General features: G+C 38.9%; 43 protein-coding genes and 1 pseudogene. 35 read left to right on the top strand and 9 right to left on the bottom strand.

Annotation, left to right across the window (positions count from 1 at the left end; translation table 11 throughout):
- From I4V84_RS19735 to I4V84_RS00185, 9 genes are all read left to right on the top strand, one after another.
- A partial coding sequence (locus tag I4V84_RS19735; RefSeq protein ID WP_243283985.1) for a hypothetical protein occupies window positions 1-2,509 on the top strand: 2,509 nt, incomplete at its 5' end.
- A gap of 50 nt (window positions 2,510-2,559) precedes the next feature.
- Window positions 2,560-3,354, top strand: coding sequence for a S8 family serine peptidase (locus I4V84_RS00215; protein ID WP_173718903.1), 795 nt, complete (start codon window positions 2,560-2,562; stop codon window positions 3,352-3,354).
- Between the two features lie 303 nt (window positions 3,355-3,657).
- Window positions 3,658-4,308 (top strand): TetR/AcrR family transcriptional regulator, encoded by a 651-nt coding sequence (locus tag I4V84_RS00210; RefSeq protein ID WP_173718935.1) that lies wholly within the window; start codon window positions 3,658-3,660, stop codon window positions 4,306-4,308.
- Between the two features lie 178 nt (window positions 4,309-4,486).
- Window positions 4,487-4,771 (top strand): hypothetical protein, encoded by a 285-nt coding sequence (locus I4V84_RS19550; RefSeq protein ID WP_207748598.1) that lies wholly within the window; start codon window positions 4,487-4,489, stop codon window positions 4,769-4,771.
- A gap of 434 nt (window positions 4,772-5,205) precedes the next feature.
- Window positions 5,206-5,685 (top strand): pyridoxamine 5'-phosphate oxidase family protein, encoded by a 480-nt coding sequence (locus I4V84_RS00205; protein ID WP_148462058.1) that lies wholly within the window; start codon window positions 5,206-5,208, stop codon window positions 5,683-5,685.
- A 44-nt stretch (window positions 5,686-5,729) separates the two neighbouring features.
- Window positions 5,730-6,662, top strand: a complete 933-nt coding sequence (locus tag I4V84_RS00200) for a DUF1848 domain-containing protein (RefSeq protein ID WP_173717344.1) — start codon at window positions 5,730-5,732, stop codon at window positions 6,660-6,662.
- Between the two features lie 62 nt (window positions 6,663-6,724).
- Window positions 6,725-7,381, top strand: coding sequence for a thymidine kinase (locus I4V84_RS00195; protein ID WP_173718908.1), 657 nt, complete (start codon window positions 6,725-6,727; stop codon window positions 7,379-7,381).
- Window positions 7,382-7,406: 25 nt separating this feature from the next.
- Entirely contained in the window at window positions 7,407-7,805 is a 399-nt protein-coding gene (locus I4V84_RS00190) for an arsenate reductase ArsC (protein ID WP_195991000.1), read from the top strand.
- Window positions 7,806-7,898: 93 nt separating this feature from the next.
- Window positions 7,899-8,699, top strand: coding sequence for a hypothetical protein (locus tag I4V84_RS00185; protein WP_334285956.1), 801 nt, complete (start codon window positions 7,899-7,901; stop codon window positions 8,697-8,699).
- Window positions 8,700-8,856: 157 nt separating this feature from the next.
- Here I4V84_RS00185 and I4V84_RS00180 read toward each other — a convergent pair.
- Window positions 8,857-9,746 (bottom strand): annotated as a pseudogene (locus I4V84_RS00180) (transposase).
- Between the two features lie 692 nt (window positions 9,747-10,438).
- Between I4V84_RS00180 and I4V84_RS00170 the strand changes: the two are divergent.
- From I4V84_RS00170 to I4V84_RS00140, 7 genes are read left to right on the top strand one after another with little or no spacing between them, the layout of a single operon-like run.
- A complete protein-coding gene (locus tag I4V84_RS00170) occupies window positions 10,439-10,603 on the top strand; it encodes a hypothetical protein (protein WP_173717341.1) in 165 nt (54 codons plus the stop codon).
- Window positions 10,604-10,623: 20 nt separating this feature from the next.
- Window positions 10,624-10,926: an STAS domain-containing protein gene (locus I4V84_RS00165; protein ID WP_148462062.1), complete on the top strand. Its 303-nt coding sequence runs from the start codon at window positions 10,624-10,626 to the stop codon at window positions 10,924-10,926.
- Between the two features lie 27 nt (window positions 10,927-10,953).
- Complete coding sequence (locus I4V84_RS00160) at window positions 10,954-12,678, top strand: GH3 auxin-responsive promoter family protein (protein ID WP_148462063.1); 1,725 nt, start codon at window positions 10,954-10,956, stop codon at window positions 12,676-12,678.
- 35 nt (window positions 12,679-12,713) lie between these two features.
- Window positions 12,714-13,583: an ATP-grasp domain-containing protein gene (locus I4V84_RS00155; protein WP_173770167.1), complete on the top strand. Its 870-nt coding sequence runs from the start codon at window positions 12,714-12,716 to the stop codon at window positions 13,581-13,583.
- Window positions 13,580-15,322 carry an ABC transporter ATP-binding protein gene (locus tag I4V84_RS00150; RefSeq protein ID WP_173736151.1) on the top strand — a complete coding sequence of 581 codons (1,743 nt, stop codon included), beginning with the start codon at window positions 13,580-13,582 and terminating at the stop codon, window positions 15,320-15,322. The genes I4V84_RS00155 and I4V84_RS00150 overlap by 4 nt, the downstream gene beginning before the upstream one ends.
- Window positions 15,319-17,103 carry an ABC transporter ATP-binding protein gene (locus I4V84_RS00145; protein ID WP_195990998.1) on the top strand — a complete coding sequence of 595 codons (1,785 nt, stop codon included), beginning with the start codon at window positions 15,319-15,321 and terminating at the stop codon, window positions 17,101-17,103. The genes I4V84_RS00150 and I4V84_RS00145 overlap by 4 nt, the downstream gene beginning before the upstream one ends.
- A 22-nt stretch (window positions 17,104-17,125) precedes the next feature.
- On the top strand, window positions 17,126-18,469 hold the full coding sequence (locus tag I4V84_RS00140; RefSeq protein ID WP_148462066.1) for an ATP-grasp domain-containing protein: 1,344 nt from the start codon (window positions 17,126-17,128) through the stop codon (window positions 18,467-18,469).
- 46 nt (window positions 18,470-18,515) lie between these two features.
- Here I4V84_RS00140 and I4V84_RS00135 read toward each other — a convergent pair whose 3' ends face one another.
- Both I4V84_RS00135 and I4V84_RS00130 read right to left on the bottom strand, forming a co-directional pair.
- Window positions 18,516-19,229, bottom strand: coding sequence for a LytTR family DNA-binding domain-containing protein (locus I4V84_RS00135; protein ID WP_173718912.1), 714 nt, complete (start codon window positions 19,227-19,229; stop codon window positions 18,516-18,518).
- Window positions 19,230-19,244: 15 nt separating this feature from the next.
- Complete coding sequence (locus tag I4V84_RS00130; protein ID WP_195990997.1) at window positions 19,245-20,573, bottom strand: GHKL domain-containing protein; 1,329 nt, start codon at window positions 20,571-20,573, stop codon at window positions 19,245-19,247.
- A gap of 279 nt (window positions 20,574-20,852) precedes the next feature.
- Here I4V84_RS00130 and I4V84_RS00125 point away from each other — a divergent pair, with 279 nt between their 5' ends.
- From I4V84_RS00125 to I4V84_RS00110, 4 genes are all read left to right on the top strand, one after another.
- Complete coding sequence (locus tag I4V84_RS00125; RefSeq protein ID WP_173736149.1) at window positions 20,853-21,791, top strand: hypothetical protein; 939 nt, start codon at window positions 20,853-20,855, stop codon at window positions 21,789-21,791.
- Window positions 21,781-22,284, top strand: coding sequence for a sigma-70 family RNA polymerase sigma factor (locus I4V84_RS00120; protein ID WP_226815539.1), 504 nt, complete (start codon window positions 21,781-21,783; stop codon window positions 22,282-22,284). The genes I4V84_RS00125 and I4V84_RS00120 overlap by 11 nt, the downstream gene beginning before the upstream one ends.
- Before the next feature lie 131 nt (window positions 22,285-22,415).
- Window positions 22,416-23,129, top strand: a complete 714-nt coding sequence (locus I4V84_RS00115; RefSeq protein ID WP_117676027.1) for a DUF975 family protein — start codon at window positions 22,416-22,418, stop codon at window positions 23,127-23,129.
- Window positions 23,119-24,108, top strand: a complete 990-nt coding sequence (locus I4V84_RS00110; RefSeq protein WP_148462070.1) for a phosphatase PAP2 family protein — start codon at window positions 23,119-23,121, stop codon at window positions 24,106-24,108. Before I4V84_RS00115 ends, I4V84_RS00110 begins: the two co-directional genes overlap by 11 nt.
- Before the next feature lie 28 nt (window positions 24,109-24,136).
- On the opposite strand, the gene I4V84_RS00105 is transcribed toward I4V84_RS00110, so the two are convergent.
- The gene (locus I4V84_RS00105) at window positions 24,137-24,322 is read right to left on the bottom strand and encodes a hypothetical protein (protein WP_148462071.1); all 186 of its coding nucleotides are present in this window, start codon (window positions 24,320-24,322) and stop codon (window positions 24,137-24,139) included.
- Window positions 24,323-24,532: 210 nt separating this feature from the next.
- Here I4V84_RS00105 and I4V84_RS00100 point away from each other — a divergent pair, with 210 nt between their 5' ends.
- From I4V84_RS00100 to I4V84_RS00030, 15 genes are all read left to right on the top strand, one after another.
- Complete coding sequence (locus tag I4V84_RS00100; protein WP_187564846.1) at window positions 24,533-25,042, top strand: hypothetical protein; 510 nt, start codon at window positions 24,533-24,535, stop codon at window positions 25,040-25,042.
- 9 nt (window positions 25,043-25,051) lie between these two features.
- The gene (locus I4V84_RS00095; RefSeq protein ID WP_226815538.1) at window positions 25,052-26,155 is read left to right on the top strand and encodes a cysteine peptidase family C39 domain-containing protein; all 1,104 of its coding nucleotides are present in this window, start codon (window positions 25,052-25,054) and stop codon (window positions 26,153-26,155) included.
- Between the two features lie 68 nt (window positions 26,156-26,223).
- Window positions 26,224-26,955: a class B sortase gene (srtB, locus tag I4V84_RS00090; RefSeq protein WP_187564847.1), complete on the top strand. Its 732-nt coding sequence runs from the start codon at window positions 26,224-26,226 to the stop codon at window positions 26,953-26,955.
- 165 nt (window positions 26,956-27,120) lie between these two features.
- Window positions 27,121-27,453, top strand: coding sequence for a hypothetical protein (locus I4V84_RS00085; RefSeq protein WP_195990996.1), 333 nt, complete (start codon window positions 27,121-27,123; stop codon window positions 27,451-27,453).
- Between the two features lie 151 nt (window positions 27,454-27,604).
- Entirely contained in the window at window positions 27,605-27,883 is a 279-nt protein-coding gene (locus I4V84_RS00080) for a hypothetical protein (protein WP_195990995.1), read from the top strand.
- A 134-nt stretch (window positions 27,884-28,017) separates the two neighbouring features.
- The gene (locus I4V84_RS00075; protein ID WP_195990994.1) at window positions 28,018-28,581 is read left to right on the top strand and encodes a sigma-70 family RNA polymerase sigma factor; all 564 of its coding nucleotides are present in this window, start codon (window positions 28,018-28,020) and stop codon (window positions 28,579-28,581) included.
- Window positions 28,571-29,632: a DUF4179 domain-containing protein gene (locus tag I4V84_RS00070; RefSeq protein ID WP_195990993.1), complete on the top strand. Its 1,062-nt coding sequence runs from the start codon at window positions 28,571-28,573 to the stop codon at window positions 29,630-29,632. Before I4V84_RS00075 ends, I4V84_RS00070 begins: the two co-directional genes overlap by 11 nt.
- A gap of 81 nt (window positions 29,633-29,713) precedes the next feature.
- Window positions 29,714-30,238 carry a hypothetical protein gene (locus I4V84_RS00065; protein WP_195990992.1) on the top strand — a complete coding sequence of 175 codons (525 nt, stop codon included), beginning with the start codon at window positions 29,714-29,716 and terminating at the stop codon, window positions 30,236-30,238.
- Between the two features lie 200 nt (window positions 30,239-30,438).
- Entirely contained in the window at window positions 30,439-30,978 is a 540-nt protein-coding gene (locus I4V84_RS00060) for a hypothetical protein (protein WP_187564850.1), read from the top strand.
- A 30-nt stretch (window positions 30,979-31,008) separates the two neighbouring features.
- Window positions 31,009-31,206 (top strand): helix-turn-helix domain-containing protein, encoded by a 198-nt coding sequence (locus I4V84_RS00055; protein WP_173718917.1) that lies wholly within the window; start codon window positions 31,009-31,011, stop codon window positions 31,204-31,206.
- 771 nt (window positions 31,207-31,977) lie between these two features.
- Window positions 31,978-32,262 (top strand): hypothetical protein, encoded by a 285-nt coding sequence (locus I4V84_RS19730; protein ID WP_243283984.1) that lies wholly within the window; start codon window positions 31,978-31,980, stop codon window positions 32,260-32,262.
- Window positions 32,263-32,345: 83 nt separating this feature from the next.
- Window positions 32,346-32,528 (top strand): helix-turn-helix domain-containing protein, encoded by a 183-nt coding sequence (locus tag I4V84_RS19725; protein WP_226815537.1) that lies wholly within the window; start codon window positions 32,346-32,348, stop codon window positions 32,526-32,528.
- A gap of 171 nt (window positions 32,529-32,699) precedes the next feature.
- Window positions 32,700-34,250 (top strand): AAA family ATPase, encoded by a 1,551-nt coding sequence (locus I4V84_RS00040; protein WP_207748597.1) that lies wholly within the window; start codon window positions 32,700-32,702, stop codon window positions 34,248-34,250.
- Window positions 34,250-35,113: an HNH endonuclease signature motif containing protein gene (locus I4V84_RS00035; RefSeq protein ID WP_195990989.1), complete on the top strand. Its 864-nt coding sequence runs from the start codon at window positions 34,250-34,252 to the stop codon at window positions 35,111-35,113. Before I4V84_RS00040 ends, I4V84_RS00035 begins: the two co-directional genes overlap by 1 nt.
- Before the next feature lie 50 nt (window positions 35,114-35,163).
- Window positions 35,164-36,534 carry a P-loop NTPase fold protein gene (locus I4V84_RS00030; RefSeq protein WP_173717314.1) on the top strand — a complete coding sequence of 457 codons (1,371 nt, stop codon included), beginning with the start codon at window positions 35,164-35,166 and terminating at the stop codon, window positions 36,532-36,534.
- Between the two features lie 142 nt (window positions 36,535-36,676).
- Here I4V84_RS00030 and I4V84_RS00025 read toward each other — a convergent pair whose 3' ends face one another.
- From I4V84_RS00025 to I4V84_RS00005, 5 genes are all read right to left on the bottom strand, one after another.
- The gene (locus I4V84_RS00025) at window positions 36,677-37,603 is read right to left on the bottom strand and encodes a hypothetical protein (RefSeq protein WP_117854342.1); all 927 of its coding nucleotides are present in this window, start codon (window positions 37,601-37,603) and stop codon (window positions 36,677-36,679) included.
- 134 nt (window positions 37,604-37,737) lie between these two features.
- Window positions 37,738-38,244, bottom strand: coding sequence for a transposase (locus tag I4V84_RS00020; protein ID WP_237963662.1), 507 nt, complete (start codon window positions 38,242-38,244; stop codon window positions 37,738-37,740).
- Between the two features lie 85 nt (window positions 38,245-38,329).
- Entirely contained in the window at window positions 38,330-38,926 is a 597-nt protein-coding gene (locus I4V84_RS00015) for a nucleotide-binding protein (RefSeq protein ID WP_226815536.1), read from the bottom strand.
- Between the two features lie 678 nt (window positions 38,927-39,604).
- A complete protein-coding gene (locus tag I4V84_RS00010) occupies window positions 39,605-39,970 on the bottom strand; it encodes a helix-turn-helix transcriptional regulator (RefSeq protein WP_117854344.1) in 366 nt (121 codons plus the stop codon).
- Complete coding sequence (locus I4V84_RS00005; RefSeq protein WP_195591280.1) at window positions 39,957-40,634, bottom strand: hypothetical protein; 678 nt, start codon at window positions 40,632-40,634, stop codon at window positions 39,957-39,959. The genes I4V84_RS00010 and I4V84_RS00005 overlap by 14 nt, the downstream gene beginning before the upstream one ends.
- Window positions 40,635-40,752 lie beyond the last annotated feature (118 nt).

Here is a 40,752-nt window from a genome sequence, read left to right as displayed (position 1 = left end):
TGACGGTATGAAACTAACGGATCTGGAACTGACAGACGGTATCTTTAAGTTTGAACAGGAAACACCTGGTGAAAACCTTAAAGTTACCTTCAGCGGTTATAAAATCCGGGAAGACCAAAATGCAGATAACCTGTATGTGCTTCTGGATACTACAGCTGAAACAACAGCAAGTATCCGTGAGCCAGTTCCGACGGATCAGATTTTGTCCCAGCTGATAGAAATAATTAACGGAGATTATGAGGATTCCATTGAAAATTATCTGCCAATAGAAAAAATGGAAGAAAAGGTAGAAAACTCCACAGTTTCTGTTATTAACGAAGCATTGGGACAAAACGAATTCCTGAAAGAATACCAGAATCTGATCTCCATTACGGCAAAGATTCAGGACAAAGGAGAACCTCTGGCGGATGCTTACACATATACCCTGGCCATTGAAGCAGTAGTTACAACCTCGACTGGGAATACCTATACAGAAACCGGAACCTATCAGGCTGTAATAAGAAAGCTTACACCGGAGCTAGGAACGAAACCTGAAACGAACATTCTGGAATATCAGAAACCGTTATCTGACTGCGTCCTGAAAGGCGGAAAAGTAACATGGAATGGGCTGGAAGTAACAGGGGAATTCAGCTGGAAGACTCCGGAAGTAAAACCATCTGGAGAAAATAACGGAACCGATAATGCAAATTATACGGTTGTATTTACGCCTTCTGAAACCAACATTTATCTTCCGGTAGAATTTGACCTTCCAGTAAGAACGCAGATTGGTGTCCGCGTAAGCTGTAAAGCAGACAGCCGTGATTATGAAAAAGGTAATGTTACCACCACCGGAACCTATGAACTGACACGTGCAGGCGATGGTATGAAACTGGAAAATCTGGAACTGACAGACGGTGTCTTTAAGTTTGAACAGGAAACACCTGGTGAAAACCTAAAAGTTACCTTCAGCGGTTATAAGATCCGGGAAGACCAAAATGCAGATAACCTGTATGTGCTTCTGGATACTACAGCTGAAACAACAGCCTCTATCTACTGGATCACGCCAGTGATCGAAACTGTGCCAACCGTAGCACAGGAATTTGAAATCGGTACCAGATTAAAGGATATCCAAAATTCACCAGAAAAGGATCCGGTCTTAACCGATGGAAAAGCTACATACAATCAGAAAGAAATTCCAGGAACCTGGCAATGGCAAAATCCTGAGACAGTACTTGACCAGGTGGGTGAAATCCGATACACAATGCTGTTTATTCCAGAAAATACAGCTGGATTTAAAACAATCCAGGCAGAAGTAACCGTATCCACAATAAAAGCAGTGGTGACGCCTCCTGAGATCCCGGAAATGGTCTATAATGGGCAGGAACAGGCTCCGGTTATTCCAGAAACGGAATTCTATAAAACAGTTCAAAATGAAAAGCATTTAGATGCTGGAGAGTACAATGTAACGATGGAACTTAAGAATCCTGCACTGTACAGATGGCCGGAAAGTGAAGAAAAAATTACGATCCTGCCCTATAAGATTCAAAAAGCCAAAGCAGACATTACAGGAACTCCGGACCCGGAAAAACTGACCCTGATTTATGGGCAGATGCTTTCAGATGGATTGACGTCAGAAACAGAACCGGACAGAGCGAAAAAGAAAACTCTGATTGCAAAAGATATGATATCCGGAATCAAGGTGAAGGTCGCAGAGATGGAAACAGCCGGAGAATGGCAGTGGAAGCTTGAAGAATCCGAGAAAAAGCAGCTGGCAGTTACTGAAAACGCTTATAAGCTTCAAGCAGTTTTTCAACCTGCTGATGAAAGCGTGGCAAAAAATGTAGAACCGATTGAAGAGATATTTACCGTAAAAGTAAAGAAGGCGGTACCTGCATTGACGTGTAAAGATTTCAGCGGAAAACTATTTAATTCAAAAGATAATGAAGGAAATGTGGTTGGAAGTTATCTTTCAAATGCAGAGATTAATGGCTGGGTTGAAGCGAAAAATCCAATTACTGGCGAAACTATTGTGGGAACCTGGAAGGCAACACCTGTTGAGGACAAAGTCATCACTAAAGAGGATGGAGGATTTGCATATAAGCTTACCTTTACTCCGGAAGATACAGTAAACTATTCAGAAGCTGTTGTTGAAAACTTGATGATTTATATTCATGTCGACTATAAGCCTGTAGTTCCAACGGACGCCCCTGCTCCAACAGAAACTCCAGCTCCGACAGAAGCACCTGCTCCAACAGAAGCACCTGCTCCGACAGACGCACCTGCTCCAACAGAAGCACCTGCTCCGACAGACGCACCAGCTCCGACAGAAGCATCAGCTCCAACGGAATCCCTAGCTCCAACGGACGCACCAGCTCCGACAGAAGCACCAGCTCCGACGGAATCCCCAGCTCCAACAGAAGCTCCAGCTCCAACGGACGCACCAGCTCCGACAGACGCACCTGCTCCGACGGAAGCTCTGGCGCCAACGGACGCCCCGGCGCCAACAGAACCTTTGGCTCCGAAAGAATAAATTAGCCACAAAAAACTGACTGATCAATTGAATTTGACAAAAAAGATGCTATGAAACACAAACTAAAAATTTTTTCAAAACTTCCATTAATTGCTTTGTGCCTTATGTCTGCAATCGGAGCATATACTCCGGTTCTTGCAGACAGTGAATCCCAGGTAACTGTGTGTATTCTGGATTCAGGCTGCAACATGGAAGACATTACAGGGTGGAATTATCTGGAAGGCAGCGATAACCTTTCTGACAACAGCGGACATGGAACAGGCGTCTGTGAAATCCTGCTGGAAAAGGCACTGGATGCAAATCTGGTCATGCTAAAGTGTTTTGATGGGGAATCTGAAAATCAGACAGACGATAATACCATCATCCAGGCCATCTATGACAGCGTAGATAAATACCATGCAGATATCCTTAATATGAGTTGGACACTGAATAGAGATTCGAACCTCCTCCATGAAGCAATTCAGTATGCCAGCGAAAACGGAGTCCTGATACTGGCTGCAGCCGGAAACCTGAGCTTCCAGACACCTTCTGGAAGCCAGGTATATCCGGCTGCCTGGGAAGAAGTAATCGGCGTGGCAGGAGCTGATCTTGATGAAAACGGGAATCCCATAAGTTCGCTGTGGTATCTTGGCGGTGAAGCAGTATATGTAAGCGCAAACGGAAGTTATGAAGATCAGAAAGGATCCTCCTATGCGGTCCCCAGAGTAAGTGCAGCTGTAGCAGGGTACCTGCTGGAGAATCCAGGTGTAACGCAGGAAAAAGTACTGGACTATCTGAAAAATAAAGCTGTTGATGCCGGAGACAAGGGATATGACCTTCAGTTTGGGTGGGGGTATATCGAATGAAAATTGATAAGTAGTTAGAATAATGCGGAATGTAGATACAAAACAAAAGAATGCAGCTCATGTGTTGCATTCTTTTTGTTTTATAAAGCCTGCAAAAAAGAGCGATCATTTTTCATAGGTCTTTTTTCATAAATATAATGTGGAAATTTTGTACAAATTATCCAAATAATAGTTGCGAAAAACTTTAAAGCAATATATAATTGATTATAATCAAAAGTATATGCAAAATTATAATTACAAGGATGGATTGATGTAAAAATGCCAAAAGGATTACAACATAAAGGAATCGTCAGAAGAAACAAAATGATCTATGCAGCAGTAAAATTATTTCTGGAAAATGGATACGAGAAGACCACAACAGCCTCTATTGCAAAGGCTGCCGGGATGTCCCCCTCTTCCTTTTTTGCAGCATTTGATAATAAAGAAGCCTTGCTGCTTACCCTGGTCAAAACAATGTTTGGAAGCCAGTTTGATAAGGCTGAGAAATTATTAGGGGAAACCCCGGATCCGTTGCTTGTCTATGGAGTAGAAGTTTCGATACAGATGTACATAGCCGAATTGTCAGAACCGTTGAGGGAATTATATGTGGTAGGATATTCTCTTCCTACTACCTCAGAATATATTTATATGCGCACGGCGCAGAAGATTCAGCATATTTTTTCACAATATATAAAAGAAGCAGAATTGAAAGATTTTTATGAAATGGACATTGCCTCTGCCGGAATCACCAGAGGATTTATGGCAAAAAAATGCGACCTCTATTTTACCATGGAAAACAAATTAAGAAGATTACTGAAATGCTGCTTTACCTTATATAAAGTACCGGAAGCCAAACAAGAGGAAGTAATAGGTCAGATCTTAAAAATGGATCTGAAACCAATTGCAGAGAAAATCATAGAAGACACAGTAAGAAAAGCAGAAGAAGGATTTGAATCAGTTTTGGCAGAAAAGTAAATATTTTGAAAATTATATAAGTATAAAAGGACTGACAAAAACCTGTCAGAAGTAGCAGCGACCTGCACAGAAGATGGATTAACGGAAGGAAGATACTGTGAAACCTGTGGTGCAGTATTTGCAGCACAGAAAGCAGTGAAGGCAACAGGCCATAAAGAAGTAATAGACAAAGAAATAAATGCTACGTATTTTACCCTTTAAGGATCCTGAACCTGAGGAAATTAATGGATTTAAAGACATTACAGAAGCTGTAAACTTTTTAGATATAATTATCCAATGTGACGGACAATCAATAAATAATAAAGAGCATTTCTGCTTCACTCATAGAACAATTGAACCACATGAGGAGCGAAGTATTGAATATAGCGATGGAAGAACCGAAATGGGATGCTTTAAGTGCGAGGCATGCTCCTGGAGAAGAACTATTCGGTATATAAATGAACCATCATGGTATGCAGATTAAAGATATCCGGGGCACAAATTGTCATGTTGTTCATATCTGTAAGGAAATTTACAGGAAGTAAGGGGCTGGAAACAGTCCCTTTTCAAATATTTTTGGAAAGTTACAGAGAAAACATATGGATAAAGTTTTGAAAAACTGTGCGTCGCATTCTCGTTACTTCAGTGATGAGCTAGGCGCACTATTTTTTGAAAATAAGTAGAACAAATGTTTGTAAATTCTATTTGCATATGGTACAATTCATTAGGAAAGTATCAGATTCAGAGCAAACAAAAAGAGCAATTCTGAGAAAAACTGGAACTGCTCTGAATGTGATTCTTTCCAATTGAATTGTCTGGTAATCTATATAGATGAAAAATGGAGTTTGCCTTAATCAAAATGTAATCTAAAAAATGAAATTCCATTGAAAAGCAAAATAATTGGCAGGAGGATATCTTATGTTTCGCGAGATGAGAAGATTTAAGCAACAGGTTTCACAAGATGAATGTAAAAAAATATTAAAAGATGAAAAAAGAGCTGCTTTTTCTGTAATTGGTGATGAAGGGTATCCCTATACCATTCCAATTAATTTTTACTATGAAGAGGCTGATCATACGATTTATTTTCATGGAGCCAGAGAAGGACACAAGATGGATGCAATCCAGAAATGTAATAAAGTGTGTCTGACAACCTGGAACCAGGGTTTCAAAAAAGAAGGGCACTGGGAGTGGAATGCCACAAGTGTTGTTGTGTTTGGAAAAGCAGAACTTATCACAGATACCAAGATTATAGAAGACCGTCTTCGAAAACTGGCAGAAAAATATTACCCTACAGTAGAAGAAGTAGAAAAAGAAATGAATGGTTCTGCAAGAAGTCGTGTCCAGCTATTTGCAATCAGAATTGAGCATATGACAGGGAAGCTTGTAAATGAGAAATAATATGTAAGAGAGTTTGCTGACATAAAAAAGAAGGGAACACATTTATGATTATTCAGACCGGTATGCGGACGGATATCCCGGCGTTTTATTCGGAATGGCTGTGTAACCGGATAAAAGAGGGCTACGTGATGGTTCGGAATCCATATCAGCCGCAGCAGGTAACAAGATATACCTTTTCGCCTTCTGTGGTAGATCTGATTGCGTTCTGCTCGAAAAATCCGGCGCCTATGCTTTCACACATGGATTTACTGAAAACATATGGAATGTACTGGTTCGTTACCATTACCCCTTATGGAAAAGAAATAGAGCCTCTGGTTCCAGATGTAGAAGCGGTAATAGATACATTTCGGCAACTGGCTGAGATTACAGGACCGGATTCCATGGGATGGCGTTATGACCCTATATTCCTGAATGAGACTTATACGCCAGAGGTCCATATCCAAAAGTTTACACAGATCGCACAGGCCCTTGAGGGCTATACCCATACCTGCGTGATCAGTTTCATCGACCTGTACCAGAAAGTGAGAAGAAATTTTCCGGAAGCCCAAGCTGTACCAAAAGAAAAACGTCTGTCACTTGGGAAAACCATGATACAGATAGCCGCGGCACATGGAATGAAAGTATATCCCTGTGGAGAAGGAACAGAATTAGCCTGTTATGGGGCAGATTGCAATGGCTGTATGACACAGGAAACATACGAAAAAGCCCTCCATACCACGCTGGATATACCGAAAAAGCAGCCACTACGGAAAGAATGTGCCTGTTTTATGGGAAATGATATTGGAGCATATAATACCTGTCTTCATGGATGTAAATATTGTTATGCTAATTACGATACCAAAACGGTTCGTCAGAATTATGCTTTGCATGATCCGAAATCCCCGTTTTTGATTGGAAATTTAAAAGCGGATGATAAAATACATCAGGCGGATCAGAAAAGCTGGATCGACGGACAACTGGTTCTGAAATTTGATTGATAGAAGGAAAAGCTATATGGAAAAGCTTTTGAAAGAACACTGAGCATAAGGAGAGTCTGAAAATGGCAAAATTATATTTCCGCTACGGAGCAATGGGAAGCTCGAAATCAGCAAACATACTAATGGTCCGTTATAACTACGAAGAGCGCGGTCAGTATGCCGTTTTGTTAAAACCAAGAACAGACAGCCGGGATGGAGAACGCAAGATCCAGTCTCGTATGGGATTATCTGCTTCAGCAGAATACGTGGATGAATTTTTAAAAGAGATCTCTACGATCTGGAAAAAAGAAAATACAGAATACCGGTATCAGGGAAAGAAAGTGGATGCAGTTCTGGTGGATGAAGCGCAGTTCCTTTCGGAAGCGGAAATAGACACTTTGTCCGACCTTGTGGATTTTTATAATATTCCAGTGATCTGCTATGGACTGCGCACCGATTTCCGCAACCGCTTATTTCCTGGCTCCAGACGTCTGATGGAGATTGCAGATGTCATTGAGGAAGTACCGACTGTCTGTTGGTGTGGAAAACGTGCACAGTGTAATACCCGGTATGCAAATGGAGAAATTGTACGGGAGGGTGCGCAGATCATGCTTGGCTCCAATGAAAGCTATGTGGCGCTTTGCCGGAAGCACTACAAAGAAGGAAAATTATGGAAAGAAGCTGGAGCAGAAAATGAAACGAGCACCAGGAGGAACTGTAAAATTATGGAAAAGGAGTAAGATATAAGAGAAAGGGGACTCTTCTATGAGTAAGAAAAAGGTAGCTTTTATCTGTGTCCATAATTCATGCCGCAGCCAGATAGCAGAAGCATTCGGAAAGCATCTGGCATCTGATATATTTGAAAGCTATTCTGCCGGCACAGAGACAAAACCGCAGATCAATCAGGATGCAGTCCGGATTATGAAAACGTCATATGGAATAGATATGGAAGCAGATGGTCAGTACAGCAAACTGATTCGCGATATTCCAACTCCTGATATCGTGATTTCCATGGGATGCAATGTAGGGTGTCCGTTTATTGACAGGCCTTTTGACGATAACTGGGGACTGGAAGATCCAACGGGAAAAAGCGATGAGGCGTTTAAATTAGTTATGGAAGAAATCAGGAAGAAAATCCTTGAATTAAAGAAGAATGCGTCTTGATAACTTGCAAAACGATATTTTGATAGGAACAGATAGATGAAGCATGCTTGATAATCTGGATACCAAGACGTCTGCCAATAATCATGGAAAGGTGTGGAATACCAGAAGAAATCATATCACATGGAGGCTGTATGTGGGTCTGCACATTACCAGATCGCTGCGTACTGGTCCAGAGTTTTGAACAAGCCTGCGATTAAAGCGTATCAGGCATCCAGACGTGGGATTGTTCTGACAGCAAATTATACTGCTACGCAAAAGGGGGTAAAGACAGGACTGGCTTTGTGGCAAGCTAAAAGTGCCTGTCCGGATCTGGTTGTTGTTCCGCCCAGAATGGAGCTTTATCTACAGTTTTCTTCCATGCTGCGGGAGATTTATGGAGAGTATACCTATCTGGTGGAGCCTTATGGATGTGATGAAGCGTGGCTGGATGTGACTGGAAGTACCGCCTTAAAAGGGGATGAAAAAAAGATTGCAGATGAGATTAGAAGCCGTGTAAAAAAAGAATTGGGGATCACAGTCAGTATCGGGATTTCGTGGAATAAGATTTTTGCTAAGCTTGGAAGCGATTATAAAAAACCAGATGCGATCACCCAATTTCATAAAGAAAATTACCAGAGTATCGTCTGGAATCTTCCTGCAGCTAACCTTTTGTATGTCGGAAGATCTACCAGAACGATGTTAAACCGTTATGGGATCAAAACCATTGGGAAAATTGCAACGTCAGATCCAGATTTCCTGGAACGACTGTTCGGGAAGATGGGACTGGTCTTATATTCCTTTGCAAATGGCTGGGATGATTCTCCTGTTGCACCAGAAGGCTATGCGGCTCCCATTAAGTCCATTGGTAACAGTACCACCACACCAAGAGACTTAGCAACTAACCTGAATCCGTGAAGTTCATTCTTTAAGAGAACCAATCTTCCAAAGGTAAGTTTGTTTCATGATGTGAGCATACTTCTGTGGCTTTTTCTGTATCAGCACCGGGAACAAAAGCAGTCACTGGGCAAAAAAGGGTACACGAAATAAGCCTGCTATAAAATTGCTTTGTTACTTATGAGTTTGTGACAGCATATTTCTGACAGATATCAGAAAATATATGTCGCCAGATGTTGCTTCTTCCGAGGCCGGTTATCAACTGGCGTGCATGCATGGTTATATGTCCTGCCATCATAATCAGGTTGCTGATAACTGTGCGTAAACGACGGCGTTTAACATCCCTCTTCTGACGGGGTGCCCATCCTCCAATTGTGCCCTGACCGATCATACGGAGAATGTTATATGCGATCATCCCTAATTCGAGTATCAGTGCATTGGTCGCGAACTTTCCGGATGGAAGCCGCTCCAGATCCATGTCTGTTTTTACCTCACTATGAAACTGCTCACATTCCCCATGGGCATGATACAGACTGATGATTTCCTCATCCGGGTCACCAAGGTTTGTCCACCAGGCTTCAACTTCAATATCTGGAACAAGGTTGAACTGACCATACTTATCAATGGTTCGCTCTGTAATCTCGTATCCGGCACGGAGTGTATACTCTGTATTGAACTGCTTACTGGTAACGGTTTTCCAGTCACTGCCTATATAGACGGTTTTTCCGTCTCTGGGACTGGTTACATTCCGGCAATACTGCTTTGCCATTTCAAACCAGTCATCCGTGCTTTCTCGGCGAAGTTTTCGCTTGATAATGAAAAAGCTTCAAAGTAAGGTTTGCCCATGCAAAGCATTCCAAGGTAAGTGAGTACAATATCACCATTTTTAATCTGATGCTGAGACCGATTGGATGTCACGTCCATGCGATTGAGTTTTTTGATGAAATCGCTTTTCCCAAGGAGGGCGCCAACAACAGCCAGACCGCTGGCTGGGATAATACGTTCATTTGTAAACTCAACAATAATGTTCTTATTGGTGTTCAGTGTGATTTGGTGGTTGTTATTCATGGTAAAAGACTCCAATCCATAGATTTTGTTATGTCTATTTTACCACAGACTGCTTTCACCTGGTGGGTGAATAACAATATTGGAAAAAAAATATTGCAAAAGCATGAAACTATAGGGTTTAAGGAGTATGTGAGGAAATCAACTTCACGGATTCAGGAAAAACCAATAAAGCAGACAATAGATAATATTCTCAGTAACGCAGCCAAAAGTAGAATGTCTCCATGACAGCAGAATATAATAAATTAATTCTAAAAATAAAGGGAGCTCTTTAATGAAGCAAAAACCCTTATTGATCAGCCTGTTAATTTCTCTGGGAACCGGAGTGATTGCAGGCTTTCTTACTTTTAAAAGTATGGAACAATACTAGAATGAGCCGCCTAATAATTGTGAAAATCAAAATTCAGTAATACGGAATATAGAAAATCAGGAAGTTAATCTTTTATCAAAAGAAGAACTTTGCAAACGGCAAAATCAAATCAGATGAATGTCTTTTTACACTATATTTTGACTATTCACGCAAAAATATAGACAGAGAAACTAGATTCAAATAATATATATAATATAGATATAAAAACAGTTAAAAGAAGAAAGGAGAAAAAATAGAGAAAGCATGTTTGCTATCTTTTGTATTGCTGTTCAGTACTTTAAGTCAAAGTATTGTAGCAACAACCGTGTATGCAGGCAATATTCTTATGATGGAACAAGATTCAGAATTACCTGTAAAAGAAGATCAAGCAGATATTACGGATCAGGATCATCAAGAGAAAAATACTGATACAGAAAACACAAATTCAGATAAAGAACAGGGAACTGAAGAAAGCACGGATTCAGATAAAATAGTTACCGCATATGTATAAAATACAAGGGGGTTAAATCAATGAAATTTGATGTTAAAACACAGGGAAAGAAAATGGAGGTTGCTTTGGAAGGAAGAATGGACTCTGCAACAGCACCGGGATTTGAGAAGGAGATTTTCCAAAAGCTTGATGGAGTTACTGAGCTTGTTCTGGACTTTACCGATCTTGCGTATCTTTCCAGTGCCGGATTAAGAGTTCTTTTATCCTGTCAGAAGAAAATGAATGCAGCAAAGGGAAGTATGGTTGTAAAGCATGTCAATGAAATTATTATGGAAGTATTTGAAGCAACCGGATTTGACAGTATTTTGACAGTCGAACAATAAAAGACAGATGAAAATGGGGAAAAGAATATGACAATTGAAGAGAGAAAATTAACACCTGCCGGACAGGGGAATCTGCAACAGATCAAATTGGGAATACCGGTAGTGGAAGCATTGAATCGGATGGCAGAGGATCCCATGGGGGAAAATGAAAAGCTGCTTTTAAGGATTCTGGAACAAAATAAGGATACGGAATATGGAAGGAAATATGGCTTTGCGAATATTCATTCCATAGAAGAATACCAGAAGAAGGTTCCGGTCAGTGTATACGATGATTATGCAGGCTATATTTTAAGAATGAGTGAGGATGGGGAGGAGAATCTGATTACCTCCGGTAAGGTTGTACATTATAACAAGTCTTCAGGAACGGTTGGAAATCCCAAGCGTATACCGTTGACGGAAGAGGCTTTTCAGGTTTTTCAGAAGTATAATGGTCCCTACCGTATGGGTCTGGTCGCAAAAGAACTCGGAGAAGACTGGATCAACGGACGGAATATGTCCATTGCGGAATCCATTGCAGAGATCCAGCACGTGAAAAGCGGTGTTACTTATGGGGCTTTGTCAGTAAAAATGATCGGTGAATTCCGCCCTTACCTCGGAATGAGTTTTACATCTCCCGATGAAGCAATTTATCCGGAATCGGAAACCAACACCAGATATCTGCATGCACGTTTCGGACTGATGGACCAGGATCTTACGAATATGGCAGCGAACTTTCTTGGATTTTTACTGGAAGTATTGCGTTATATGGAACAGCATTGGGAGCTTCTGGTTAATGATATTGAACAGGGAACGATTGATCTGGGTATTAAAATGTCAGAGGAAGTCCGTTCCAGTCTCTTAAAGAAAATTCAGCCCATGCCGGAGAGAGCGCAGGAACTGAGGGGAATTTTCATGCAGGGGTTTGAGGAACCGATTGTACCGAAGCTGTGGCCTCATGCACAGTTCCTTACCGGTGTCGGTTCCGGTGGATTTAAGGTTTATGCTGATAAGATCAAAGAGAAATATATGGGAGAAAAAATAGCCCGTTATTTTACCGGAATTAATGCATCTGAAGGCATGATCAGTGTCCCGTACCGGTTAAATGATGAGAAGAGCGTGCCGGTTCCGGACAGTATGTTCTATGAATTTCTGCCGACAGACGCAGATGATGATTTCTCCAAAATAGTAACGATAGATCAGCTTGAGACAGGTAAAGAATATGAAGTGATTGTTACGAATCTTTCCGGTTTTTACCGGTATCGTATGCGTGATGCGGTAAAGATTGCAGGAAAATATAAGAATCTGCCGATTCTGGAATTCATCGGACGTATTGATCAGACAGTCAGTATTATGGGGGAGAAGACAACAGAAGTGGCACTCAGGACTGCCGCAGAGGATACAGCAAAGCAGCTTGGCTTTGACATGATTGATTTTACAGTATATCCGGATGTTGAACATGTTCCTCCACGTTATACTTATTTTATGGAAATCGAAAGCCTTCCGGAGGGGATGAAAGCAAAGGAAATCCGTTTTTTTCTGGAGAGGAATCTTGCTAAGGCCAATCCGTCCATGGGAGATAAGGTGGCAAAAGGAATCTGTGCGCCAACTAAGTTAAATATCTTAGAGCCGGAGACATATAGCTTATACCGTGATCTGATGATAATGAAGGGAATTGCGCCGGCACAGCTGAAGCCTGTGCACATCATCCGGAATGAACTGCAGCGGAAATTCTTTTTCAGTCAGACAGAATACGGGGTGGAGCTTGTAAAATAAATGGAAGGACTTTGTGAAAATAAAAGGAGAAGCCTATGAAAATTTTAGCTTTAGTAGCAAGCCAGGACAGTACTGTGGAAGATGTTAAGACAAATGGAAGAAGGCAGATGCAGGCACTGATAGGTAAAGATAAGGAAGTGCTTTTCTGCGAATATTCCACGATTGAAATTTGCAGGAACGGGGAACTTGCGATCACCTGTCTGGGCGAAAAAATGGAAAAGCCGGATTATTTCTGGCCACTACTTGGATCCACGGATGGATTTATTCTGGAGAATATGCTTCAGGATGCGGGAATTCCATCTATTTTAAATCTGCGTGAGCTTCAGGTCGCAAGAAGTAAGATTGCAACTTATCAGAGATTTGCACAGAATGGAATACGGGTGCCTGATACGATGGTGTTTTTCAAAGATTCTGATCCCGAAACACTGTCTGGTCGTTTTGGTTATCCATTTGTTGTGAAGCCGGACAGTGGATTTGGCGGGATTGGTGTAGAACTGATCCATAACGGCCAGGAGCTTAAGGATTACTTTGCAACTCTTTCCTATGGACAGGCTTATGTGGCACAGGAATATATTGCTACTTCCAAAGGAAGAGACATCCGTGTTGTTGTTCTCCATGGCAGATATTATTTTTCGATGGAGCGCCATGCATCGAATCCTGATGAATTCCGTTCGAATGTACATGTGGGTGGAACTACACAGGAGAAGACTCTTACCGAAGAAGAAAAGGTATTCTGTGAAAAGGTGGCGTCCATATTTGATCTTCCGATTATCGGACTGGATCTTATGATTGGTGATGGAGAGTATGTGCTGGCAGAGGTAAATGCATTTCCGGGTATGCCGGGGCGTAAGATGATGGATGCATATGCTTCCGTTATTGATGATTTTATGGAGGGACAGGCATGACCGGATTTTTGCGAAGAGTATTAAGCCCATACAGGGGACTTTTGATACTGGTCATTTTACTGCAGCTTGGTCAGTCCTTTTTAACCATGTATCTGCCAACAATCAATTCCAGAGTGATCGATTATGGTGTGGCGAATGCGGATGCTGCATATATCATGCATCAGGGAATTCTCATGCTGGGAATAGCTCTTATCCAGTTTCTGCTATCAACCTTGGCTGGTATTTTCGGAGCAAAGGTGGCACTGATGACCGGACGGGATTTGAGGGAGCAGGTTTATGAGAAGCTGATACATTTTTCACGCAGGATGATCGGAAGCATGGGAGCTCCTACGCTGATTACAAGGGCAACAAACGATGTACAGCAGGTAATCCAGTTTATTACGTTCTTATTTACCGCGATTATCGCAGCACCGATGATGTTTATCGGAGGTCTTGTGCTTGCCTTGTCCCAAAGCGTGAAGCTTTCGGTGGTATTGCTTGTGACGATACCTCTGCTGCTTGGGGTTTCTGTGGTATTTTTAAAGCTGATCCTTCCTTATTATAGAGAACAGCAGACGAAAATAGATGAGATGAATACCGTACTCAGGGATCAGATTTCCGGTATCCGTGTGGTAAAGGCCTTTACGAAGGAACAAGGCGAGAAGGAACGCTTTGAACGGATTAACGGAGATCTTTCAAGGATTAATACCAGCATCGGTAAGATTACAGGGCTGATGCAGCCAATCTTTACCCTGACAATGAGCTTTGCCAATATTTCGCTGATCTGGCTTGGCGGCCGTATGGCGGGGAACGGTCAGGTACAGATTGGACAGGTGATCGGCTTCGTAACCTACATATCCTTTATTCTGACAGCAACCCTGATGGCTTCCATGATTTTTATTATGCTGCCAAGAGCCGAGGTATCGGTTACACGTATTGAAGAGATTTTAAACAGTGAAAGTGAAATTCAGGACAGAGAGGATGCTTTTTTGCCAGAGCAGTTCCGGGGAGAAATATGTTTTGAACATGTGACGTATTCCTATGCACCGGATAATGAGCAGGTGGAGCCTGTATTGAAGGACATTTCCTTCTGCGCACAGCCGGGTAAAACGACGGCGATTATCGGATCTACCGGATGTGGTAAGACTACCTTGCTTGATATGATTCCACGTCTTGCAGATGTGACAGAGGGGACGGTCTTCGTAGATGGCATGGATGTCCGGAAGCTGTTAAGGCATGAGCTTGATCAGGCAATCGGCATGGTTCCGCAGAAGGCTTTCCTGTTTTCGGGGACGCTGGAGGACAATCTGCGGGATGGAAAACCGGATGCAACACAGGAAGAACTCTGGGAGGCTCTTTCGATTGCGCAGGCAAAGGAATTCGTGGAGAAAAACGAACGTGGTCTTAAGATGAAGATTTCCGAAGGGGGAACAAACTTTTCGGGCGGGCAGCGGCAGCGGCTTGCAATCGCAAGAGCAATTGTCCGCAGACCCTCCATCTATTTGTTTGATGATTCGTTCTCTGCACTGGATTACCGGACAGACCAGGAGCTGCGAAGAGCACTGAAGCCGGTTACACAGAATGCGGCTGTGATTATTGTTGCACAGAGAATCAGTACCATTAAGGATGCTGACCAGATCCTTGTGATGAATCAGGGACGTATTGAAGCGGTTGGAACACATGAAGAACTCATGCAAAGCAGCCGGACTTATCAGGAAATTGTGGCTTCCCAGCCCACAGATAAGGAGGTGGCATCATGAGTACAAAGCAGAAAAGGACCATACAAAAGGGGTCTTTCAAGCGGCTGTTAAAGCTCTTCTTCTTTAAAAATAAGATGCTGACCGCTCTTATGCTGTTCAGTATTATTATTTCAGCGGTTGCTACAGCGCTGGGACCGCAGTATCTGGGGTATGCAACGGATTCCATTGTACAGGATATGTCAAACCCGGTAAGCAGTAACATTCACTGGGACCGGTTTTTCTTCTGGGCAGGGATATCGAGTGTGATTTTTCTGATCCAGTTCGTATCGAAATGGCTGTCCGCATGGTTTTCCACACGGATCATCTCTGATACGGCGAAAGAATTGCGCAGTCAGGTAGAGACAAAGCTATGGTCGCTGCCATTAAATTATTTTGATACAAACAGTCACGGAGATATCATGAGCCGGACCACAAATGATATTGATAATGTGGTCACGACTCTGAATTCTTCCGGTGCAGATACGATTTACAGTATTTTCCAGCTGGTCGGGATGATTGTCATGATGACTGCAATTAACTGGAGGCTGGCATTGATCACTGTGATCATTATTCCGGTCTCGGGCTGGATTGTGACCCTGATTTCCAGGTTTGTGCGTAAGGAATATCAGAAGCAGTGGTATTATACCGGAATGATTAACAGTAATGTGGAAGAGAGTGTGAACGGACACAATATTGTGAAGCTTTATGGTCAGGAAGAGAAGTTCGTGGAAGCTTTCAGGAAGCAGAATCGTCTGCTGTATGAATCTTCCTTCAAAGCTATGGCCGTATCGAACCTGATTCAACCATTGTCCCGGTTCTTTACGAATCTGAATTATGTGATTGTGGCATTGGGAGGTGCTTTACGGGTAATATCCGGACAGATGACGGTCGGAGATGTGCAGGCATTTATTCAGTATACCAGACAGTTTCAGACACCCTTTTCCAAGCTGTCCCAGGCGTATTCTTCACTGCAGTCCGGAATAGCGTCTCTTGACCGGATCTATGAGCTGTTAGATAGTGAAGATCAGGCTGAAGAAAAACCGGAAGCCAGAGAGAGCTACCGGTTGCAGGGAAAGATCGATTTCCGGGATGTGAGCTTTTCTTATGTACCTGAGAGGAAGCTGATTGAACATATGAACCTTGTTGTAGAACCGGGCCAGATGGTCGCTATTGTTGGAGGAACTGGTGCCGGCAAGACAACACTTGTAAATCTGATCGAACGATTTTATGAAGTAAACATTGGAGAAATTATTTTTGATGACAAAGTAGAAATTCACGACCTTACAAGAGCATGCCTGCGTGAGAACATTGCAATGGTTCTGCAGGACACCTGGGTGTATAAAGGAACGATCGGAGACAATCTGAAATATGGTTTGAAACGGGAAATCACGGAAGAAGAATTCCGGAATGCATGCCGGGAGACCTTCGTGGATCAGTTTGTAAGTACACTGCCTGATGGTTATCAGACTGTAATTTCCAATGAAATGTCAAGCCTTTCTGCCGGAGAAAAGCAGTTGTTGACGATCTGCAGGGCATTTCTTGTGAAACCGAATATTCTCATTTTGGATGAGGCAACAAGTTCTGTAGATACCAGAACCGAAGCCATGATTGATCAGGCACTTGATAAGCTGCGGGAGGGACGGACAAGCTTTGTCATTGCCCACCGTCTGTCCACAATTCGCAATGCAGACGTAATCCTGGTTATGGAGAACGGGCATATCGTGGAGCAGGGCAGCCACAAAGAGCTATTAGCACAAAACGGAGCCTATGCCAGATTATATCAGGCACAGTTTGAATCATAGAAAATAGGCGGAGGAAGAGATTATGCGTATTGTATTTTATAGTGCGTCAACATCAGCACATTCCAATTCATCAACAAAAACAACCTACCAGCCGTTCCGGGCAGATACCTGGGATGAAATGGACCGGCTTTATCCGGACTGCGAATTTGTTGTAGCAGGACCCCTGAATGGTTCTTACATTTTTGACGTGGCAGATGGGGAAATCTGCAAAAAACCTGAGAAGGTGAAATACGTGCTTTTGGAGAGTGGAATGAGTGCGGAGGATACGGCAGAGCTGATTGCACAGCAGAGACCGGATATTGCTGTAGCAATTGCATCGGGAGCCGTTCCCTTTGACTGGGTACCGATCAAGACCGCTCTCATTGCTGAGGAATTACAGAAAAGAGGAATTGCAACCATTGCCAATAATACGCTGGTGTCAGTGGCAGCATTTGATAAGTGGCGTAGTAATATCATGTTCCGCAGCTTTGTCAAAGCGGCAAAGGGAATCTATATTCACCATGAGCTGTTTCTTGCGGAGAAGAAGAATCCGGGTGTCAGTGTAAATGTATATAAGGAATATGTTTTTTATCGGATTAAGGAAATAAACTTTCCGGTCATTGTGAAGGATACATTAGGTGCAGGGTCAATCGGAGTGGAAATCATGAACTCCTATGAGGAAGTAGAGAGCTTTCTTAATTCCGATCGGAACAATTCAGATATAATGGTGGAAGAACTGATTCAGGGAGAACAGTTCGGAACGGAAATTCATGGTGTAGAGGGACGTTACAGTGTCCTTCCGCCGATCGCCTTTTCTGTAACAAAAGAGGGCATTACAGATCCGTTAAGCTCTGTAAAATTTGGTCCGGTGACGGATCCTTCCTATCATTTTGAAAAGGTACAGGAAGAACTGCTTAATATGGCACAGAGTTTGAAATTTGAAGGAACGGTGCAGGTCGATCTGGTTTACCGGGCAGGAGAATGGTATATTATCGAAATTAATCCAAGATGGTCCGGAATGACAACAACAACGGCTGCCATGGAGGGAAGAAATCCACTATCTATTTTTGTGGACAGCATACTCGGAACTGACAAAAATTACAGTATGAAACGGAACCTGAAATATGCATTGAACTTTAAGATGAAAGCAAGGTCGCAGGAGGATCTGATCCGATTATATGGGAATCCGCATGTGGATTATATTATGCAGCTGGAAACCTCAGTGGCAGGTATGGAGAAGATCAACTATTGCGAGGTTGTTATCAGCACCGATCAGGAAAAAGAAGATATTATGAATATCCTGAATGAACTGGAAGAGGAATTCCCGGGGCTTGTTTCCGATGATGTGAAAGCAAATGCCGGAGAGCTTGTTGCAAAATATCAATGAGAATTCTGCGGTCGATAAGACCGCCGTTTTCTGCTGTTTGCAGAAATTAAAACCATTTTGCAGCGTATTGCTGTAATTGTTCCTGGACATCCCGGTAGCTGTATTTGCTGACCGGGATTATTTCCTGATTATTCAGTGTGATTTCAAAGCGTCTGATTGAACGGACAGCATACAGAGAAACAATGTAGCATCTGTGACATTGCACGAAGATATCTTTCGGCAGAATTTCACGGACTGCAGAAAGGGATTTATATATCTTCGTGACAGTACCATCCTGAAGATGAATCTGCAATTCTTTATTGATTATTTCAATATAGGTAATATCCTTGATATGAAAGGATACAGTTCTGGACGGAGTGTCGATTATAATGGATTTCGGAATCAGATGTCGGATTGCACGGGTTAGTGCTTCTGCAAGTTTTTGACGGCTGACCGGCTTGAGGATATAACCTACAGGTTCAGCAGAATATGCATCGAATACAAATTCCTTACTGCTGGAAATGAAGATAACGGGAATTTGTTTTCCAGTGTCATGGAGACATTCTGCAAAGCTGATCCCATTGTTTTCACCCAGCATAATATCAAGAATCAGAATGTCACAGCTTTTAGGAGTATTCTGCAATGTATTTTTTAATTCTGAAATAGAAGTATATTTTCGAATCTCGCAGGATTCTCCCATGGATGCTAAAATATCGATGATCATTTCAGATATCTGTGTTAAAAAAATCGGTTCATCATCACAGATGACAATATGGTACATAGTGAAAGCCTCCTATTATTCGTTATTTTCGTCAAGACAAAGCGTTGTTGTTACAGCAAAAAAGCCACCACGTACCTGTACGTTCAGTATACCATTGTATTTTTCGGCGATTCCATTGATGATCTTAAGACCGTAACCGTGTCTGTCACTGTTCTTTTTACTGGATTTATATTTTCCATTCGTGATTCTCAAGTTATCCTCATTGCAGGAGTTTTCACATTTAATAAACAGAAAATTTCCCTTTGAATGGAGATTCAGCCGGATGATCCGCTGTCCTTCAGAAACCTTCTGACACCCTTCTACTGCATTTTCCAATATATTTGTCAACATCCGGCACAAATCAATGTCTTCCATGTTGAGTTTTCTGCCAATGATAATACTGTACTCCACTATGGCTTTATAACGGCTGGCACGTTCTGCAAATTCTAAAAGGATGGAATTGACCAGAGCATTGGCTGTGTAGGTGACAAAAGGAAGCTGTTCGGCTTCTTCAGTAAATTTCTGCGTATATTGTCTGGCACCTGCATAGTCCTCCTGTTTAAGATAGGCGGACAGGGCATTCATATGATGCCGGATCTCATGGTGCATTTCCAGAATATGTTCATTGTTTTCTGCCTGATTCCGGTAGCTTTCCAGTATCCGCTCGGAAATTCTCTGTTCTTCCTGTTTGCTGCGGATGTATTCCATGACACTAAAGAATACGGCATATACTATGAAAGCAAATACTGCAAACAATACAAACATAGCATGGACAACCATATTGGTGGAAAGATTTATTATGCTTGAGAATTGTGCAATGCTGGCAATTAGAATAAACAAAGCAGGGAGGGAGCAGAGAATCTTCCAGATACGTGATTCCAGATCAGCGTTGATCATAGTACGGATTCGCTCCATCAGCATGAGAAATGGTTTCGCAAGAAGCAGATTTATGATAAGTGTGAGAATCAGTGCAAGGGGCGGATACATAAAATGATCGGACGGAAACCGGAAAGTACGGTGCAAAAAAGTAACAGTACTTGTGACAAAGAATCCGTAGCTCATTACAACAAAAAATACAAACAGTTTTTCTACTGTTTTTGCCTGGATGATAAAGCAGTACAACATTCCGAACAGTAACAAGGCAATATAAAAAATAGCATTCGAGATCAGCTCTTTGTAATCACCGCCGATGTTGAACTGTGCGATAAGAGAAAACGGAATGACCATTACAATAAAAATGGACAGTGCCATGCGCATTGCCTTTTTTGTGCTTAGGCGGAAACGATCCCGGAATGGATACAAACAGAAAAATGCATAAGGAAAAATCTGAAGAGAAAATCCGCAGAAATAACGCAATGCTATCATAAAACCCTCCTGTCATAAAGATAGATAATGGCCAGGTTACCTATTAAAAATAAGTATACCATTGGCAGAGGGCAAAATCAAATCATATGAAGGTCTTTTCACACCATATTTTGACTATTCACGCAAAAATATAGACAGGAAAGTCAAATTCAAATAACATAAATAATACAGATACAGAAAACTGTCAAAATGAGGAGAGCTTTTGATACGGTATAATGCCCGAAAGCTCGCTCTTACTGGCATCGTAAAGGAAAAAATATAAGAAAAGGAGACTAAAAAATGAAGAAAAGAATGATTATTGTGACGGCAATGATTATGGGAACTCTGGGAGCAGAATGTGTGAGTGTTCAGGCATCGGATACGTTACCTGAACTGACAAAAGACAATGCACTGGAACAGATGATGAAAGCAGGAGAAACAGACAGTCTTGTAAGCAATCATAAAAGCTATGAAGCTACCTGTGAATATATACTGCAGAATACAAAGGTATATGACTATGAAGATTCTGAAGTGATGTATGTAGATATGTATGGTACTACCCAGATGCTCTATAAAGATGGCGAATTAAAATACGGAAAAGAAGGAGATGAGTATCTCTCCTGTCTGTATATTGATGAAGCAGATGGAAATGCAGATGATCTTATAAGCTTTTACACAGATGAAACCATAGAGGAAGAAGTGACGGATCTGAAGGAAGATGGTGATACGATCATTATACAGACAAAGGTACCTGAAGAACTTACGCAGAGCACATTGAATTCTCAGGGAGATGGAGAATCCTACACAGAGGGAGACTGGATTTCTATGGAATATGTGGTTGCTTCGGATGATTACAGACCACTGAAACATACTCAGATTCTGAATCATAAGGACGGCACTTCGGAAGAAGCTTCGAAGATGGAATTCTCCTACGGCGTGGACAGGCCTGAGGATGTAGCAGATCTCTGTGAAAAGTACGAAGAAGCAGAAAAAGCAGAAGGTGATGTACGTAATGTGACAGTTACTGCAGCTCCTGGTACAGAGCAGGAAAAGGATTATACAATCACGGTTCCAGCAGATAATCATGTATGGATCATGCTTCATGACGATAATTCTTATTACATTATGTATACAGATAAGGAGTGTAAAGAACTGTACGAGCCAGAGGAAGATGTGAAAGAAGACACACATCTCTATGCAGAGATTGAGTCTTATGAAGAGGCGGAGGATGAAGTATGAGGAGTTTGAGCGTATTTATCAGGAATATTATCTGAAAATTTTGACATTTATACATAAAAGAGTTCCTGATCTGTATGAAGCGGAAGAACTGACTGGAGATGTATTTCTGTCTTTTTACAGAAATATGGACAGTTATGATGAAGAAAAAGGTAGTATAGCTACCTGGTTGTATGCAATCACAGCAAACCGCCTGAAAAACTATTATAGGGATAAAAAGACTCATTATTCTCTGGAAATCCTGAAGCAGCAGACAATTCCCCGGGAAAAAATGCCGGAAGAGATTGTGGCAAAGATTATGAGAGAAGAGACATTAAGAAAAAGTCTGGAGCAGCTTTCTGACAGAGAACGGGAAATTCTTCTGGGAAGATTTTATTATCAGAAAAGTTCCACAGAGCTTGGCAGGCAGATGAATTTATCACCGGGAAATGTAAGGATGATACAGAAACGTGCTCTGGAGAAGTTGCGAATGATTATGGAAAAACAGGGGGAATAGGCGTTCAGGCTACAGAGACTCTGCCTGAACTGACTGGGGATAATGCATTGTAATAGATTATGAAAGCCGGATGACATATTTCAGATATGAGATATTTGCATATGGGTAGTTTGAAGAGGAGGGAATTGTATATGTGGACAAGGAGAGAATTAAAAGAGTGTGCCAAACAGCTTTTAAAGATAAATTATTGGAAAGCAGTTCTGGCAGGAGTTATATTATCCCTGATTGGAGGTTCAGGAGTGGTCTCGGTAGTAGAAAGGTCTTCTTCCGGAAGTTTTGATGAAGTGATAGGCGCAGTAGAAACTGATGATTTTGGCCTTGTTTTAGGAATTGCACTTGGAATTGTGGCAGTTGCGTTGCTTGTTAACTTTATTATGACGATTTTGATTTGGAATCCTCTGGAGGTGGGATGTAAAAAGCTGTTTATTCAATGTGAATACGGAACAGCGGAGACGAGATGTATCTGGTCGGTGATCAACAGGAGAGATGGAAAGAATGTTGGCTGGATTATGTTTTTGCGGACATTGTTTGTAAGCTTATGGAGTCTTTTGTTTATAATTCCGGGAATTATAAAACAGTATGAGTATATGATGATTCCGTTTTTGTTGGCAGAGAATCCACAGATGAATCGAAAAGAAGCTTTTGAAAAGAGCCGTCAGATGATGAAGGGAAATAAGTGGGCTGCATTTGTATTAGATCTGTCTTTTATAGGATGGAGCCTTCTGGGAATTATAACATTCGGGTTGGTTAATATATTCTTTGCCGGACCATATCAGTATTTAACACAGTCACAGCTTTATTTTCGCCTGAAAGAACAGCAGAAAGAGGAAAGCTATGGATATTGAGTATTTATTGTACCTGCAACAATTTCGCGAAACGGTTGGCAGTATTCTGACACCGCTTATGAATGCAGTAACAAAGCTGTCCGCAGGATTTTTACCTATTGCAATGATGTGTATGATTTACTGGGCATTTGACCGGAAGGCGGGACGAAAAATCCTGGCAGGACTTGGGGGCGGTCTGTTTATCAACGGATTTTTAAAGCTTACTTTCTGTGTCTATCGCCCATGGATACGGGATACACGGATTTTACCCTATGGTGATTCTAAAACAGCAGCTACCGGATATTCATTTCCAAGTGGGCATACAACGCGGGCAACGGCTATGTTCGGTGGAAGTGGACTTTGGTTCATGGAAAAAAAGCACAGTGTCGTTGCAGGTCTGTTGTTTGTGCTGGTATTTCTGACTATGTTTTCACGAAATTATCTGGGAGTGCATACTCCGCAGGATGTTCTGGTGGGATTTATATCAACAGCAGTTATGATGTATCTGACCGGGTGGTTGGAATTGTGGAGTGAAAAAGACAAAAAAAGAGACCTCATGATTCTTGTGGCAGGGCTTTTGATCTGTATTGCTGCTGTGCTGTACTATGAATACAAACCATATCCACTTGATTATCTGCCGGATGGATCACTTCTGGTTGATCCTGCTAAAATGCGGGGAGATGCATATGAAGGAGTCGGATTTATTGCATCCTTTGTCATCTGCAGGATACTGGAAAAAAGACAATTAGATTTTGACAGAATTTCGCAAAAGCTAAGGTTGTTTATCGGTATTTTTGCATTAATTCCTTTGTACTGGTGGATAAATACAGGGTGCCCATATATAATAGAAGAAATAAGCCGAAGCCTTGGCAAGTTCCTCAGATTTGGGCTTGGAATCATATATATCATGGTGCTGGTGCCAGGAACGGTGGTACTGGCAGGAACTCTGACTAATCGTGGAAGTGATAAGGTGACCAGAGAAAAACAGGGGCAGCCCTAAGGCTGCCCGGAAGGATTGATATAGTTATTTACGAATAGGACTTCAACGCTTTTTGAATTTCCTCCATATTCATGCCTCGTTTTAACATATTGTTTATCCTCATCTGCTCCCTATATCTGGGATCATCCATAGTAGGACGGCCAAAACCACCGGCAACATTTTCTAATTCTTCTTCAGATAATTCGTTTGTAATGTTCTGTTTGATTTCGCTCATAATAGTTCTCCTTTCCTGTAAGAATTCGAATGCTTCCTATCTGTTTATAAACATCAGAAGAGAATTTGTCACATTATATGAAGAAAAAATTATTTTTATCTAGAGATCTTTGATGCAAAGCGTCAGAGACCAGATACAATAAACAAATGATAAAAATACAGCATCAGTCAGATGATATGATAAACAAATTGCATACTGGAGGATGGAAAAGTGGATAAACAGAGTATATTTAGAAGGGAAAGTCTTGATCGTGTTGAATCTCCGGAACAATTAGATGCATATATTAAGGTGTCTCATCCGAAGGTTTGGTTAATTATGGCGGCACTTCTGGTGGCAGTAATATCTGTGATTGTATGGAGCGTTGTAGGAAGTCTTCCACAGACGATGACAGTGAAAGGAGTTACTGTTGGAGGTAATGTGATTAACTGCTATGAATGTGTAGAAAATGCCAACACAAACCTGATAGGATGTAAGGCAAATATTACACTGCCTGATGGAAGAAACATCAGTGGCAAAGTGGAAGCAGTGAGTCAGAATCCTTATTCACAGGAAGAAATTCGTGCTGAAATATCAGAAGACTGGTTTGCGGATAATGTGCTTGATGGAAACTATTCTTATGAAGTTCGGGTTATAGCTGAAGAAGACATTACCCCAAATATGCTGGCAACAGTTATCATTACAACAGCCGAAATGAAACCAATTCAATTTATTTTGGATTAGGAGCGTGCTATGAAAAAGAGAAAAAAAAGAATTACAGTTCCGGTTATTATGCAGATGGAAGCCCTGGAATGTGGTGCAGCAAGTCTTGCTATGATTCTTGCGTATCATGGCAAGTGGTTACCGCTTGAACAAGTTCGTAGTGATTGTGGAGTATCAAGAGATGGAAGCAAAGCTTCCAGTATTGCAAAAGCTGGAAGAAGTTATGGGCTGGAGGTAAAAGCGCACCGATATGGGGTAGACGAAGTAAAAGAGAATGTTACTTATCCTGCAATTATTCATTGGAACTTTAATCATTTTGTTGTGTTATGCGGTTTTACCAAAAATGCAGCTGTAATTAATGATCCTGCACGTGGAACAATCAAGGTAACAATGGAAGAATTTGATCATTCTTTTACAGGAGTATGTATTGAGTTCACACCAGGAGAAAACTTTGAGAAGGGTGGAAAGCCGGAAAGTGTATTTAAGTTTTTGAAGGATAGACTGGCCAATACAACGGCTTCTGTGATTTTTGTAATGATTACGGCAGCCCTTGTTGCTTTTGTAGGCTTGGTTACTCCCGTGTTTGCCAGAATATTTACGGATCAGATTTTGCCCGGACATAATATGCATTGGCTTGAAATGCTTCTGGTGGCAATGCTTTTCACTGCTATATTCCGAATGATTGTTGGTTTTCTTAATGAGATATATCTTTACAGAATTAAAGGAAAGCTTGCTATTGTATCAAATGCCTCATTTATGTGGCATATGCTTCATCTGCCCATGGATTTTTATGCACAACGAATGGTGGGAGACCTTGCTGGCAGACAAAAACTGAATGATCAGATTGCAGAGACTTTGATCGCAAAGTATGTTTTGGTAGAGACCAAGGCACCGGAAGGCTATGTAAGAAGCGAAAAAGAGGAATCCGTAATCTTTGCGTATGAGGATGGAAACACCAAGGAGATTGAGATTACCAAAGAGCTTACCAATGAACGGATTCCAACAGGCGGCTATTCCAACAGTCCAAAGACTGAGGATGATACCAATATCTGGCTGCCGTTCTTCTTACTGCTCCTGTCAGTAGGAGGAATTGCTGGAATCATCTGGTATACCAAACGGAAAAATCACGATTGAGAAAAACTGGGCTGTCACTTCGGTGGCGGTCCTTTTTTCTTGCAGAAAAATAAGAAACGGAGGATGTTATGAAGCAAATCAAAGAGATTCTGATTGCATCGGTCAGTCTTTTTCTGTTAGGGTTTGGAATCTGTATGGCAGTCAGCACCTTTTTTATGTACCGGGAGGGCGAACAAGAATACGAGGCCCTGCGGGAATATGTAAATGAGGAAGAGAGAGAAGAAGATGAAAGCGAGGAGCAAGACTCGACACTGGCCAGTAAGGCGACCGTTGATTTTCAAGCCTTAAGGAAAATTAATTCGGATATCATTGCCTGGATCCGGATTCCAGATACAAAAATCGATTATCCGATAGTACAAGGAAAAAACAATGCCTACTATCTAAAGCACATGTTTCAAAAGACGGAGCATGCAGCTGGAAGCATTTTTCTGGATGTTGATAATGAAGCTGATTTTTCCAACCGGAAGAGCATCCTGTACGGACATAACATGAAAGATGGCAGTATGTTCCAGGGATTGCACCGCTTTCAAGAAGAATCGTATTTACAAGAACATAACCAGGTATATTTATATCTTCCAGATAACCGGGAACTGGTATATAAGGTAATAAAATGTGGCTATGTAAAAGCGGATAGTGATACCTTCTGGCTGGGAGAACCAGTGGAAACGCCACAGCTTCTATTGTCTACCTGTGGCGCTGATTCGTCCAAAAGGCTGGTGGTATGGTGTGAACTGCCGCAGGAGGAAGAAGAAATGACGGAAGAAAACATAAAAGATATTGAAATATTGGATTTTGATTAGTGCGAAATGAATCAGATGTAATAGATGAAAAATATTAATTCCTTTATGCGACGGAAAACAAATTTTTGCGTTATATATAGTAAGAAACAAAATTGAAATAATGCAGGAAGGGGGATAGCAACACTGAGTATTTAAAATGAAAAAAAGAAAAGGAGTTGGAAGAATATGAATGGATTAAAAAAATGGATGGTAGTATTAATGACTGGTGTTACACTTATGGGAAATGTAATTGGAATGGGTACGACAGTTATAGCTTCTAAAAATGAAACGCAGGAATCTTTATCCGGTGTGGATGTTTATATGCCGGAAAATGGTTCTTTGGAAAGAGTAATTAGAGTTTATGAAGATGGTTCTTTTGTAACAGAGCCAATTAATGATATCAGAACGTACGCAACGAATACTCCTTGTGAACATCCAGCGAGATATTTGGAAGCACACGGTAAAAAACAGATTTTCAGACTGTGGGAACAGCGGGAATATGTTATAAAGAACGGTTGATCATATCAAACAAATGTAAAAAATGTAATCGTATAGGAATAAAAACGTACAGCCCATGGTCTTATTGTAGCAAGCATTCTTATCCTGTATTAAAAAAGACCTGTAAAATATGTGGATACACGAAAAAATAGAAAGTTGGGGGAATATCAAAATGAAACGAAAAAAAATATGGATAAGTGTAATTGCCAGTATGCTGATTGGAACTGTTTCCGTGGCTGCCAGTTCTGGTATTGAGTTACATGAATTTTTCAATGAAAAAGGTGAAAAAGTAATTTATCCATGGGAATCAATAGAAAATCCAGATCTGAATTATAACGGTCCTCAGGATCAGGTATATGTTGGACAGATTATTCAGACGGAAGATGGACCGGAAAAAGTAATTGCTGTTGATGAACAGGGAAGTTATGTAACAGAAGTACTGGAGCAATAAAAGAACGGGCAGGAAAAGAAAGCATGATATGTTTTCTTTTCCTGCCGACGAAAAAATAATAAAATATTTCTATTTTTTATACGACCAATTATAATAAAATACGTCATATAAAGTTGAAGGAGAAAATTAAAAAAATGAATGATGTACAGATCATAAATTTATATTTTGCAAGAGATGAAAATGCCATTGCTGAAACAAAAAATAAGTATGAAAATATGTGTTATTCCGTTGCCCATAATATTTTATATAACCGGGAAGATTCTGAAGAATGTGTAAATGATACCTGGTTTTTTACTTGGAACAGCATCCCACCCAAAAGACCATCCATTTTAGCTTCTTTTGTATCTAAAATAACAAGGAATACTGCAATTGGTCGATACCGTAAGAAGAATGCGCAGAAGCGGACGGATTCTCATATGGAGGACATAGCAGGTGAAGTTGAAAAAATAGGGAACATAATTGCCTCGGATATTGAAACGTATTTAAGAAAAAAAGAAATCATAGATATTTTTGATGCTTTTTTAGGTACACTTTCAGAGCGTGACCGGGATATTTTTGTAAGGCGATACTGGTACATGGATTCTATCAAAAAGATAGCGGATAGACACAACTGTGGAGAAAGCAGGATTAAGTCAATTTTAGCCCGTAGCAGAAAGAAACTTTATTATTTATTGACGGAGGCTGGGTATGCAGAATAATAAAGGCTGGGATTTTTTAACAACATTTGCAGACATTAATGATAATTATATATACCAGGCTTCAAAACCATGGAAAGAAAATAAAATAAAAACATTTAAGATGCCATTAAAAAAAGTAATTGCATGTGCAGTAATCGTAATGATTGTCGGATTGGGACTGACACATCAGAATGAAGTAAAAGCAGCCTGGGAGAAAATGACTTCTCTAATTGGACAAATTCTGGGTATCTCTGAAGATACTGGAGAATATATAAAACAGATTCAAAATAAAATCGCAAAGAATGGAGTTACGGTTTCTTTAGAAGAAGTAGCAGTGGATGATGAGAATTTATGGATAGCATATTCCATGACAGATGAAAATGGAAATAATGACGTATCTATGAGCAGCATTGAGGTTAGTGTTGATGGAGTCAAATTAGAATTGGAAAGACAATATTCTAATTATAATGATACCGACTCCAAATCAAAAGATTATGTAGCAAGATTTTCTCTAAAGGCATCTTCAGCTAAACAAAATTTTGAAATTACAATCGGTAATTTTAATACAAAAGGGGACCAGCTTTACATAAAAGATAAATATAATTTTTCTTTTACTGCTGATCCAAAAATACTTGAAAGAGATACAAAAGAAGTATTCATTGACCAATTTATACAATTGGACGAAAAACAGACTGTAACTATTTCAAAAGCAAAATACAATCTCTTCAGCTGTACTCTTTATGGAATACTTCCAGATATGAGTGAAAATACTGAACTATGGATTCGTGGAAAAGATGATGTAGGAAATGAAATTTCATTTAATCTCATTTCTTACCGAAATCCAGAACTGATATTTGAATTAGCAGAGCCTGGAAGTGCGAGGAATGCAAAAAAATTGACACTGCAGCTATATCAGTACACAGAGAATGAAGAAAGTAATATTTTATATAAAAAAGAAGATTATGGCGATTTTTATGCAGAGGAAATAGGAAAAGAATACGAAGAAAATCAGTCACCAGAAGAATTAGCTGTTCCTGTAGGAAATGAATTTACAGTAGATTTACAAAATTGAATTAGAAAAATGAGAGCAACAAGAAGGGAGGAAATAAGTAATTACCTAATTTACATAAAAAAAGAAAAGGAGATATTTACGATGAGAAAAGTAAAAAGAATTAAGAATGTATTGTGTGTATTGCTTGCAACAATTATATCTTTGGTTAGTATGACAACTGTTAAAGCAGATGGAGAAGTTGCTCCATATGAGGATATGGAAAATGCAACATTGCTTCAAAAAGAATGTTATGATCTGGATGAAGACACTATGATTGAAATTACAACTTATGAAAAAAGTATTCCTTCATTTGCAAGATCTTCATGGAAAACTAAAACTGGAACAAGAACATATAGAATTATAAATAAAAAATCTAATACTGTATTTGTACGTTATATTTTAAAGGGTACGTTTAAATATAATGGAAAAAGTGCACAGTGCACAGATGCAACTACCGAATGCAAAGTATTGGTTCCAAATGTATACAATGTAGTTACAAATAGAGCTGAAAAAGCAGGTAATACTGTACTGGGATATTTTTATTGTACGCATGTGAAAACAGGAAAAGGAATGGGTGGCACTTTTTCAATAAAATGTGCCGCTAATGGAACATTAACAATTAACTGACTTTTAAGTGTGACTGAATATATAAAAAAGCTCTACTCATATACCGAGTGGAGTTTTTTTCTATTATTGCGCTGTTGCGGAATTACGGCATTTTTCAATAAATAATATCTACAGATATATGGAAAATCATAGCTTTCGGTATATTGTGAACTGAGAGAGAAACAACGGAAGCGGCAACCTACTACGCAGACAGACAAGTGGTGTCTGTAAAAGAAGTTCCTCAAATAGGAGATCGAATCTATACAGATTTCCGTGAGTGCTGCGAGGACCAGAAAGTTCCATATCGCTGGGTATGCAATAAGATGCTGCAGGAAGGCGTTTCTGTCCAAGACGCTGTCAGATATTATAAAAGAAAACAAGAAAAGAAGCTGCAAAAGGCTCAAAAGCAAGTTCCTGTCAAAGGCAAAATGCTTGAACCACAGCCTGTTAATGTTCTGGGAAAGAAATATGAATCAAAAGAACGCTGTTATAAAGGTTTGGGAATAACCAAAAAGTCGGTTCAAAATCATATGAAGAAAACATCCTGTATGTTTGAAGAAGCTGTCGTATATTGCTATGAGAAAAAGCTGGAAAAACAATTTGAATTTCGCAGAGAAATCTATAAAAGCTACAATGCCTGCTGCACTGCGTATAATCTTGCACAGGAATATGTTGCGATAAAAGCAAAGCGGGAAAAAATCACAAGACAGGAAGCTATGGAAAAACTATTAGCACAACGAGAGTCTGAAAAAACCATATAAACAGAACACAATTTCGAAAGGAGAACAGTTATGTTGAAAAGTAGAGGCGGACGAGAAGAAAATGAGAAACTTCTTCTTTCAGTAAAAGAAACTTGCGGACTTACCGGATTGTCTGAAAGGACAGTGCGAACTTTAATGGCAGAAAATGATTTTACCGTTCGGATTGGGCGAAGAACCCTTGTTCATAAGAAAAAATTTGAGAAATGGCTGGAAAAACAGGAGACTTGAATATTTTTCTGGAACGTGTTAATATTCTGATGTACTTGTGATCTGGTCGGGAAAGGATGAAAACCAGATATTATGAGGTGTTTTATATTATTTTAAACACTGGGATGCGTATTGGAGAACTGGCAGCTCTTATGTGGGAAGACATTGATTTTCATGCACACCGAATCCGCATTTACAAAACACTTAATAAAACTACGATATTTTATGATGATAGTAAGAGAAGAATAAGATGAATACAAATGAAACAAAAAATGAAAATACCGTGCAGAAACCGTGCAGTAACACTTCCAAAAGCGGCGCAAATGTAGATAAATCAAGGGGTTCTGGCAAAAGAATGAACATGTCGCCCATACTTGACAGGTATTTTGTATAATTGATGAAAAAGATTAAAAACACTTGATTTTGCGGTATTTTTTGATTACTCGGAGACTTTTAAGAGTGGCACAAAATAGTAGTAAATTGCATGGTATATTCTCAAAAACAGTGTAGTGTCCAGTGCAGTAAAACAACCTAGAAAAAATTTTTTAACACCAGATCTTGAGTACAGTTTGGTTATAAGAACATGAGAAGTGGGCCGGATTTTACATTTATTTATGTAAAGTTCGGTCCTTTTTGGACGCTAAAATAGAAAAATATTATTGTTACAGTTGCAACTTTAGAGTATAATAACAATATAGTCGAAGAACAGATTTGATATACTGTAGAAAGGGAGAATACCGTTGAACACAGAGATTAAAAATTCAATTCTTACGACAGATAAAGACGCACAATATGATGAAAGTGCGAAAAGGTTACTTGGTCAGAAAAGCATCCTGGACAAGCTATAACGATATTAAATTCGTTTATTCTATTTGGGTTTGTATGAATATGACTGAAAATAGTCTGGAACATATTCATCTAGTAAAAGAAAGCATTGTGAATTTACATGCCTGGAAGGGAAAACTTGATTTGATCAATATTGTAATGATTGGTCTATCGGAAGATATTCCTATTCATGAAGAAAAATATGAGTTACATAAATTACTGGGAGCTCTGTTGTCTCAGATCTATCTGTAGATGAAAAACTGGATATTATAGAAAATGAATATAAGATTCCGATTGAAAAAGATTTCAGAGAGGATGTGAGTGCCATATGTAATTTGAGTCAGAAAATTAAAGAAGCTGGAATTGAAATTGGTAAACGAGAAATGATTATGAAAATGTGCGATAAAGGCTATACAATCGCTCAGATTGCTGATGTTGCAGGAATGGATGAAAAACAGATTGAAGATACTATAAAAATGCTGAATTGCTATCAGTATAAAAGATTAAACATGATCTAAGCAAACAAATTATATTTTACAGAGTAGGAGCCTGGCGGGATGTTACAGTGAGCATCTCGCCACTTTATTTATTTGACATGGTTTGGCGAAATATCAGAAAATTCTGCGAGTAGAAGAAAATTAGTTAGAATTTATTACAAAATAATAGTGGGGAGTGAATAAAGAACACATATGAAGTTTAACATTGTAAGTAGAAATTGTGTGATGACCAATTCAGAAATCGTTTATTTGACAAATGATAATTGGAATGATTATTTTGAATATCGAACTATGTACCAAATGTATTATAAAAATCAACATATTGGTGGAGTACGAATTGGTAGAATTGGACAAACAGAAGATCGCCCAGATATTCCAGACGAATTTGAAACATTACCTACAGATTATTTTTCACTTGGTGTAAGTTTGGAATATTATAAAAATCTTAAAAGAGAAGGAATTCCACGTGTAGAAATTCTAATAGCATTGCATGATATAGCGTATGATTTGAAGTTATTGGAGACTGTTCGCGAGGAACGCGTTACTCAGCGTTCTCTTATGAGAGACTTTTCATATTATGCAGTCAAAGAACAGTTTCATAGAATTGCGGATGGTGGCGCTGTCCTGACAGATTATGATTTTAAATACATTTTGCCTGATAAAGACATTACTACTGGCGAAAATTTAGAGCTAGATTTTTATGTGGAGGGAGAGAATAATACCCCACCAAGTAATATTTATGTCCTTATAGGAAAAAATGGAATAGGGAAAACTACAATTATAAAAAAAATGCTTAAAACTTTATTATGTAATAATGATTTGCATACATATGGAGAATTCATTACTGGCTGGGGAGGAAACTTTTCAAATATTGTTAATATTTCTTTTAGTATGTTTGATGATCCCATTACTGAAGTTGATGTCTTTGACAAAATGATATTTTATAAGTATATTGGATTGATAGATGTACGTTATGAAAATGATATTCGGAAGCGAAATGTAAAATATGATCAATTGCCAGATATGTTTTTTGAAAGCTACTGGAATGTGATTAAAAGCATTACCAAAAATGAATTATGGAAACGCTCTGTTAAAATCCTAGAAACAGATTCGACGTTTAAAGAATTAGATATAGGATCTTGGATATCTCAAGAAAAAAGTGAGTTTGAGAAAAAGATACTTGCAACAGAAAAGTCAATAGAAGAAAAAAATAATACTGAAAAGAATTTCTTTCGCAAAATTATTAATAATCAGTTTTCAAAGTTGAGTTCAGGACATAAAATTATTTTGTTAACGGTTGTAAATTTGGTTAATTTTGTAGAAGAAAAAACACTTGTAATCATGGATGAACCAGAAGAGCATTTACATCCACCGCTTGTATCAGCTTTTATTCGGGCATTATCAGAGTTAATGAGTTACAGAAATGGAGTTGCTATTATTGCAACCCATTCTCCTGTTATTGTGCAGGAAGTGCCTAGAAGATGCGTATGGAAAATTAGGGGACATGGGAAGTATCGAAAATTTGAACATCCAGAAATTGAAACGTTTGGAGAAAATCTGGGGGAAATAACTACAGAGATTTTTGGCTATGATGTTGGAAGCACTGGATTTCATACAATTCTAAAGAATGTTGCTGATAGGAAAAACTCATATGAAAAAGCTCTCAACGAGTTTCAAGGAGAACTTGGAAAAGAAGCCAAATCAATACTTCGAGCGTATATGTATGATAAGGAAAACACTTAATGAAAAAGTTAGAAAAGCCACAGTTTGATATGGAAACGATTATAGATAATTGTTTGGTTCATATGCAAAATCCTCGAAAAAAGAGAATCACATTAGTTAAGGAAAAAATAAAGAAAAAAACAGAAGAATATGATGAATTAGCTCAGTATGGACAATTGCATATAATACCTGAGCATGACACAATTGACAATATTGCAACTAAAGAAGATATGGAAGCTCTATATACGCAAAAATTTGTTCCGAAAAATCAACCGAATAGAGCATTTTATGATAAAATCTTAGCTTTGGCACCCTATGGAAAATGTCCTTATTGTCAACAAAATTTAGTAAAAACAGTGGATCATTTTTTGCCAAAATCAAAGTATGTTGCTTACACTGTTACACCTTATAATCTTATTCCAGCTTGTTCAGATTGTAATACTGGAAAGTTAGATTCAACATTTCATAATCGTGTAGAAGAGCCATTTCATCCATATTATGATAATTTTGATGACTGTGTGTGGCTGAAGGCAAAACTTATAGAAATGGAACCGGTTTCATTTCAATTTTATGCAGATCCACCAATTGATATATCTGAAGAGAAAAGACAGCGAATAAGTCATTCGTTTTCTGAACAAGGATTTTGCTTGAATAATATATATAAATTGCATGCAGCAGAAGAGTATTGCAGTCGGGAAACAAGATTAAAAGAATGTTTTCAAAAAGGAAAAAAGGAACTAGCTGTTGAAGTTTTACAAGATTTGATTAAAGATGAAAAATCCATTTCACTTAATTCATGGAAAACTGCGTTATATCAATCAATTATTGATAGTGAGTGGTACTGGAATGAATATTTGCCAGAAATATGTAAAGGAAAGGACTAATTTCAGCTATTTGTAAGGGAAGAAATAAAATTCAGATGAGGAAAGATAAAATGGAAAATTTTGAGATACTGCCAACAGAGGAAAATTTAATAAAAACATTGGAAGCGGATCTGCTGGGGCGAAATCAGCAATTATCATATTTTTATAATCTGTTGCTTGCGCAGAAGGGAGCAAGTACTATTGCGGTAGATGGAAAATGGGGAAGCGGAAAAACATTTTTTATAAAACAATCTACGATGGTGATTAATGCAAAAAACCCTGTAAGTATAATTGAAAAAGAAAAAAGAGAGAAGATACTATCAAAATTATTCTTGACTGAAAGTGATAATTATGATGATTGTAATCTTGCTATATATTATGATGCATGGGAAAATGATAATGATACAGATCCTATTGTGTCACTTGTATATGAAATCGCGAAGCAGTTGGGGATGACCTATACATTTGATCCTGATACAGATTTTTTTAAATTGGGCGGTGCAGTTTTAGATGTTTTTAGTGGAAAAAATCTTAAGGGAATTATAGAAAATTTGAAGAGCGATAATCCACTCTCAAAATTCAAAGAACAAAAGGCGTTAGAAGAAAAATTGAAAGATTTTTTTTCAGAAGCATTGAATGAGCGTGGAAATCGATTAGTAGTTTTTATTGATGAATTGGATAGATGTAAACCCAGTTTTACAGTTCGATTATTAGAACAAATAAAACATTACATGCACGATGAGAGAATTACATACGTATTATCAATTAACACAGAGGAATTGCAGCATACAATAAAAAATTATTATGGAGATTCATTTGATGCGTGTAGATATTTAGATCGATTCTTTTATTTAAGAATTAACTTGCCTCCGGTTGACAAAAAGAAATTTTACATGAATATAGAGTTAAATGGAAGGTACTATTTAGAAATAATTTCTAGACGTATTATTGATGTTTATAATATGCAATTAAGAGAAATAACTCGTTTTTATCGGCAGGTACGAACTGCGGCCTATGTTCCTACACATGATGATGAAAAATGGAATTGTATATTTCCAGATGGAGAAGCTAGACAATTTATGTTATCTTGTATAGTTCCAATTATTATAGGATTGAAAATGGTAGATATATCAATGTATGAACAGTTTATTTCTGGAAAAAGTGGAAAACCTATGGTTGATATATTAAACACTAAAGAATTTAGTACTGGACTACTTTGTCGTTTCTTAAAAGAGGATGAATCTTTTTCTCAAATAGAAAAAAAGAAATTGATTACACCTGAAGAAAAAATTCTTGAGATTTATAATGCTATATTTGTAAATAAATATTCTGGCAATGATTACCAAAAAACAATAGGTAAATGTGAATTTGATGCTGATTCAAGAAAATTTGTTCTGGTGGCAGCAAGTATGTTATCTCAATATGCGAATTACGAAATATAAAGGTATAAGTATCAGATAAATTATGTGTAGACCAGAGGGGCTAATCAATTAATGATTAGCCTCCTGCTCGGTGTCGATTTATTGGTTACTTTTCAGCTAGGTTATAAGCTTCCAGGGACCAAGGAGAATTCAACTCATTCAATCAATTCCAAAAAGAATTCACTTTCCGTTCCGCAATGTCTTTGGAAACGTTGCATTTTTTTGCAACATAGGAAACTGTGTCTGCGAAAGAACGGCCAAGTTCCTGTGAAAGTTCGACGATGCCTTTTACCTCTGAGGTAAATTTTTCACTTGTAACATAATCACGTAAAACTTCTTCCTGACTATATAAGGTTACCATAATATCAATGACCTCCTTTTCGTGATTTTCAAGATATTCTTTTAAAATATTTTTATCCTTACAAATACGAATAGTTTCTGTAATAGCTGTTTGCGTATTATTTTTATACAGGTTTCTTTGTTCATCAATGACCTTGGTAAATAAAACGTATTGGGTAATAATATCGTTGTTTTTACCGGTTATTAGAACCTTTACCTTTGCATCAATTGCAATTGGTTTTCCAGCAAAAAATTCTTCAGAAAGAGAAATTTCGGTTTTGCTAATTGTTTTGGAACCAGTATATAGAACATATAATTCTGGTTCTGGAAATTCCAATTTCGTCGAAGCGTAAACGCTTTGTTTGGAAGAAATAAAATAATCTTTCCAGGTCTGAGCCAGATACATAATACATCTGACAATAATATTTTCTGTCCAGGTTGACTGTGCTTCTACGAGAATCATTAAGCGGGAACCAACTTTAAATCCAAGATCATTATATGGGTTATTGGCCATTACCTGTTGGAGAGTGACATATTCCAGATCTGATTCCAAGACGGTAGTATCTTCAGGATGCAAAGCCTGGTAAAGTTGCAGCAGATATTCCTTATTTGAAAATAAATCTTCAAAAACACTGGCTTTTACAGTTTGTTTCATATAGTGATCAGATTCCTCATTTGTATGATTTTGAGTATTGGCTGAAAAGTTTATTTCGGCACCTTCTTTCAAGTTAAGTAACTGGATCTTTTTCAAAGTTATATTTTCTAATATTATATTATCATAATGGAAGCGGATTTACAATAAAGCTTAAACTCTAATTATGTCAAAAAATATCGGTCAGTTACTGCTCAGAAGTTAGCTGGACTTGAGAAAAACGAAGGTGCAGACTAATAATTGTCAAAGCCATCAGTTTTCTTATCTGAATATCCCGGACACTCTGTCCAATTATTCGCTGGTTCTTCCAGCCGCATCAAAACAAACATGCTCATGCATTGACAGAGATAATCGATACTTTCGAAACTCCTGAATGTTACAGCCTGCGCCTGTTTCCGCTTATAGCTTCTTAGACGCCTTTCGGCTTCATTATTAGTGGCAGGTACACGGGAATCATGCAGGAACATCAGATTGTTCTGCATATATTTCTCCATTCTCAGAAATAAGTTATACCCATCCCTGTAATACTTGTTTGCTGGAACGTTTCCATATTCCGTTCTGACTGTTTCCAGTACCTCCCGGTACCTTTTTTCTAATTCAGAGATCTTTACCGGCTCTGGTTCCAGAAATGGCTGGCATCCGTTGCAGAAATGAATCATATCCTGTAACAGCGAACGCATCTCTTTGTTCCAAGTGCGGTCAAGCTCATTATCTATACTGTCCTTTAGGTAACGCAGCACATGGGCAAGACATTCCTGGTGATCCGCTCCATAATTATAAACGGTAATATCATGGTCATGGACAAATTCCTTCTTTTGAGAGGTTTTAAATACATAGCTTTAGTTCTTTTGCTAAAGGAATTTTCCAGCTGCCATTACTATCTAATTGAATATAAACAATGCCAGAAATATCATTTGGTAATTCAATATCACCTTTGACTAATGCACACACATTATTTCTACCTAATTTACCAATTAAGTAACCATGTTCAAATACAACATTTTGTCTTGCCCTGGCCTTTTTTTCTTTCTTCTTCCCTTTTACATATCCCAAGTCGCAAGGGGTATATAAAACAATTCCAAATTCTACATCTGAGTATTTTTCAATTTTCTCTATAACTGTCATTCCACTGTTTACTTGTTCGTGCAAAATTATAGGCTCAAGTCCAATTTTTTCTATGAAGCGGGCAACTTCAAGCTTTACTTCATTATCGTGCCCATGAACAATAAAAATTTTTTTCTTTTTACTTGGAACAACAATATTATTAGAAACATTATCAGGAATACAAATTGTGCCATTATTGGTGCTACTAGATTCAATAATCAAGTTTTGAACGTTTATCGTTTTTTCATTTATAAACGTTTCAGGGGGGATTTCAATGCCAATTGATATGGTGTTCTGAATAGTTATGTTATTATCCATTTTCGTGTCCTTTCTGGGACGCATACACAGCGGTCGTTATGATTGGACACCCATTGGCTTAGATTTTTAGTCTGGATAAGAAAAAAACACACAGACAAGGGGTGTCTACACAATCCGCTCATCAGACTTGCTGTTATCATGTAATTTACTGTCTAAGTGCTGAATTGTTATAAACTTCCACTGTCGTATGCATCCGACTTTGAGATATTATTAGTCTTCAAGGCAGGGCATGTTATAATGCATCTTTTAGAGAGTGTGTGGCATTGTGATATCTCATGTCCTTGTTCCCTTGAGGCAAGCTTATAATAATTCAAAATTATGTGCCTTAACAGGACATGGCATGGTAATTAAATTTTCATTCTTTACCTGCTTTTTTCGGGTATTTCATCGCTTAACAAGCTCCAAAATAATAAAAAACAGACATACCGTGAAGTAGTTATCTGTTTACCTAGGACACGGCATGTCCGATTTTTCAAAAATATTTTCAGTTTTTCTTAATATGATTTTGCTTTTGGGGTGATTTCTTTCTCTTTGTTAAGCTTGTGCATAGTATGGTTACTTATATATTTTCAGTTTAAATCACAGTACCTCAAGATATCGTAAGGATACAGAAAGTGAATATTTGTCTCTTGGAAGATAATACCATGAATGGCACAACCACTGACTATAGGTAATTACTTACGCAGTTTTTAGCCCAACAGTTTTTCTAAAAACATTCATCATTGATTTCAGCATTTCTGTGTCCATTCCAGCTAAACTGCTTACATAAGAAATAGTCTCTGCTGGCATCAAATCTTCCAACGTACATTTGTAAACCTTACAGAAGCTAATAAGCTGTGTTAATGAACACATGACTTCTCCATTTTCATAACGCCGAATTTTTCTTGGATCGCAGTCAAAGATTTCAGCGACATCTTCTTGGGTTAGCGGGGTGTTAGCCCTCGCATTTTTTAGATTAGCACCGATTTCTTTTTTGAAATATGTACTATCATTCTGGGCGTTAAGTAGTTCACGGTATCTTTTCAGCTCATCATCCGATAACACTCACAACACCCCCGGACTCCAGACTGCTAAAAATAGCAGTAGAAGTCGGAGGAGTAGGAAGTGAAAGAAGCATCGAATCAGTTACACTGCCCGTATTACTTCTCCCTACATTTGTATTTCTGTTCAACCATGCAGCTCGTATCATCTCACTGACACGTTTTATTTTCAATTTTCTTAATTCACGCAGTTCTTTTCTGCGCTGCAGTAGTCTTTCGTATTCGTGGTAGAGTTCCTCTATGTTCAAATCATATTGAAAATAATCATAGAATAAACCAAATTGTGTTGAACGTTTTACTGTAACAGGCATACCGAATATAGTAGTATCAACAAAATCTGCCGTAACTACTATTGTTTTTTCGTAATCTGTCGTTGGAATGTAGGTAACAGAAATATTGCGCTCATTGTAATCTTGTAAAAAATTGCAGAAACATATACTGGTGAAAATACCAGAGAATAGTTTCGACATGTTTATTTTGGGCTCTTTTATATACCGACTAGCCCGTACATTTCCAGTAGCTAATATTGCAAAATTACGCAACTTTTTCTCATTCTTCTTTTCTTCTTCACGAATGATTGATTTGCTGATGGCATCAACAATCTTGGTCGAATCTAATTCTATTTGTATGCCATCCGGTTTTTTTATACTCACTGAAATAATAATCACCTCTTTTTTGAATATTCCGTTTATCCTCTACTTATAAACACCTCCTCATATAATCAAGTGTTTTTTATTGAAAATTCAAGGTTTTTCAACCTTTCATATCTCAGTGAATAAGCCACAG

The organism is Ruminococcus sp. 1001713B170207_170306_F1 (genome assembly GCF_015668065.1).
Classification (GTDB): Bacteria; Bacillota; Clostridia; order Lachnospirales; family Lachnospiraceae; genus Blautia_A; species Blautia_A faecis.
The sequence above is the reverse complement of the archived record's forward strand: the minus strand, read 5'-3'. Positions and strand labels throughout refer to the sequence as shown.

Coding starts and splice junctions, on each gene's coding strand:
- I4V84_RS00215 (WP_173718903.1), top strand. CDS start 2,560: ATGAAACACAAACTAAAAATTTTTTCAAAACTTCCATTAATTGCTTTG.
- I4V84_RS00210 (WP_173718935.1), top strand. CDS start 3,658: ATGATCTATGCAGCAGTAAAATTATTTCTGGAAAATGGATACGAGAAG.
- I4V84_RS19550 (WP_207748598.1), top strand. CDS start 4,487: ATGCTACGTATTTTACCCTTTAAGGATCCTGAACCTGAGGAAATTAAT.
- I4V84_RS00205 (WP_148462058.1), top strand. CDS start 5,206: ATGTTTCGCGAGATGAGAAGATTTAAGCAACAGGTTTCACAAGATGAA.
- I4V84_RS00200 (WP_173717344.1), top strand. CDS start 5,730: ATGATTATTCAGACCGGTATGCGGACGGATATCCCGGCGTTTTATTCG.
- I4V84_RS00195 (WP_173718908.1), top strand. CDS start 6,725: ATGGCAAAATTATATTTCCGCTACGGAGCAATGGGAAGCTCGAAATCA.
- I4V84_RS00190 (WP_195991000.1), top strand. CDS start 7,407: ATGAGTAAGAAAAAGGTAGCTTTTATCTGTGTCCATAATTCATGCCGC.
- I4V84_RS00170 (WP_173717341.1), top strand. CDS start 10,439: ATGATGGAACAAGATTCAGAATTACCTGTAAAAGAAGATCAAGCAGAT.
- I4V84_RS00165 (WP_148462062.1), top strand. CDS start 10,624: ATGAAATTTGATGTTAAAACACAGGGAAAGAAAATGGAGGTTGCTTTG.
- I4V84_RS00160 (WP_148462063.1), top strand. CDS start 10,954: ATGACAATTGAAGAGAGAAAATTAACACCTGCCGGACAGGGGAATCTG.
- I4V84_RS00155 (WP_173770167.1), top strand. CDS start 12,714: ATGAAAATTTTAGCTTTAGTAGCAAGCCAGGACAGTACTGTGGAAGAT.
- I4V84_RS00150 (WP_173736151.1), top strand. CDS start 13,580: ATGACCGGATTTTTGCGAAGAGTATTAAGCCCATACAGGGGACTTTTG.
- I4V84_RS00145 (WP_195990998.1), top strand. CDS start 15,319: ATGAGTACAAAGCAGAAAAGGACCATACAAAAGGGGTCTTTCAAGCGG.
- I4V84_RS00140 (WP_148462066.1), top strand. CDS start 17,126: ATGCGTATTGTATTTTATAGTGCGTCAACATCAGCACATTCCAATTCA.
- I4V84_RS00135 (WP_173718912.1), bottom strand. CDS start 19,229: ATGTACCATATTGTCATCTGTGATGATGAACCGATTTTTTTAACACAG.
- I4V84_RS00130 (WP_195990997.1), bottom strand. CDS start 20,573: ATGATAGCATTGCGTTATTTCTGCGGATTTTCTCTTCAGATTTTTCCT.
- I4V84_RS00125 (WP_173736149.1), top strand. CDS start 20,853: ATGAAGAAAAGAATGATTATTGTGACGGCAATGATTATGGGAACTCTG.
- I4V84_RS00120 (WP_226815539.1), top strand. CDS start 21,781: ATGAAGTATGAGGAGTTTGAGCGTATTTATCAGGAATATTATCTGAAA.
- I4V84_RS00115 (WP_117676027.1), top strand. CDS start 22,416: ATGTGGACAAGGAGAGAATTAAAAGAGTGTGCCAAACAGCTTTTAAAG.
- I4V84_RS00110 (WP_148462070.1), top strand. CDS start 23,119: ATGGATATTGAGTATTTATTGTACCTGCAACAATTTCGCGAAACGGTT.
- I4V84_RS00105 (WP_148462071.1), bottom strand. CDS start 24,322: ATGAGCGAAATCAAACAGAACATTACAAACGAATTATCTGAAGAAGAA.
- I4V84_RS00095 (WP_226815538.1), top strand. CDS start 25,052: ATGAAAAAGAGAAAAAAAAGAATTACAGTTCCGGTTATTATGCAGATG.
- srtB (WP_187564847.1), top strand. CDS start 26,224: ATGAAGCAAATCAAAGAGATTCTGATTGCATCGGTCAGTCTTTTTCTG.
- I4V84_RS00085 (WP_195990996.1), top strand. CDS start 27,121: ATGAATGGATTAAAAAAATGGATGGTAGTATTAATGACTGGTGTTACA.
- I4V84_RS00080 (WP_195990995.1), top strand. CDS start 27,605: ATGAAACGAAAAAAAATATGGATAAGTGTAATTGCCAGTATGCTGATT.
- I4V84_RS00075 (WP_195990994.1), top strand. CDS start 28,018: ATGAATGATGTACAGATCATAAATTTATATTTTGCAAGAGATGAAAAT.
- I4V84_RS00070 (WP_195990993.1), top strand. CDS start 28,571: ATGCAGAATAATAAAGGCTGGGATTTTTTAACAACATTTGCAGACATT.
- I4V84_RS00065 (WP_195990992.1), top strand. CDS start 29,714: ATGAGAAAAGTAAAAAGAATTAAGAATGTATTGTGTGTATTGCTTGCA.
- I4V84_RS00055 (WP_173718917.1), top strand. CDS start 31,009: ATGTTGAAAAGTAGAGGCGGACGAGAAGAAAATGAGAAACTTCTTCTT.
- I4V84_RS19730 (WP_243283984.1), top strand. CDS start 31,978: ATGATGAAAGTGCGAAAAGGTTACTTGGTCAGAAAAGCATCCTGGACA.
- I4V84_RS00040 (WP_207748597.1), top strand. CDS start 32,700: ATGAAGTTTAACATTGTAAGTAGAAATTGTGTGATGACCAATTCAGAA.
- I4V84_RS00035 (WP_195990989.1), top strand. CDS start 34,250: ATGAAAAAGTTAGAAAAGCCACAGTTTGATATGGAAACGATTATAGAT.
- I4V84_RS00030 (WP_173717314.1), top strand. CDS start 35,164: ATGGAAAATTTTGAGATACTGCCAACAGAGGAAAATTTAATAAAAACA.
- I4V84_RS00015 (WP_226815536.1), bottom strand. CDS start 38,926: ATGGATAATAACATAACTATTCAGAACACCATATCAATTGGCATTGAA.